The organism is Cyanobium sp. Morenito 9A2 (genome assembly GCF_024345575.1).
Taxonomy (GTDB): Bacteria; Cyanobacteriota; Cyanobacteriia; order PCC-6307; family Cyanobiaceae; genus ATX-6F1.
This window is the reverse complement of the sequence record NZ_JAGQBJ010000014.1, coordinates 1-53,534: the sequence shown is the minus strand read 5'-3', so window position 1 is coordinate 53,534 and position 53,534 is coordinate 1. Positions and strand designations below refer to the sequence as shown.

Here is a 53,534-nt window from a genome sequence, read left to right as displayed (position 1 = left end):
ACAACCAGCTCTTCCCGGTAGCGGTCCATCAGCCGGATCGGAGGGTTTGAGGTCATCAGCTCTGATTGAAGTTGACCTCAGTGTTCCCATGGCCGGTACCTGGGCCCTTTCGCCGTTGGGTCGGTTCCACCGCTCTGATCCTGCCGTCGCTTCTGTTGGATGTCACGGATGAGATCGTTGGGGCGTGCCACATCTTTGTTGACATTCATGTGCATAATGATCACCTCTGGTGCTCCTGATTGGGTCTCAAGACCTGTGTTCTGGCTTGATCTGTTTGTCATTGCTTTGCCCTTTGTTCTGCATCCGCCTAGATTCCTCTGGCAGCTCATTGATTCCGATTGACCATGGCCAACGTTGATGTGGCTTCGACCCAGAAGGCCCTGGACATGATCCAGTTGGCCCTGGGTCGTCGGGAAGACCATTACGGCGCCCCGGTCACGATCAAGGGCCAAGATCCCATCCTTGCCTCGCGTCACCGTTTCGGGGAGCTGATGGCCGCTGCCCAGGCCTCGCTCGGCATGGCCCTTGGCGACATCTGGGTGGCCCGCGGTGGTCAGCCCCAGAGCGTCACCACCGATGTGGAGCACGCCGTGCACCAGCACCACGGCATCGCCTTTCTACGCCAGAACGGCCACCAGATCGGATTCACGGATTATGGAAGTCCTGTGAGTTTTGATGATGCCGTTGGAGGCGAGTTCTATCCCACTAGGGATGGTCACTTCATTAAGTTTGAGTTGTTGTATCCCCGCCTGCGCGATGCGGTCTACCGCACCCTCCGCTGTGGCCCCACCCAGCGGGCTGTGGAGGCCGCGGTGATGCAGTGGAACGCCGAGGACCTGGAGCGTGCGATCCGCGAGGAGGGCGGTGCCGTCGGCGTTGTTCGCTCTCCAGATGTGTGGCGTGCCCACCCCGTAGGCGCCCGACTGGCGGCCAAGCCCGTCGTCGAGCTGACCAAGATCGGTGAGAGCGACCCGATCCCTTTGCCCGCTGGCTTGCCAAGCAACGGCAGGCCCCTGGCTGGGATCAAGGTGCTGGATTCCACCCATGTCATCGGTGGACCGATCACCGCCCGCACCCTGGCGGAGTTCGGCGCCGATGTGCTGCACCTGTCCCGCGTTGACTACCCGGATCACATGAACTGGCGCATGGAAACGGACATCGGCAAGCGGGCCGCCTACTGCGATTTCCGCAACACCGACGATCACCAGCAGTTCGCGCGCCTGCTGCAGGATGCGGATGTGTTCACCTGCTCCTATCTGAATCTCGACCAGAAGGGCATCTCACCGCGAACCCTGGCGGAGAGTCGTCCGGGGATCATCGCCCACGAACTGCGCTGCTTTGATTTCGAAGGTGAGTGGGCCAATTTCCGTGGCTTCGACATGCTTGCCGTCGCGGTGTCTGGCTATGTCGACGTGGAGGGGGCGGTCGACGCTCCGATGATGCCGGTCCAGGCGATCTTCGCCGACTACCTCGCGGGCTACGTCGGTGCGGCCGCCGTGGCCTCGGCCCTGCTGCGGCGGGCCGACGAAGGCGGCAGCTACCAGGTGCGCGTCTCGCTCACGCGCATGGCGATGTGGGCCCAGGAGGTCGGTCTGCTCGACGCGGCCGCCCTGGAGGGCTCCAAGGCCTGGGCCGATCTGGTCTGTCAGAGCGATTTGCCCCTGGCCAGCATCGACAGCCCCTTCGGCGAGATCACCTATCTGCCCAGCCTGATCGAGATGCCCGACCTGCGTCCCGGCTTCGAGCGTGGGCCCCAACCGCTGGGCTCCTCCCCCCTCAGCTGGGGCTAGACCCCCGGCTTCGTCTCTCCAGCACCCCACGCCCCCGTAGCCTCCAGGCGCCGCTGTCAACCCTGCGCCCATGCCCGCCCGTAACCTCTGGTCGGACGCCGGCGCCGCTACCGCCGTTGAGCGCTATGGCGCCGCCGGTGTCTCCGAGGCCCTGGCCCTGCGCACCTACACGGCGCGGCTGCTGGGGTCCGATCCGGATCTGGTACTGCACGGCGGCGGCAACACCTCGGTGAAAACGAGCGTCTCGGGGCTGCTGGGGGAAGCGATTCCGGTGCTGTGCGTCAAAGGCTCCGGCTGGGACCTGGCCACGATCGAGCCCCCCGGCCATCCCGCCGTGCGCCTGGAGCCCCTCGTGGCCCTGCGCGCCCTGGCGGCCCTGAGCGATGAGGACATGGTGGCCGCCCAGCGCCAGAACCTGATCGATCCGGCCGCCCCCAACCCCTCGGTGGAGGCGCTGCTGCATGCCTTCCTGCCCCACCCCTTCGTCGACCACACCCACTCGATTGCCCTGCTGGCACTCGCCGATCAACCCGACGCCGAAGCGGTCTGCCGGCGGATCTACGGCGATCGGGTGGCGATCGTGCCCTACGTGATGCCCGGTTTCGCCCTGGCCAAGGCGGCCGCGGAGGCCTACGAAGCGTCCGCGGCCCGGGCTGCCGCCCGCGGCCTGGAGCTGGAGGGGATGGTGCTGCTCCAGCACGGACTCTTCTCCTTTGGAGCCACGGCGAAGCAGAGCTACGGGCGGATGATCGCGCTGGTGGGGGAGGCCGAGCGCGCCCTGGACCAGGTGGAGCGCTCGTTCCAGCCACGTCCCCTGCCGAGCCCCGCCGCGCCTGCGGCGGCGTTGCTCCCGCTCTTGCGAGGGGCCCTCGGCCGGGCCGCCGGGGCCCAGGGTCTTGCCTGCCGTTGGCTGCTGGATCTGCGCGCCGATGGGCCCGCGCTGGCTGTGGTCAACGACCAGCGCCTGGCGGATTGGGCCAGCCGGGGCGTCGCCACCCCCGACCACGTGATCCGCACCAAGGCCCGCCCCCTGGTGCTGCCGCCCGCACCGCCCGCCGGAGATGCGGAAGCTCTTAGCGCCTGGGCCGCCGCCGCCGAGCAGGCCTTGGCCGCCTACATCTCGGAATATCAGGCTTACTTCGCGCGCCAGAACGCCCGCGTCGGCGGGATCAAAAAGGCGCTCGATCCCCTGCCGCGGGTGCTGGCCCTGCCGGGGCTGGGTCTGATCGGGGTGGGGGCCAGCGCCGTCGCCGCCTCCGTCACCGCCGACATCGCCGGCGCCTGGGCCGCCACCCTGCTGGCCGCCGAAGCCTTGGGCTCTTTTCGGCCCGTGGGCGAAGACGACACCTTCGACATGGAGTACTGGAGCCTGGAGCAGGCCAAGCTCGGCACGGGCTCCGAAAAACCCCTGGCCCGCCAGGTGGTGCTGGTCACCGGCGGGGCCGGCGGCATCGGCGCCGCCACCGCCCGGGCCTTCGCGGCCCAGGGGGCCGATCTGGTGGTGCTTGACCTCGATGGCGAAGGGGCAGGAGCCACGGCGGCCGCCTGCGGGCCGCTGGCCCTGGGCCTGGGGTGTGATGTCACCGATCCGGTGGCGGTGCGCGCCGCCATTGCCGCGGCCTGCGCCCACTTCGGTGGCCTCGACATCGTTGTCTCCAACGCCGGTGCCGCCTGGAGTGGCCCGATCGCCCAGCTCCCAGACGCCGACCTGCGCGCCAGCTTCGAGCTGAATTTCTTTGCCCATCAGCATGTGGCCCAGGCGGCGGTGGCGGTGTTCGAAGCCCAGGGCTTCGGCGGCCAGCTCTTGTTCAATGTCTCCAAGCAGGCCCTCAACCCGGGCCCCGCGTTCGGTGCCTACGGCATCGCCAAGGCGGCCCTGCTGGCCCTCATGCGCCAGTACTCCCTGGAGGGCGGATCCCAGGGGATCCGCGCCAACGGCCTCAACGCCGATCGCATCCGCTCCGGCCTGCTCGACGACACCATGATTCAAGAACGCGCCGCCGCCCGCGGCCTTACGGAGGAGGCCTACATGGGCGGCAATCTGCTCGGCCAGGAGGTGCGCGCCAGCGATGTGGCAGGCGCCTTCGTGGCTTTGGCCCGTATGGAGCGCACCACCGGCGCCCTGCTCACCGTCGATGGCGGCAACGTGGCGGCGATGGTTCGTTGAACGCAAGCAACCGCGGGCGCCCTCAGGCCCGTCGGGCCAGCCACAGCCCCAGGCTGATCCAGATCAGCACCAGCACCAGGCAGAGGGCCGTCCAGGCCGGCAGCCCGATGTTCATCACCGCCAGCGGTGCCCCCACGGTGATCACGCCTCCGGCGATCAGGGGCTGCAGGATCAGCTGCTTGATCGAGAACGCCGGCAGGGCGTCGGAGGCATCGGCGGGGTCGGACATGCGCAGCAGCAACAATCCGCTCGCGGCTACCCCCGTGCCCTGGCCGAACTCCACAATCCCGCGCTCGAACCAGGGGGCCGGCAGGATCCGTGGCGCCAGCAGCAGCAGCACCCCGAGGTTCCAGAGCAGCCCCGCCGCCGCCAACACTGTCAGCGGCAGCCAGTCGTGGCGCAACAGCGAGAGGTCAAGGCAGGCGGTGGCCGCCGTGATCAACAGATCCGCCGCCAGGGTGCTCACCAGGCTCTGAATCGGCGCGGAGGTCCAGTGCCCCTTGCCCGTCTTCTCCAGCACCAGCCGCACCAGCAGCGAACCCGCCAGAGCCAGCGGGAACACCGGCAGGGCATCGATCACCAGCTTGAAGCCACCCCCCAGCTGATCCGCCAGCCAGCCCAGGGAGGCCCAGAGCGAATAACCCACGACCACCGCCACCCCGGTGAGGGCCAGGTTCACGGCCCAGCGCTCGGCCGGTCCTTTGAAAGGTGTGGCGTGCGGCGCTGGCGGGGCCGGCTCTGGGGGCTCCGGCGCCCATCCTGGGGTCGGCGCCGCGCCTGCCGCCACCCCTGGTTCCATGGGCTCCTGCCGGTCCGCCAGCAGCCAGCCCCGGCCGCGCCCCAGCACCACTACCAGCCCGCCCACCACCGTGGCCGCCAGCAGCCCCACCGTGGACAGCGCCAGCCCCAGGGCCTCTCCCCCGGGGAAGCCAAGGTCGGCATAGATCGGCCCCATTGCCGCCGCCGAGCCGTGGCCGCCCTCGTAGGCCACCTCGATCAGCACCCCCATCAGCGGATGCACCCCCAGCCAGGGTTGCAGCAGCAGCAGCACCGCCAGGCCCGCCACCAGGTACTGGCCAAAGGCGATCGTGAGCGCCATCAGCACCTGGGCCGACAGCGGCCGCCACAATCCGCCTGGGTTGGGCAGCGGCTTGCCCAGCAGCAGGCAGGCGAACACCAGTGTGAGCAGCGCCGTGGGCAGCTCCGCCCACAGGGCAATCACGGGCTCGGGCACCAGCGGCACCAGGCCCGTGGGGGCCACCGCCAGCCCGATCGTTCCGGCCAGCAGGGCCTCGGGGATGCCCAGCAGATGCAACCCCAAGGCGTTGCCCAGCAGCCGCCCCAGCGCCAGGAGCCCGGCCAGCCCGGCCACCGCCACCAGCACGGTGACCCCCCAGTCGTGCCAGAGCGCCAGGAGCATCGGGGCGAGATCGTTCATCAAAGGCCGGGAAGGTCGAGCGGAAGGAGGTTGAACTGACGGCGGAAGAAGGCTTCGGTGGCCACCAGCACCTGGCGTTGCACCCCACCGCTGCGGAAGCCGTGGCCCTCTTCAGGAAACAGGTGCACCTCCGCCCTGATGCCGTTCGCCCGCAAAGCGGCGGCCATGCGCTCGGTCTGCGCGGGGGGAACCACCTGATCGTTGAGACCTTGGAAGAAGATCACAGGGCAGCCGATGCGATCCGCGTGCTCCAGGGGTGAGCGCTGCAGGTACAGGGCCTGCGATTCCGGCCAGGGGCCCACCAACCCATCGAGATAGCGCGCCTCGAAGCGGTGTGTCTCCGTGGCCATCGCCGTCAGATCAGCCACGGCGTAGCGGCAGGCCCCGGCCCGGAACACGTCGGTGAAGCAGAGGGCCGCCAGCACCGTGAAGCCCGCCGCGCTGCCGCCTTCGATGGCGATCCGCTCAGGGTCGGCCTTGCCCGCCGCCACCAGGGCCAGGGCGGCGGCGGCGCAGTCGGCCACATCCACCACGCCCCATTGGCCATCGAGCCGCTCGCGGTAGGCGCGCCCGAAGCCCGTTGAGCCGCCGTAGTTCACATCCACCACTCCCCACCCCCGCGACGTCCAGTAGGGGATCACGGGGTTCAGGCCCGTGCGCGCCATGGCCGTGGGGCCGCTGTGCCCCCTCACCAGCAGCGGTGTACTGGGCTGGGCGCCCCCGATGGGCGGGTGGTACCAGGCGTGGGTGGGCGCGTTGCCGTAGCCCGCGAACCAGAGGGGCTCGGGTGGGCTGATCAGTTCCGCCGGCAAGACCTCGACCGCCACGGGGCAGTGGCTCCAGCGGCCCGTGGCCAGCTCCAGCTCCAGCAGGCCCTGGCCCACCGTGGGGCCGCTGGCGAGGCAGGCCAGTCGGCCTTCTTCGGCGACGACTTGGCCCAGGTCGTCGAAGGGCAGATTGAGGGGCTGCCAGAGGCCATCCGCCCCGGGGTCTTCGGGCAGCGCAAGGCGCCCCAGCTCCCAGCGGCCCTGCCGGCAGGCGGCGGCCACCAGATGCTCCCCGTCCCAGGCGGTGGTGGCCATGCCGTAGACCCACTGGGGCAGGGCGAACTCAGCTTCCAGCGGCAGCAGCCGCTGCCATGGGGTGTGTCCCACCTTCCGTTGGTCGGCCTCCGCCAGCCGTTCCAGGTTCCACCAGCCGCTGCGGTCGTTGGCCACCACCAGATCCCCGTTGGGCAGCCACAGGGGCTGGAACACGGACACCCCCTGGGGGTCCGCCGAACCCGATCCAGCGATCACACGGGCCTCCACCAGGGCGCCGCTGGCTTCGAATCGGCCCAGCCAAAGCTGGCTGCGCTCCCAGGGCATGAACGGTTGCTGCCACTCCACCCACGCCAGCTGCCGGCCGGAGGGGCTGAGCACCGCGTACCCACAGAAGTCGGCGGGCGCATGCAGCGGCACCGGTTCGCCCCCCGCCAGGTCCACCGCCACCAGCCGATCGCGCCCCCCGGACTCCATCACACCGATCCAGCGCCGACGGGCGCCATCGATCAGGCCATCGGCGAAGGCGCGCGCGCCCGGCGCGGTGAGCCGTCGGGGCTCTGGGGCCGGCTGGACCTGGCCCGCAACGGGACCGCCCCTGGAGGCTGGGCCCAGATCCAGGCGCCAGAGGCAGCGGTCGCCGTCGTGGACGAACACCAGCAAGGGCTCTGGCTTTCCGCCGCCTCCCCTCCCCTCGCCGAGTGCGTACACCCCGCCGCCGTAGTCATGGACGCGGCTGCGCAGGTTCCACTCTCCCGGGGTCAGCTCCAGCGGCTCGGCGCCGGGGCACCCTCGGGTCAGCAGGGTGGTGCGTCCCTGCTCCTGGGGCCGTTGCTCCAACCAGAACAGCCGACCCGCGTGCCAACGGGGTTCCTTGAGTGCAGGGTCGCTTCCCACCACGCGTTCCGCCGGCAGGGGCGCCAGCGCAGCACGGGAGGTGGCCGCTGGCCTGGCCGCATCGCTCAACTGGCCCTCCGGCATGGCTCCTACAATCGACCCATCGTTTCAGGTGGTGTCGTGGCCAGCCTCTTCGCCCAGATGGCCCGCACCGCGGAGCAGACCAACCGGGGCGTGCAGGTGTCCAAAGAACCCCTCGACACCCCGCCCCTGCGCATCCACACCCTTGGTGATCAGGCCCTGCGCGCCCCCGCCAGGCGCATCAGCAAGGTGGATGACGCGGTACGGGAGCTGACCAGGGACATGTTGCTGAGCATGTACGCCGCCCGCGGCATCGGCCTGGCCGCCCCCCAGGTGGGTGTCAACAAGCAACTGCTGGTGATCGATCTGGATCTGGAGAATGCCGCCACCCCTCCCCTGGTGCTGATCAACCCCGAGATCACCGCCGCCAGCGCCGCGCTCGAAACCTATGAGGAAGGTTGCCTCAGTATTCCTGGGGTTTACCTCAACGTCGTCCGTCCGGCTGCCGTGGAGGTCAGCTTCCGCGATGAGCAGGGCCGCCCCCGTCGCCTCAAGACCGACGGGCTGCTGGCCCGCTGCATTCTCCACGAGATGGACCACCTCACCGGGGTGCTGTTCGTCGATCGCGTCACCGATGAGCTGAGCCTCAATGAGGAATTGCAGCAGAAGGGTTTCGATCGCGCCCATGTGCGCTCCCTTCGCTGAGATCCCATGCCGATGAATCCCCTGGCTGGGTTGTTTCTGGCCCTGGCCTGCGTGCTCGGCATCGCCGCCACCGGATCGGTGTTTGAGCTGGCCTACGGCGATCCGGATCTGGGGGTCAACCTGACCCGTTTGATCCTGGGACTCAGCCTTCCCGGCACGGCCCTCAGCCTGCTGGTCGCAATTCGTCTCAACAAGCCGGCCTGACCCCCCTGGCGCCTGGCGGGAGCACTTCTACGATCTCCCCAATGCCATCGCTGTTGTCGTGAAGTACACCGTTCATTCCCCACGCCTCGCCCTGGCCACGGCCGTTCTGGCGGCCGGATTCGCCGGCTCTGGCGTCCCGACGGCCCAGGCTCAGCCTGCCCAGGGGTCAGCTCCTGCCGTTTCGGCTCCCTCCCCTGCGCTGCCTGCCGCCAAGGCCCCTGCCCCTGCCAAGCCACTGTCCACCGCTGCGCCTCAAGCCGCCTTGGAGGCCGCTCCCCCAACGGTGAAAACCCCGCCGGTGGCCGTCTCCCAGGGGGCCATGTTCGATGCCCGTGAGGTCATACAGGACCGCTTCATCCTGGTGGCGGCGCCGATCGGCAAGGGAGAGCGCGCCCAACTGAACATCTATGAGCAGGTCAGCAACCGTCGTCCCTGCTACGTCACCGTCGGGGCCTCCCCCGCCCAGGTGGATCCGCTGTTGGGCCGGTTTGATTTCACCGGCATCTGCAACCGCTACATCGACGGCAACGGCTATTCTCTGCGCGTCGGCGGCAGCGATCTGGGCACCGTCTACCGCCTGGGCGTGGTGCGCCAGGCCAACGACACGTTGCTGATCGCCTCCCCGACCAAATCCAATCCAGGGCCTGAGATGGTGGTGGCGCGCACCGGCGGCGCTGGTTCCGGCTTCCTGTTGTTGGTGCCTGAGCCCGGCTGGAAAGTGATGCGTCGGCACTTCGGCACCCGCGCCCTCGGCCACGTCTATGTCTACCGCGACTCCTGGCCCAGCGAAGCGCTCACCCAGCAGCCCCAGCAAGCACCTGTGCCCCCCAGCCTCCCCGCCAGCTGAGGGCCCCGGAAGGGCACTTGCTACCATCGTTCCTCCAGGCCTTATTCCTGCTTCATGACCCAGGTCACCGTCGGCGAAAACGAAGGAATCGAATCCGCCCTGCGCCGCTTCAAGCGCCAGGTGTCGAAGGCGGGTATCTTCGCCGACCTCAAGCGCCTACGTCACCACGAGACGCCCGTCGAGAAGTACAAGCGCAAAGCCCAGCAGCGCCGTCGTCGCCGCTGAATCCAGCTGGCCTTTCCGGACATTCCCTCTGCTGCGAACAAGTGTTTGCACCCATCCCTACAAGGGTCTGGCGCGAGCAGCATGGAGGTGTCCCCTGGGGCCTCGCCATGCGTCATTTCTTTCGCGACCTCACCAGCTGGTGGGCGGCCGCCATGGGCTACACCTTCGGTCAGCCCCACCCCCGGGAAACACCACCACCGCCGTTGGTGGGGGTTCAGCCCTACCGCGACCATCCCAGCCGTCCCTGAGCCCACCCCTGAATCGTCCCAGGGCGGGCCGCTCAGAGGCGATCGAAGGAGCGGAAGGTGAGGGCTTCGCCCACTGCTTCCGCTTGGATGCTGGCCTCGCCCCTGAGATCAGCGATCGTGCGCGCCACCCGCAGCAAGCGCTCGGCGGCGCGGGCGCTGAGGCGTCGCTGACGGATCGCCCCCTCCCATAGCCCCAGGGCCTGGGGGGCCAAGCGGCTGTGGCGGCGAAGGTCAGCGCCGCCTAACTGGCTGTTGGCGCAGCCACCAGGGTTGCGCTCGGCCATGCGTGCGCGCGCCCTCTGCACGCGTTCGGCCACCGCTTGCGTGGCTTCGTTCTGGAGTGGTGACGCGCCCCCTGCCGAGCGCTTGCGGGATCCAAAGTCGGCCACCAGTTGCTCCGCGGCAAGCCGGCGCACAATCACCTGCAGATCGATCCGATCCAGCAGCGGCCCCGACAACCGCGACCAGTAGCGCAGGCGCCGCTCTTCCCCGCAGCGGCAGGGGCGCTCCGGGTCCCCGAACCAGCCGCAGGGGCAAGGGTTCGTGGCCGCCACCAGGGCCACCTGAGCCGGGAAGCGGCTGCGCTGGCGGGTGCGGCTGATCCACACCTCCCCTTCCTCGAGGGGCTGACGTAGCTGGTCGAGCACATCGCGGCGGAACTCCGCCAGCTCATCGAGGAACAGCACCCCGTGGTGGGCCAGCGACAGTTCCCCAGGCCGGGGGATGACACCACCGCCAATCAGGGCCGCCCCGGAGCAGCCGTGGTGAGGAGCGCGAAAGGGCCGCTGGCGCAGCAGGCTGCCATGGCCGCCCAGCAGCCCCGCCACGGAATAGAGCTGGGTCAGCTCGAGCATCTCCTGCTGTTCCAGGGGCGGCAGCAGCCCCGGCAGTCGCCGGGCCAGCATGGTCTTGCCGCTCCCTGGCGGGCCAACGAGCAGCAGGTGATGGCCCCCCGCGGCGGCGATCTCCAGGGCCCGGCGGCCGTGGGGCTGGCCTTTCACATCGACCAGATCCAGGGGCGGCGGCCCCCCCAGGGCCGGCAGGGGCCTGCAGGGGCTGGCCCGGGCGGGATCCGCCAGCAGCGCCACCACCTGGGCCAGGCTCTCGGCGCACCACACCTTGAGCCCCTTCACCAGGGTGGCCTCGGCGCCGTTGGCGGCTGGCAGCACCAGGGCCCGGGCCCCGCAGCGCCGGGCGGCCAGGGCGAGGGCCAGGGCCCCACGCACGGGCCGCAGGCGCCCATCGAGGCCCAGTTCGCCCGCACACCAGATCCCCCCCAGCTGCTCCGGCGGCAGCTGGGCGCTGGCCACCATCAGCCCCAGGGCTATGGGCAGATCGAAGGCCGGGCCCTCCTTGCGCAGATCCGCCGGCGCCAGGTTCACCACCACCCGGGTGAGGGGCACCCGGAAACCGCCGTTACGCAGGGCGGCCCGCACCCGCTCTCGTGATTCCTGCACGGCCACATCCGCCAGCCCCACGATCGACAGCCCCGGCAGCCCTGGGGCGATGTCCACCTCCACGCTCACCTCGACCCCGTCGAGGCCCTGGAGGGCGGCTCCGCTGCACCGTGCCAGCATCGATTGATCAAGAGGGAACACCCCGTCAGTTCCCCCACCTGTCCCACCGCCCGCCGCCCCGGCGCCATGGCCGACCCCAGCTCCACCCCTGAGAACGCTCCAGCGGACACGATCTTCGGCCGCATCCTGCGCGGCGAGATCCCCTGCGATCCGGTCCACAGCGATGAGCTGTGCCTGGCCTTCCGCGATGTGAACCCCCAGGCACCCGTCCACGTGCTGGTGATCCCGCGCAAGCCACTGGTGAACCTGGCGGAGGCTACCGGCGCCGACGCCCCCCTGCTGGGGCATCTTTTGCTGGTGGCGGCGAAGGTGGCCAGCGCCGAGGGGCTGGGCGGCTGGCGCACGGTGATCAACAGTGGCGTCGAGGCGGGCCAGACCGTGTTTCATCTGCACGTGCACGTGATCGGTGGCCGCCCCCTGGCCTGGCCGCCGGGGTAGCGCGGGTCGCTCCGTGGTGCACCTCTAGCGGCGACAATGGCCCGACCTGCACCGGTCCATGGGTCCCCTGAAAGCCTTCCGCGACCAGCTCGGCAAACTGCGGCGCCTGGCCCAGCCCTATTTCCTTCCGGTGGAGGACACCAGCCCCTGGCAGTTCCTGCTCCTGGTGCTCGCTCTGCTGGCGGTGGTGGTGGGTCTCACCCTGCTGCTGCTCACGGGCACCGTGGCACTCAGCGGTGTTTTGATTCCAGGCCTGCGCGACCGTTTCCTGCCGGGTGTACCCCAGCAGGTGGCCGCCCTCTGGTCCGGCCCGATTGGCCCAGGAGTCTCCGTGGCCTTCGTGGCCGGTTGGCTGGTGTTCGGCACCCAGCGGGCCAAATTGCGCCAGGGACGCTGGCTGCCTTGGGTGCTGCTGGCGGTGATCACCTTGTTGATCCTGGTGATCAACGGCATCAACGTCGGCATCAGTTTCATCGCCCGCAACGTCGACAACACCCTGGTGGCCTACGACCAGGACGGCTTCTGGAAGACGGTGGCGATCTACGCCTTCTGCCTGGTGCTGGCCCTGCCGATCCGAGCGATTCAGAGCTACCTGATCCCCAAGCTCGGTCTGCTCTGGCGGGAGTGGTTGAGCGGGCGACTGCTGGTTCGTTACCTCTCGAACCGCGCCTACTATGTTCTCAATCCGAACGACGAGTCGTTCTCGGAGATCGACAATCCCGACCAGCGGATCTCCCAGGACACGGCCAGTTTCACAAGTACCTCACTCAGTGTCACGGTGGAGATCCTCTCCGCTCTGCTGACTTTCTTCAGCTTCATCATCGTGCTCTGGAGTATCAACTCCAAGCTCGCGCTCTTGCTCCTGGCCTACTCAGTGCTCGGAACAGGATTGGTGGTGTTCGCCAGCCGCAAGCTGGTGAATCTCAATTTCCTGCAGCTGAAGTTGGAGGCCGATTTTCGCTACGGCCTTGTCCACATCCGTGACAACGCTGAATCGATTGCTTTCTACCGCGGCGAACAGCAGGAGGGCCAGGAGGCGGAAAGGCGGCTGGGTGGAGCGATCCGTAACTACAACAGCTTGATCATCTGGGAAGCGATGATCCAGGTGATCCAGCGCTCCTACGACTACTTCTCTCGCTTTTTGCCCTGGCTCGTGATCGCTCCGATCTACTTCGCCAAGGAGGTGGATTTCGGTGTTTTTGGCCAGGCCAGCATCGCCTTCTCCCAGGTGCTGTTCTCGGTCAGCTACATCGTCAACAACGTTGATCGACTCGCGGCCTTCTCCGCCAGCATCAGCCGCCTCGAGGGCTTCCAGGGCAAGGTCGAGGAGATCGCCTCCCGTTCGGGCAGTGAGGCGGCCACGGCCCTGGCAGCCGCCTCCGCTGGCCCACCTGCTGACGCGATCGTGGTTCAGCACGTGGACCTGGTCCCCCCTGGCAGCGGCCGGGTGCTGATCCACGATTTGAGCGTTGAGGTGACCCCACGGGAACGGCTGTTGGTGGTGGGGCCCAGTGGCTGCGGCAAGACGTCCTTCCTGAGGCTGGTGAGCGGTCTGTGGGTACCGGCGGCGGGCAGCGTCCAGCGGCCGCCCCAGGCCGATCTGCTGTTCATTCCTCAGAAGCCGTACATGATCCTGGGCAGCCTGCGGGAGCAGCTCTGCTATCCGCTCAATCCGGAACGGTTCAGCGACGATCACCTGCGGAACGTGCTCGAGGAGGTGCGGCTGGGCGAGCTGGTGAGCCGGTATCCCAACCTCGACATCAAGCTGGATTGGCCGCGCCTGCTCTCGCTGGGGGAGCAACAGCGTCTGGCCTTCGCCCGCCTGCTGCTGAACTCCCCCCGCTTCGTGGTGCTTGATGAGGCGACCAGCGCCCTGGATGTCAACACCGAGCGCCACCTCTACGCCCTGCTCAGGGAGCGGGAAATGGCCTTCGTGAGTGTGGGTCACCGCCCTACCCTGGCCGATTTCCACAGCCGCGTGCTCGCCCTCGACGGCAGTGGCGGCTGGAAGCTGGTGCCCGCCGCCGACCATGACTTCACCCAAACCTGACCCCCCATGAGTTTCTCCCCTCGATCGGCATCCGAGCCTTCCCCCACCTCTCCGGAGCCCCCGCTCACCAGTGCCACCACCGACGATGTGCCCGCCTTCGGCTGGAGTGCCTACGCCGAGCGTGTCAACGGTCGTTTTGCCATGCTCGGTTTCGCGGCCGTGCTGGTGATTGAAGCCCTCAGTCATCAGAGTTTCCTGCGCTGGGCGGGCCTGGTGCCTTCCTGACCAGGGCCACCAGGTCCCTGCTCAGGGCAGCTCGATCAGGTCCACCTGCCAAAGTCCACCTCGACTCACCTGCACCGCAAGCAGGCGCCCGTCGCCATTGAGCTGCACCTGGCGGGGCACCCCCGCCGGCTCCATGGGTATGGGCTGCAGGGCCTGCACGCTGCGGCGATAGAGCACCAGCTCGGTGCGCCCATCGAGCTGGCGCACGAGCGCCAGACGTTCGCCGCGGCCATCGACGCTGACACTCAGGGGCTGGGCGTCGGGACGGTTGAGCCCCGGCAGGGGCACAGGTGCCCCGCGGCTGAGGTCCACCAGCTCCACCCGCTCGCGGCCGGCGCGGCCGCTGATCCACGCCAGCCAGTCGAGGCCCAGGGAAGGGCTGCGGCCGCTACCGGCCCGCTGCAGTTGGCCATTGAGGCCACCCATGGGCTGGAGCGGTGCGCCACCGCAGCCCGCCAGCAGCACCACCAGTGCCATGGTCGCCAGGGCTGAGCTGCTGTGGGCCCGTTTCAAGGCCGCCCAGCTCCTGGAGAAGACGGCCCACCCAGGGCCTGGCCCGGAGCCAGATCCGGCTCCAGCAGGGCGCTGAGATCGAAGACCTCCACCTGCGACCGTCCCTGGTCCAGAAGTTCCAGGGCGATGCGGCGGCCATCGGGGGCCAGGCTAAGGCGCTCTGGCTCCAGGTCGCCGGGCAAATAGAGCGGATGGCGCGCACCGGTTGCCCGGTCTTCAATCAGGGCCAGGCGCCTGGTGCCCTGCTGCACCACCACCGCGAGATAGCGGCCGTTCCAGCTCAAGGACGGGGAGCTATGGGGCTGCTGGCCGCCCAGGTGGCGCAGGGACAACAATCGGCCGCTCTGGCGTTCCTGCAGCAGCACCGTGCGACGGCCCCCGCGTTCCACCACGCTCGCCAGGTAGCGGCCATCGCCGCTGAGGGCGGGGTCTTCGCGGCCTTCAATTCCCAGCCCCAACGGCGCCGCCGCCTGGCGCTGCACACCTCCCAGAAGCCCGCAGCCAGAAAGGCCAATTGCCAGGGCCCACAGCAGGAGACCGGCGGCGGCCCGGAGCGGCCGCGGTGCCTGCAGGGATTCAGTTGTCGAAGCGTGAGGAGTTGTCGCGCGGTCCGCCGGTGGGTGGCTCTGTGCTGCGGGGGGCTGGCCCGCTGGGGCCGGAGCCTGGGCGTGGTGCGGGGGCATCGGGCCACCCGGCGCTGGGGCGGGAGCCCGAACGCACCGGCGTGAAGTCGGCATCGCTGATCGGAGAGCCCTGGGGGACACCGGAGGTGCCCAGGACTGGGCCGCGATCGGCCATGGGTTCAGCACCAGGGCCGCTGCGGCGGCTGGAGCGGGGCAGGTTGTCGGCACTGGCCACAGGGCGGCTGCCGCGGCGTGGCTCGTCCCGATCGCGGCGACGGGCCCCAAAGGAGAAGGCCCCAGGGCTGGTGCCAGCTGCTGGAGGGGAGTTGTCTGCCGGGGCGCCGTAGCGGCCGGCGCGGGGATCGTAGCTGGGTTCGGATCGCGGAGAGGGCCGGCCGCCTGGGCTGCTGGGGCTGTCCCACTCATCGGCGGGACGCGCCCCACGGCTGGCCGCCCGCTCCGGGATGGCAGTGCGTGCCGGTCGGCGGGGGCGGTACAGATCGTCATGGTCGTCGGTGAGCTCCTCACCGCGGGAGCGGATGCGACGGCGCAGGGGCTCCGGTTCGTCGAAGCGATCATTGTCGGTGCCCCACTGGTCCCGGCCACCCCCTACGCGGGGGCGGGGCCCCGGCTCCTCATCGTCGAAGTAGGAGGAACGACGCGCCTGTTCGGTGGTCACCCCCCGCAGGCGCACGCTTTCGTAGGCGAAAAAGACGGTGGTGCCGGCCAGCAGAAACTGGCCGAACTGCAGAATCGGGTCCAGCCGCCAGCCTTGGAAGAAGAGGATGCCGCCGCAGAGCAGCCCGATGGCGGCGAAGAAGACGTCATAGTCGCGGGCGAGGGCTGGCTTGAAACTGCGCATGAAATAGAGCAGCGCGCCTCCCACCGCCAGCACGATGCCGACGATGCTGGCCCAATTCAGGCTGGCATTGACCACAGCTGAAGCTCCTCAGGCAGATCGCATGACCACGTTCTCCCTCAGGAGAACCCGTTAAAACACTTTAGGGACCTTGGTCCCATGAGCCAGGTGCATCAGAGCTTGCGGTCGACCTGATCCTTCTGGCTGATGAACACAAGCGCGACGGCGATGGGCACGACCACGATCGCAGCGCCCCAGGCGAGGCTGTTGAGGAAATTGGCGAGGGATGGGGTCATGGCACGCTCAGCTTCGGCGGTGATCCTAGGCAGCCAGGGCGACTTCCTACGATGCTGTTCCCCTGTTCTTAGGGCTTTGTGACGGGTGCGACCCCCCTGCCTCTCGAGCTGTTTCTGGCCGTGCTTCCGGGGCTGAATCTGGCCCTTGGGCTGCTGCTGGCCGCTTGGACGCTGCTGTTTCTGTTTCGCATCGTGCTCACCTGGTATCCCCAGGTGGACCTCAGCCGCGGGTTGATGGCTCTGGTGGGCTGGCCCACTGAGCCGCTGCTGGCCCTCACCCGTCGGCTGGTGCCCCCGATCGGCGGGGTCGACGTCACACCGGTGATCTGGGTGGGGCTGATGAGCCTTCTGCGGGAACTGCTGGTGGGTCAGCAGGGGCTGATCACCCAGGCCTTGATGCGCGCCCAGGCCCTCGCCTCGAGCGCTTAACAGCCGGATCGCCCTCGTCTAACGCCCAGCGGTAGGCGGGAGCATGTCGTGTTCCACAAATTTGGTGTGCACGTCGCCCTGTTGGAACTCGGGTCGATCGAGCAGCGCCAGGTGGAACTCGATCGTGGTGGGGATTCCGGTGACGGCGCATTCCGAGAGCGCCCGGCGGAGACGCCGCAGGGCATGGTCCCGGTCGGTTCCCCAGACAATGATTTTGCCGATCAATGAGTCGTAGAAGGGCGGAATCTCGTAGCCCGTGTAGACGTGGCTGTCGACCCGCACCCCCGGACCACCGGGGGGTAGCCAGCCGGTGATCTTGCCAGGAGCAGGGCGGAAATTCTGGCGGGGGTCCTCGGCGTTGATGCGGCACTCGATCGCATGGCCGCGCAATTGCACATCTTCCTGGCAAAAGCTCAGGGGCTCACCGGCGGCGATGCGGATCTGCTCGGCGATCAGGTCGATCCCCGTGACCATCTCTGTGACCGGATGCTCCACCTGGATGCGCGTGTTCATCTCCATGAAATAGAAATTGCCGCTGCGATCCACCAGGAACTCCACGGTGCCGGCGCCCTCATAGGTGATGCTTCGGGCGGCGGCCACGGCGGCGTCTCCCATGCGCCGGCGCAATTCCGGATCGAGGGCTGGGCTGGGGGCTTCTTCGAGAAGTTTCTGGTGGCGTCGCTGGATCGAGCAGTCGCGCTCACCCAGGTGCACCACGTGGCCGTGGCGGTCCGCCAGGATCTGGACCTCGACATGGCGGGGCCGGTCGATGAACTTCTCCAGGTAAAGGCCCGGGTTGCCGAAGGCTGCTTCGGCCTCCCCCTGGGCCGCCTTGAACAGGCCGTCGAGCTGCTCGGCCTCGCTCACCAGCCGCATGCCGCGGCCGCCGCCACCGGCGGTGGCCTTGATCATCACGGGGTAGCCCATGGCGCCTGCCAGCTTCGCCGCCGCCTGAGGGCTGCTCAGCAGCCCCTCGCTGCCGGGGATGGTGGGCACGCCCACCCGCTGCATGGTCGCCTTGGCAGTGGATTTATCGCCCATCGCCCGGATCGCCTCGGGGGAGGGCCCGACGAAGCTGAGCCCATGGGCGGCGCAGATTTCGGCGAAGCGGTCGTTCTCGGCCAGGAAGCCGTAGCCCGGATGGATCGCATCGGCGCCGCGGGAGGTGGCCGCCGCAATGATGTTCGGGATGTTCAGGTAGCTCTTGGAACTGGGGGCTTCGCCCACGCAGACGGCCTCATCGGCCAATTGCACGTGCAGGGCGTTGCGATCGACCGTGCTGTAGACCGCGACGGTTGGGATGCCGAGCTCGCGACAGCTGCGCAGGATCCGGAGTGCGATCTCGCCGCGGTTGGCGATCAGCAATTTGCCGATGGGCATCCGAAGCGGCAGTGGGAGGGCAGGCCGCTGCGGACTGTATCAGCGCCGCGTGGGGAAGCTGATGGGTATATTGCTCATCCGGGGGGCTTTTCGGAGCCAGCCGGCCACGCGGATGTGGTGGAATTGGTAGACACGCACGTTTGAGGGGCGTGTGGCTTCGGCTTTACGAGTTCAAGTCTCGTCATCCGCATTTTTCTTTTCCAAAACTCGGCCGCCCTCCGTGACAGCTGCACAGCCGGGTCCGGGTCTCAACGGCACTTCCGCCCCCGCCTCCGGCGTCGATGCCGAGGCTGCGATCGTTCTGGTCAGCAACGGCCCCGGTGAACTGGCCACCTGGGTCCGGCCCCTCGCCCAGCGCCTGCATGGGGAGTTGCCCTTGAGGCCCCGGGAGCCGAAGGCGCCCATCGACATGCTGCTGGTGCTGGTGCCGTGCCCCAATGCCACCGGCAGTGAGGCGCCGGTGGCCCGGGCCACGGGTCTGTTCAGCCGGGTGCTGCCCGCCGGGCGTTTCTGGTGGCTCCTGCTGCGGCCCCGGCGCCATGGCCCCTGGCCCAAGCAGGGGGTGGTGGTGTTCCTGGGCGGTGACCAGTTCTGGACGGTGCTGCTCTCCTGGCGTCTGGGTTACCGCCACCTCACCTACGCCGAGTGGGTGGCCCGCTGGCCCCGTTGGAACGACCGCATTGCCGCCATGGGGCCCCAGGCCGCCGGCCGTCTGGCTCCGCGCTGGCGCCAGCGCTGCGAGGTGGTGGGGGATCTGATGGCGGACCTCTCCGAATCGGCGCGCAGTGAGGCCCCCCTGCCGGCGGGGGAATGGGTGGCGCTGCTGCCAGGCTCCAAGCGGGCCAAATTGCAGGTGGGGGTGCCCTTTCTGCTGGAGACAGCCGATCGCCTGCGGGCGCGGCGTCCCGGCTGCCGCTTCCTGTTGCCGGTGGCCCCCACCACCAACGTCGAGGAATTGCTGCGCTACGGCGGCCCGGACAACCCGCTGCAACGGCATTACGGCCAGGGGGCGCCGTGGTCGCGGGAGCTGGCGGGGGAGCGCTGGCTGGAGACCCCCGCCGGAACGCTGATTCGCCTGGTGGAGGTGCAGCCAGCCCACAGCGTCCTCAGCCAGTGCGCCCTCGCCCTCACCACCGTGGGTGCCAACACCGCCGAGCTGGGGGCCCTGGCGGTGCCGATGCTGGTGTTGGTGCCCACCCAGCATCTCCAGGTGATGCAGGCCTGGGACGGCTGGCTGGGGCTCCTGGCCCGGCTGCCGCTGCTGCGCTGGCTGCTGGGGGTGGCACTCACCGCCTGGCGTATGCGCCAGCGGGGGTTTCTGGCCTGGCCGAACATCTCCGCGGGCCGGTTGGTGGTGCCCGAGCGGGTGGGCGCGATCACGCCGGCGGAGATCGCCGCCGAGGCCGCCGATTGGCTGGAGCACCCCCAGCGCCTGGAAGGCGTACGCGAGGACCTGCGCAGCCTGCGGGGCCATCCCGGGGCCGTGGCGGCCCTGGCACGGCTGGTGCGGGAGCTGCTGCCGGCTCCCGGAGCTGCCTAGCCTGGCGGCACGCTCTCCACCGCTCCGATGTCGGTTTCCGGTTCAGATCCCCTCAGCCCTGCCCCTTGCTCCCTGCCCTCCGGCCTGGCCCGTGACGAGCGCTCCGAGGAGGCCTGGCGCGAACGCCTGACGCCAGAACAGTTCCAGGTGGCCCGCCGGGGTGGCACCGAGCGTGCCTTCACAGGCCGCTACTGGAACCACAAGGGCGAGGGGATGTACCGCTGCATCTGCTGCGGGGCGGAGTTGTTTGATTCCGCCACCAAGTTCGAGTCGGGCACCGGCTGGCCCAGTTTCTGGGATGGGGCGACCCCGGGGGCCATCACCCGCCTTGAAGACCGCAGCCACGGCATGGCCCGTACGGAGATCCGCTGCGCCAGCTGCGACGCCCACCTGGGGCACGTGTTCCCCGATGGGCCCCGGCCCACAGGGGAGCGCTACTGCGTCAATTCGGCCTCTTTGGACTTTCAGGACCGTCGAGCGGGGCTGGGCTGAGGCGATCCTGGGGCCGTTCGGGCTCAGCTCACCAGGGGTCGTCGATGGGGGAGCTGCGCCCTTCGCTGGGCCGGCCCCCGAACCCTTCGGTGTCATCCAACGGTTCCGCCTCCACATCCAACGGCTCCTGGAGGGGGGGCTGGCGGCTCGGGGTGCGGGGTTTGATCGGCAACTCTCTTGGCGGGGGGACGTCATCGCGAACAGCCCCGTGACCTTCTCCACGATCGGCACCTCGGGTGGGGCGGCGGTCATCGAAGGGTTCGGGGCTGCGCGCAGCACGGCGTAGCGGAGGGCGTTCGTTGAGGGGCTCATCGAGCGCAGCCCTGGGCTCGGAGGAGAAGCTGGGTTCGCCGTAGCGCTCCCGCGGGGACGGTCGATCGCGGTCGTCGTCGTAGCCATAACGCTCAACTCTCGGCCGCTCGCTACGGGTGGGCTCCTGGTCGCGACCATGGGTGCGGGGGCGTTCGTAGGGATCGCGCTCGGCGGAGCTTCCGTCGCCGTAGCGATCTTCCTCATCGAGGTAGCGGCGCTGGCGCAGGGGTTCCTGCTGGCGACCTTCCAGCTCGACATACTCCAGTTCAGGTTCGGGCTCGAAGCTGCGCGTGGTGGCCGGCTGGATGCGGCGCTGGGAGGGCTCAGTGGCCTGCCCGGCCGCCAGCTGGTTCTCCACCGGCACCATGTTGAGCCGGTAGCGGTCCCGTTCCTCCTGGTCCCAGCCCGGGCCCCCGATGCCCAGCTTCTCCAGCAGACCGGTGCCCAGTTGCTTGAGCTTCTCCTCGGCGCCCTCATAGACAATGATCCGGTCAGGCCCGCTACTGACGATCTCCCCCACCGCCAGCTCCCAGGTGCTCAGCACCCCCTCCCCCAGCAGCGGCAAGCCCAGGGCGCCCAGCACCAGGGTCGTGAGATCGCCGGTTTCGATGTCGAAGCTGAAGCCCAGGACCCTCCCCAGCTGCTCTCCGGCTTCGGTGATCACCTGGCAATTGATCACCTTGCTGAAACGCTCTGGGTTGAAGCCCTCGGTGAGCGAGTCCGCCGAGTCCACCAGGATCACATCACCGACCTGACGGATCCGGTCCAGGGGCATCCAGCGGGGCAGGCCTGGCAGGAAGCGGGTGAGGGGGTTGTCGCGCAGCCCCAGGGCCACCACTTCGCGACGGTCGATGTCCACCACCACTTCACCCACCACCCCCAGCCGGCGCCCGGTGTCGCGGGTGATCACCTGGGTGCCCATCAGCTCGGAGCGCAGCCAGAGGCGGTCGCTGGGGGCGGCGCCGACGGGGTCGGCGGAAGGGGGAAGGCTTGCCATCCGCTTCATTGTGGCCCACCAGTGCGGGCTACGCCGCCGGAGGTAACCCGACCACCTGGGTGTGGGCGCCGCGGGCCTGGGTGACACCGATGGTGCGGGTGGCGGCGGCGATCATCGGCCGCCGGTGGCTCACCACCATGAACTGCGCCTGGCCCGCCTGTTGGGCGATCAGCGCCGCCAGCCGCTCCACGTTCACCCCGTCCAGAAAGCTGTCCACCTCATCGAGGGCATAGAAGGGTGAGGGGCGGAAACGCTGCAGGGCGAACAGGAAGCTGAGGGCCGTCAGCGATTTCTCCCCCCCCGACATCGAGGCCAGCCGCCGCACCGCCTTTCCTTTGGGATGGGCCACCAGCGTGAGCCCCCCCTCCAAAGGCGCCTCGGGGTTCTCCAGCTGCAGGTGGCCTTCGCCCTCGGACAGACCCGCGAAGATCTCGCGGAAGTGGCGATCCACCGCCGTGAAAGCCTCCATGAAGGCCTCCTGGCGCAAGGTGGCCACGGTTTCGATGCGCAGCAGAAGCTCTTCGCGCTCCTTGCAGAGCACCTCCAGCCGCGCCTCCAGCTCCGCAAGCCGCTGCTCCAACTGTTCGAGTTCCTCCAGGGCGAGCATGTTGACCGGCTCCAGGGCCTCCATGCGTTGCTGCAGCCTGCGCAGCTCCAGTTGCAGGGACTCCAGTCCGGCCTCCCGCAGCTCATCGCTCAGCTCCGGCAGGGGGTCGGGCAGGTCCCGCTCCAGTTGCTCCAGCCGCAGGCCCTCGCTACGTTCCTGCTCGGCCAGGGCCAGCAGCTCTTCCCCCAGCCTCTGGAGCTCCCACTGGCGCTGCTGCAGGGCCTGGCGCTGGGCGGACACCTGGGCTTCGGCGCCATCCCGGGCCCGGCGGCGCTCCCCGAAGCGTTGTTGCAGCTCCTGCTGCTGGGCCTCAAGCGCGGACCGGCGCTCCTGTTCCTGCTTCTGCTGCGTGCGCCAGAGGCCGTGCTCCTGGGCCAGGGCCTGCACCTCCTGGCTGAGCCGCCGTTCATCGGCGCCGAGGCTTTCGAGCTGATTGCCCAGCCGCTCGATCGCCAGGCCCCTCTCCCGCCGGGCCGCCAGGAGGGCGTCCCTGGTCCGGCGGGCTTCGGCCAGGGCCCCATCGGCGTTGCTGAGCTCCTGCTCCAGGCCCTGCCAGCGACCGCTGTCAGCGGAACCCTGGGCGGCCGCCTCGGCCGCTTCCAGGGCCGCCAGGCGCTCCAGCAGCGGCGCCAGTTCCGCTTCCAGAGCGGCCAGTCGCTGGCTGTGCTCCGCCAGGGCCGCACCGGCCTGTTGCCGGCGGTCGCTGAGGTTGTGCTGCCGTTGGAGCATCGGTCCATGGGCCCTGCGGGCCGCCTGGCGCTCGGCCTCCAGGGCCGCCTGGCGCTGCTGTTGGCGCTGCAACTCGGGGCGCAGGGTCTCGAGTCGCTGGCCCAGCTGGGCCTCCTGGCGGCGGCTGGCCACGAGCGTTTCACCGACCTCCAGCAGACGCCGACGCAGGGGTTCGGCCTCGTCGTGGTCGCTGGCGCTGCCGAAGCTGAGCCGGTCGGCGCGCAGCTGCAGGCTGCCGCCGGTCATGGCCCCACTTTTTTCAAGAAGCTCGCCTTCCAGGGTCACGGCCCGGCAACGGCCCAGCTCGGCGCGGGCGCTGGCCAGGTCGCTGAACACCAGGGTGTCGCCGAAGACGTAGCGGAACACTTCGGCGTAGACCGGCTCGCAGCGCAACAACTCGACGGCACGGCCCACCAGGCCACCAGAGCCGTCGCCGGGGCCCCGGCCCCGCTCAAAGGCGGCTCCGCCACCACTGCCACCGCCTGTGCCGCGGATCTTGTTCAGGGGCAGGAAGGTGAGCCGGCCCGCCTTGCGGCTCTTGAGCAGCTGGATCGCCCTGGCGGCGATGCGGTCGTCATCCACCACCACCTGGCCGAGCCGGGCGCCGGCGGCCACTTCCAGGGCCAACCGGTGGCGCTCCTCCACCTCCGCCAGCTGGGCCACGGGCCCGTGAAGGCCCTCCAGCCCCGACTCCAGCAGCATCCGCAGGGCGCCGGTGCCGCGGCTCTCCTGCAGGGCCTCGCGGCGGCTCTCCAGCCGGGCGATCTCCCGCTCCAGCTGGGTCTGCTCCTGCTCCAACCGGGCGCGGGTGCGCTGCTGGAGGGCCAGGGCTTCGGCCAGCTCCTGGGCCCGGGTCTGGTCCATTTTGAGCGCCTCCAGGAGTTGTTGCCATTCCGACTCCAGGGCCACCAGCCCCTGCTGCACGCTGGCGCTGCTCCCAGCCTCCTGTTGCAATTCCTCCGCGAGTTCCCCCAGGCGTTCCTGTTCCTGGCGCAGGCGCTCTCCCCGTTGCTGCTGCTCCGCCAGCAGCGGGCCGCTGCGGGCCTGGAGCTCCTGGCGCTCGCGGCTGCGCTGCTGCTGCTCCTGCAGCCAGGTGCCCGAGCGCCCTGCCACCTCCCCGAGCCGGCGGCGGGAGAGTTCCACGGCCGCCTCGCCGGCGCGGCAGGCCGCTTCGGCATGCTCAAGGGCGGCCGGGTCGTCGCTTTCGTAGAGGTTGCGCTGTTGGTTGCGCAGCTCCACCTGCTGCTCGGCCAGCTGGCGGCGCTGGCGCTGGAAGGCTTCGGCGCTCTGCTGGTGCTTTTCCCCCTGGCGGGCCAGTTCCCGGCCGCTGGCCTCCAGCCCCGCCAGCTCCGATTGCACCGCGAGCAGGGCGTCTTCCCCAAGGGCCTTGACGTCTTTCTGCAGCGCCTCCAGTTCCTGGTTGGCGCGCTGCAACTCCAGCTCGGCCGCGGCGAGAGCCTCGCGCTCGCTCAATTGCTGCTGGCCGAGGGCCGTCTGGCGCCGTTGGAGCTGCTGGAGCTGGCCCCGGGCCGCCTCCACCACCAGCACCTGCTCCTGCAGGCGCCCCAGGTGGTGGCGCTGGCGCAGGTCTTGATAAGTGCGTGCCTTGGCGCAGTCGCGCTCAAGCTTCTGACGGTTGGCGAGCAACTCCTGCTCGACGATGCGGCAGCGTTCTTCGCGTTCCTGCACCTCCTCGAGCTTGGCTCTGCTCTGCTCGATGCGGCTGTCGAACAGGGCCACACCGGCCAGTTCATCGATCAGGCCGCGGCGGTCCCGGGCCCCCATCGACACGATGCGGGTGACGTCCCCCTGCATCACCACGTTGCTGCCCTCCGGATCCACCCGCAGGCGCCGCAGCTGGGTCTGGAGCTGCTGCAGGTTGCAGGGGATGCCGTCGGCGGCATAGCTGCTGCTGTAGGTGCCCCCCGGGGCGACGCGCAGGCGCCGGGTCACCGTCCATTCCGTCTGGCCGGCCTTGATCCAGGGGCCATCAGCGCTGGGCTCCAGGCCCGCCTCGGCCTCGTCCGGTGCCCAGTCGCTGAGATCGAAGCGCACGCTCACCACCGTTTCGGCGGCCTTGCCCTCGCGGAGCATGGCGCTGTTGATCAGGTCCGGGAGCCGCTCGGCGCGCATGCCGCGGCTGTTGGCGAGGCCCAGGCAGAACAGGACACCATCGAGGATGTTGCTCTTGCCTGAGCCGTTCGGCCCGGTGACCACCGTGAAACCCTCGTCCAACGGAATCGTCAGGGATCCGCCGAAGGACTTGAAGTGGGTGAGACCGACCTGATTGATGTGAACCAACAGGCCCGTGCGCCGAGCGAGGCAAATGTAGCGGCTGCGCTCACAATCTCAAGGGTGCTGCCTACCTTGAGGGAACCCTGCGCGCCCGCGCCCCCTTCCCCATGACCACGGACACTCCCACGGGCAGCCACGACCGCTTCCGCGAGCGCTTCGAGACGCTGCTGCCCACGATTCAGAAGGAATGGCCCCAGGTGGCCCGTGACACCCTTGAGGCCACCCGAGGCAGCTTCGATGAGGTGGTGTCGGTGATCACTGAGCAGACCGGGCGCACCGCCCACGGGGTGCAGGAGCAGCTGCTGCAATTGCTGCACGTGGCCGGCGACCATGGTCGCCACCTGGCCGACACCCTCGAACCCCTGGAGCGCCAGCTGGAGCACCTGCTCGATGAGCTCAACACCACCCTGCGGCCAAAGATCGAGAAGCCCGTGCGCGAGAAGCCGCTGCTGGCCCTCGGCATCGCCGCCGGCGTCGGGCTGCTCACCGGTCTGCTGCTGGCCTCGGGCCGCCGTTCCGCATGAGCAACACCGGCCGGGTCACGGCGATCGTCGCCTCGGTGATGGATCTCCATGTGCGCATCGCCCTGCAGGAGGTGGACCGGGAGAAGCGGCGGCTGATCGCCGGGGCACTGCTGCTCAGTGGCGGCCTGGTGCTGGTGCTGCTGTCGCTGATCGCCGCCGAAACTGCCCTGCTGATCTGGTTCCACAGTGCCAAGGGCCTGGATTGGACCACCGCCGCCTTGGTGGTGGGGGCGATCAATCTGGTGGTGGCGGGGCTGTTCCTGCGCATCGGCGGCCAGCTCACCAAGGGCCCCTATTTGCCCGATACGATCGCCGGCCTCAGCAAGACCACCCGGGCGGTGCTGGGGCGGGATTAAGGGGCGTCAAAACGGATCCCCGGCGCTTCGGCCACGGCGGCCAGGCGCCGATCAAGGCTCCAGAGGCTGGCCTGGCTGAGCAGGTCAGCTGGTGGTTGTCGATCTCCTGAATCACTTCCAGGCGCTGTCCATGCCCGCGGCAGGGAGGGCTTTCCGCAGACGCAGGATTGAGGCCCCTTGGCGCAGGTTCCCGTAGGCCAGCTCGCCAAGCACGAAGGGGTGGCTCAACACCTGCTGATCGCCGAGCGCAAGGGAGAGCGGCCCATGTTGGCTGCCCAGGTGACCCACCCAGAGCGAGGTGTCCACAAGGATCACGGCAGGATCGCGGCCGGATCGGGCGACGCCTCGGGATCGGCTGCAGCTCGGGTTCAGTGCCGCCGCGCAAGGCCAGACGCCGGGCACTCTCCCCCTCAATCAGGGCCTAGAGGGCCTGCTGGAGCAGCTGGGTGCGTTCGGGAATACCGGAGAGTTCATTGGCCTGGGCCAGCAACTGATCGTCCAGGGTGACGGTGGTGCGCATGGTCTGCTTGGGCTGGTGGCGTCGGGGTGCTGGCTGGCATCAGATTGGGCCTCGATTGATGCGCTGATCGCCTTGGATCAGCGCCCTTCCAGCAGCCGCAGCACCGCCTGGGTGCGGTTGGTGACCCCTAACTTCTGCATGATTCCGTGGCCGTGCACGCGCACGGTGCCGAGGCTGATGCCGAGGGTTGCGGCGATCTGTTGGTTGCTCCAGCCCTGCGCCATCGCCTCCAGCACCTCCCGTTCGCGGGGGGTGAGCCGGACGAGGCCGGGGCTGTTGCTGGGCTGGGGCCCCCTGGGCTCGGTGGCCTGGTGTTGATCCGCTGTCTCAGGCGGCTGACCCAGGTCCCGCAGAGCCGCCGTGGCCTGGGCATCCCACCAGGACGCTCCCCGTAGCAGGGTTTCGATCGCCAGTTGCAGGTCGTGGGCCGACACGCCCTTGCGCACGTAGCCGCGGGCGCCGGCCAGGAGCAAGCGCCGGCAGGCGGCAGGGTCCTCCTGGCTGGTGATCACCAGCACCGGTAGCTCCGGGTAATCGCTGGCGATCCGCCGGCAGGTTTCGAGTCCCCCCAGTCCCGGCAGCCCCAGATCCAGCAGCACCACCTCCACCGCCTGCCGGCGCAGCAGTTCCAGGGCCTGTTCGCCGTCGCTGGCGGTGAGCACGCCCTCGATCCGTTCGAAGCCGGCCAGGGTGATCTCCAGCCCCAGGCGAAACAGCTCGTCGTCTTCGACCACCAGGCAACGGGCCATCTCAGGCCTCCTTGGCCTGGATGGGCAGGTCCACCTCGATCACCGCCCCGCCCCCAGTCCGGTTGCGCAGGGCGATCGTGCCGCCGTGGGCGCTGACGATCTGACGGCAGAGGTAGAGGCCCAGACCACTGCCCTGGCGGTCTGCTGAGAGCCGGTGAAAGCGCCGAAACAGGTTCGGCAGCTCCTCTACAGGAACCCCCGGGCCGTGGTCGATCACCAGGAGCCGGTGGGCGGAGCCCAGGGCCGCCAGCGTCACCAGGATCTGGCCGCCACGCAGGCTGTGGTGGATCGCATTGAGCAGCAGGTTCTCCACCAGCCGCCGCAGTTGCACGGGGTCGCCGACCAGGGTGTGCGCCTGGCGCTGGCCGCTGCCCATGAAGGTCAGCCGAATCGTCAGCTGCCGTTCCTGCGCCAGGGCGCTCACCTCTGTGATCACCTCTTCCACCAGCTGGCTCAGATCCAGGCGCTCTGGGCACAACCTCAGCCCTTCGGCGTCGTTGCCGTAGACCTCCAGCAGGGTCTGGATCTGGCGCAGGGCGCGGGTCTGGCCGCGCTCGATCGTGGCGATCGCCCGGCTCAGCAGCGCTCCATCGGGCCGTTGCTGCTCCCCCAGCAGCTTCGTGGTGGCGATCGTGCCGAGGATCGGCGTCTTGAGGTCGTGGGCCAGGGTGGCGACGAAGTCGCTGCGCAGATCCTCGACGCTGAGACGGGCCTGAAGGTCGAGCCGCTGGCGCTGCAGGGCCTGAACCCGCAGGCACTGGCCCGCGGTGACGAGCAGGGCGCCACAGACCAGCAGCCGGTTGACGACGACGGGGCCCTCCAGGGTCACCGGGGGTGGCAGCACCAGGTTGAGCAAGGTGAGCACGCAGACCAGGAGCGCGTAACCCCAGAGCGTGCGCGCCGCGGCCGACGTGCCCAGGCGCAGCATCGGGATCACGTAGAGGATGCCGAAGACGATGTCCTGGGGCGTGACGAATTCCAGGACGGCGGCGGCCATGGTCATCACCGCCGCCGTCATCACCGCCCCCTGGCCACCGGCGGCTCCCAGGGGGCCTATAGCCCTGGGTAGAGGCCCGTTCGCCCGATTCATACCCACCGGCAGATGCGGACGCTCCAGCGCCCGGCGGAAAGTGACGGAGTTCACCGCAACGGACGCTACCGCCCATGACCGACTGGTTTCAGGTCGTCGTCTTTGTGGCCCTGGTCTGGGCCACGGCACCTGTGCTGGGCCTGCATCTCTTTCAGGTCTTCGATGCCCAGCCCCAGCCCCGCTTGGATCGCTGGCTGATCCCTGTGGAAAACGGCGTGCTGCGCTTCATCGGTGAGCGCGGCCGCCCGGCTGAGCAGACCTGGGATTACCTGCGGCCCCTGCTGTTCAGCAACCTGTTCTTCGGCCTGGTGGCCCTGGCTTTTCTGCTGGCCCAGCCCCCCTGGCTCAATCCCCAGGGGCTGCCGCCGATGCGCTGGGACACGGCCCTGCACACGGCGATCTCGTTTCTCACCAACACCGATCAGCAGCACTACACGCCGGAGCAGAGCCTCAGTGACCTGAGCCAGCTCGGGGCGTTGCAGTTCCTGTTCTTCACCTCGGCGGCCACCGGTCTGGCGGTGGGCTTCGCCTTCATCCGCGGCCTCTGCGGCCGCCCCCTGGGCAACTTCAACACCGACCTGATCCGCGCCATCACCCGGGTGCTGATCCCGCTCAGTTTCGTGTTCGCCCTGGTGTTGCTGGTCAACGGTGCGCCGATGACCCTGGCCGGCCCGGTGATGCTCAGGACCCTGGAGGGGGCCGATCAGATCCTGGTGCGCGGCCCGGTGGCGGGCTACGAGGCGATCAAGCAGATCGGCGAGAACGGCGGTGGCTTCTTCGGCGCCAACTCCGCCCACCCGTTCGAGAACCCCAACCCGTTCACCAACCTGCTGGCGATGGTGGCGATGTTCGCCATCCCTGCCGCCACGATCGATGCCTTCGGCCGCTTCCTTGGCAACCGTCGCCAGGCCACGTTGCTGCTGCTGCTCGTGACGGTGCTCTTTCTGGCGCTGGCGGCGGTGGCGATCAAAGCCGAGCAGGGGGGCAATCCCCTGCTGACCGCCTGGCTCAGCGGCCCGAACCTGGAGGGCAAGGAGGTGCGTTTCGGCGCCGGCATCACCGCCCTGTTCGCCACGATCACCACCGGCTCGATGACCGGCGCGGTCAACGGCGCCATGGATTCACTGCTGCCTCTGGGGGGGCTGGTGCCGCTGTTCAACCTGTTCCTGCAGGTGATCTTCGGCGGCCAGGGCACCGGCGTGGCCTACCTGCTGGTGTTCCTGATCCTCACCGTGTTCCTCACCGGCCTGATGGTGGGGCGCACCCCCGAGCTGTTCGGCCGCAAGGTGGAGAAGGGGGAGATCGTCTGGAGCAGCCTGATCCTCCTGATCCACCCACTGTTCGTGCTGGTGCCGGCGGCGATCACCCTCGCCGACGCCCCCACCCTCTCGGGCATCAGCAACCCTGGGTCCCACGGCATCAGCCAGGTGGTCTACGAGTACGCCTCGGCCTCGGCCAACAACGGCAGCGGCTTCGAAGGCCTGGGTGACGGAACGCTCTGGTGGAACCTCAGCACCATCCTCAGCCTGCTGGGGGGGCGCTACCTGCCGATCGCGGCCCTGCTGCTGCTGGCGGCTGGTTTCGCCCGCAAGCCCAAGGTGCCGCCCGGCCCCGGCACCCTCGCCACCGACACGGGTCTGTTCACCGTGGTGACCGGGGTGGTGATCCTGATCCTGGGGGCGCTCACGTTTTTCCCGGTGCTGGCCCTCGGGCCGATCGCCGAAGCCTTTTCGCTGACAGGAGCCCCATGACAACCCTGCAACCGCCGATCTTTCCCCGCATGCCGCGGGGCCGCCGCGACCAGCGGCGCTACACCGAGCGTCCCAGGAGCGATGGCCTGCTGGGCCGGGCCGTGGTGCAGTCGTTCGTGAAGCTCGACCCGCGCCTCACCGCGCGCAATCCGGTGATGTTCGTGGTCTGGTGCGGCACGCTCGTGACCCTGGCCGCCACGCTGGAGCCGCGCCTGTTCGAGCTCAGCCCCGAGGCGCCGGGCCGGGGCTTCAACGCCCTGCTCAGCCTGATCCTGCTGGCCACGCTGCTGTTCGCCAACTTCGCCGAAGCGTTGGCGGAAGGCCGTGGGAAGGCCCAGGCCGATGCCCTGCGCCGCACCCAGGCCAGCACCCAGGCCAGGCGGCTGCTGCCCGATGGCAGCGAAGCGCTGGTGGATTCCAGTGCCCTGCGCCGGGGCGATCAGGTGCGCGTCAGCCAAGGCGAAATGATCCCCGCCGACGGGGAGGTGGTCGATGGGGTAGCGGCGGTGGATGAATCGGCGATCACCGGCGAATCGGCTCCCGTGCTCAAGGAAGCGGGCTCCGATGGGGCCAGTTCCGTCACGGGCGGCACGCGGGTGGTGTCCGACAAGCTTCTGATCCGCATCACCGCCGACCCGGGCAAGGGCTTCATCGATCGGATGATCGCCCTGGTGGAGGGGGCCGAGCGCAGCAAGACCCCCAACGAGATCGCCCTGACGGTGCTGCTGGCGGTGCTCACCCAGGTGTTCCTGATCGCCGTGGCCACCCTGCCGCCGGTGGCCGCCTATATCAACAGCCCCACGCCGGTGGTGGTGCTGGTGGCCCTGCTGGTGGCGCTGATCCCCACCACGATCGGCGGCCTGCTCAGCGCCATCGGCATCGCCGGCATGGACCGGGTGGCCCAGTTCAACGTGATCGCCACCTCCGGGCGCGCTGTGGAGGCCTGCGGCGACATCACCACCCTGGTGCTCGACAAGACCGGCACGATCACCCTCGGCAACCGCCTGGCCGAGGAGTTCCTGCCGGTGGGCGGCCACAGCGAGCGCGAGCTGGCCACCACCGCCCATGCCGCCAGCTGGTTTGACACCACGCCGGAGGGCAAGTCGATCGTGCGCCTGGCCGAGAAGCTCGATGCCGTGACGGCCCTGCCGATGGACACCGCCACGGGGCTGGAATTCTCAGCGCGCACGCGCTTGAGCGGCACCGATCTGGCCGATGGCAACGAGCTGCGCAAGGGTGCCGTCGAGGCGATCAAGGGGTTCGTGCGCTCCCGGGGCGGCACGGTGCCCGCCGACCTCGATGCGGCTTACGAGCGCGTGTCACGGCTCGGGGGCACCCCCCTGGCGGTGTGCTGGAACGCCGAGATCTTCGGGGTGATCCACCTCAAGGACATCATCAAGCCCGGCATGCGTGAACGCTTCGACCAGCTGCGGCGCATGGGCATCCGCAGCGTGATGCTCACGGGCGACAACGCCATCACTGCCGGAGTGATCGCCCGCGAGGCCGGCGTCGACGACTTCATCGCCGAGGCCACCCCGGAAGACAAGATCGCCGTGATCCAGGCGGAGCAACGGCTTGGTCGGCTGGTGGCGATGACCGGTGATGGCACCAACGACGCCCCCGCCCTGGCTCAGGCGAACGTGGGGGTGGCGATGAACTCCGGCACCCAGGCCGCCAAGGAGGCGGCCAACATGGTGGATCTCGATTCCGATCCCACCAAGCTGATCGACATCGTGACGATCGGCAAGCAGCTGCTGATCACCCGCGGGGCGCTCACAACCTTCTCGATCGCCAACGACGTGGCCAAGTACTTCGCGATCCTGCCGGCCCTGTTCGGCAAGGCGGGCCTGGCGCCGCTGAACCTGATGGGCCTGGCCAGCCCCCAGTCGGCGATCCTCTCGGCGATGGTGTTCAACGCCCTGATCATCCCCGCCCTGGTGCCCCTGGCCCTCAAGGGGGTGGCCTTCCGGCCGTCCACGGCCGATCAGCTGCTGCGGCGCAACCTGCTCGTCTATGGGCTGGGGGGTTTGGTGGTGCCGTTCATCGGCATCAAGCTGATTGATCTGGCCGTCTCCGCCCTGCGACTGGTCTGAGCTGCCGCGCCATTCAGGCCGCTCCGCTCAGGCTGATCCGTGCCTTTGTTCTGACTCCCCGCCCGATCCTCACCCGACCTTCCCCGACCCATGGCTTCTTCGTCTGGTCTCCTGAGTAAACCGCTGTTCTGGCTGCCCCTGGGACTGGTCCTGGGCACCGTCCTGGCCGCACCGCTGTTCAGCTCCAGTCCCAGCCCGCTCCAGTCCAACGCCCTGGCCCTGCTGCTCAGCGGCACCGTGGTGCTCTCGGGCTACCTGTTCGTTGTGATCTTTCAACCGGAGCGCTTCTGATGTCCGTTCTGCGAGAGGCCTTCAAGGCCCTGCGGCTCACGGTTGTGCTCTGGCTGCTCACCGTGGTGCTCTACACCCTGCCGCTGCTGGCGGTGGGCCAGGGGCTGTTCCCCGCCCAGGCCAATGGCAGCCTGCTGCGCAACGAGGGCGGCCAGGTGATCGGATCCACCCTGATCGGCCAGCCGTTCGCTTCCAATCGGTACGTCTGGAGTCGTCCGAGCGCCGTCGACTACAGCACCGGCAAGGCGGCACCGACCTCCGCCCCCAGCAACCTGGGCCCCACCAACCCTGATCTGGCGAAACGGATCAAGGACACGGCCGCCACCTACGCCCAAGCGGGCCTCGCCAAGCCCGCCGCTGATCTGCTCTATGCCTCCGGTTCGGGTCTCGATCCCCACATCTCTCCGGAAGCGGCGCGTCAGCAGATTCCGAGGCTGGCCGCAGCCCGGGGCCTTCCACCGGCGCGGCTGGAGCCGCTGATCCGGCGCCACACCCAGGGCCGGTTCCTTGGGTGCATCGGTGAGTCGGGCGTGAACGTGCTGACTCTCAACAACGCCCTCGATCAGATCAAGCCGTGATCCGCATGCTCGGGGGCCCGGGGCGGCACAAGCTGTTCATCGGCATGGCCCCCGGCGTGGGCAAGACCTTCCGCATGCTCCAGGAGGCCCAGGATCTCAAGCGGGAGGGGGTTGATGTGGTGATCGGGGTGCTCGAAACCCATGGCCGTCGTGATACGGCCCGCCAGGCGGAGGGGCTCGAGCAGGTGCCCCGGCACCGCCTGGTGCACCAGGGGGTGTCCCTTGAAGAACTGGATGTTGGGGCGATCCTGGCCCGCCGCCCCCAGCTGGTGCTGGTGGATGAGCTGGCCCATACCAACGGGCCCGGCAGCGAGCGACCCAAGCGCTGGCAGGACGTGGCGGTGCTGCTGGCCGCCGGCCTCGACGTGTATTCCACGGTCAACATCCAGCACCTGGAGAGCCTCAACGACCAGGTGGCCCAGCTCACCGGTGTGGTGGTGCGCGAACGCCTCCCCGATCGGGTGCTGCAGCAGGCCCAGGAAGTGGTGCTGGTGGATGTCACCCCCGAGACCCTGCAGGAGCGCTTGCAGGACGGCAAGGTCTACGCCGCCGACAAGGTGGACCAGGCCCTGGCCCATTTCTTCCGTCGCCCCCACCTGGTGGCCCTTCGGGAGCTGGCGCTTCGGGAGGTGGCCGACCGAGTGGAGGAGGACGGCCCGCCGGCCAGGGGGCTGCGGGAGCGGGTGATGGTGTGCCTCTCCACCTACCCAGGATCGAACCGGCTGCTGCGCCGCGCCGCCCGCCTGGCGGGCTTCATGGATGCGCCGTTGTTGGCGCTCACCGTTCAGGACCCTGCCCGCTTTCTGAGCAAGGAGCAGGCGGTGCGGCTGGAGGAGTCGATCCGACTCTGTGGGGATTTCGGCGCCAAGTTCCTGCGCATCGACAGCGACGACGCCCTCGGCACCATCGCGCGCATCGCCGGCGAACGTGGCATCACCCAGATCGTGCTTGGCCAGACCCTGCGCTCCCGCCCCCAGGCCTTGTTGCGGCGCACGCTTTCGGAAAAGCTCCAGCACCGCCTCAAGGGCCAGGCGGTGGACCTGCACCTGATCTCGATCGACGCCGCCTCCACCCCGGCGGAGTGGCCAGAGGATCCCAGGGGCGGGCGAGATCAGCGGATCTCGTAGTGCAACCAGCGGCAATCGAGGCCGCCGTTGCTCACCGGCACCTTGCGGCGCGCCTTCATGCGCAGGGCACCCGTGAGGGTGGGGTTGCCGCTCAGCAGCCACAGACTCCAGCCGGAGCAGCGTTCCTTGAGCACCTGGCCCAGGTCGGCGTAGAGGGCTTCGAGGTCGTCTTCGGCGCCGAGGCGCTCGCCGTAGGGCGGGTTGCAGACCAGCACGCCGGGTCGCTCGGGTGGCACGAAAGCGCGGGCATCCCCCTGGCACAGCTTCAGCCAGGGGGCCACCCCGGCGGCCTGGGCGTTGGTGCGGGCCTGCTCCAGCACGGTGGGGTCCCGTTCCCAGCCCACGATCGGCGCTGGCGCCGAGCCGTCCGCCAGGGTGTCGCGGCGCAGGGCGATCGCGGCGGCGAGCTCATCGCGCCAGCTCACGGGATCGAAATCCGGCCAGCGCTCGAAGGCAAAGGAGCGGGCCCGTGGAACCCCGCCTGCCTGCTCAAGCAGCCCGGGGGCGCGCCCCAGCGCCCAGCAGGCCGCCTCGATCAGCAAGGTGCCGGAGCCGCAGAGGGGATCGGCGAGAGGCACGGTGCCATCCCAGCCAGTGAGCGCGATCAGGCCCGCGGCCAGGTTCTCCTTGAGCGGCGCCAGGCCCAGGGCGGCCCGGTAGCCGCGGCGGTGCAGGCTTGAGCTGGAGCCCTCCACGCTCAGGGCGGCCCGGCCGCCCCCCAGGTGCAGATGCAGGGCGAGGTCGGGGTTGTCCAGGTCGATGCTCGAGCGCTCGCCCCAGCGCTGGCGTTGCAGGTCCACCAGGGCATTTTTCACCTGCAAGGCGCTGTAGTGGCTGTGGCTCAGGCCCGGCGCCGAGCCGCTCACCTCCACCCGGAAGCTGGAGGAGGGCGGCAGCCAGCGGTCCCAGTCGGCGGCGGCCTGCACGCCCCCGTAGAGCTCCCGGGGCCCGGCGCAGGGGAAGGTGGCCAGCTGGCGCAGCAGCCGAAAGGGCAGGCGGGCACGCAGGTGCAGGCGCAGGAAGCCGGCGCCATCGGTGCGGAAGCTGGCGGCCCGCCGCAAGGGCCGCACGTTCAACGCCCCCAGGACGCTGAGTTCGGCGGCCCCCTCGACCTCCAGCCCCTGGGGCAGCACCGCCACGGCCTCGAACGGTTCGGTCATGCCCACCCGCGATGCCCCTCCCTGGATCCCTGTTCAGCTGCCACAATGACAAGGTCCGTCCTTGGGCGGACTAGGTGGCTCACACCAATGCTTCGGACAGCGGTTCGATTCCGCTCAGCTCCATGCCTCCCGCTCCCGTGGCGGGACCTTCCCGGGGCTGCAATGGTTTCGACGGGGTATCAGGAGGGTGACTGAAGCCTGCTCGGTAAGAGCACACACGTAACAGCGAACAACATCGTTCGTTTCTCCCGTCAGACCGCCCCTGTGGCCGCCTGACCCTAGTTAGGGAGATGGGGTAGATCAGCCTTATCACCCAAATGATCCGTGGGGGCTGGAAGGCCCCTTCATCGTTCTCGGACTGGGTCCTGGTGGATGGAGTGGCTGAGCGTTCGGGGTTGTTCCGTGCCCTCAGAACTTCCGCAACTCCCGCCGCTGGTCTCTCTGGGTGCCCTTCGGCCCGTGGAACACCTGCACCGCCAACCCCAACCCGAGCAGCAGCAGCGTCAGTAGCGCCCACGGATTACGGCCGATGGGATTACGGCCAATTGGATGGCGGTTCATCAACGTACGGCGGTGGCGGCGTGGGGTCATCAAGCCAGGGTCGGAACGCCATGCTGCCGAGGCACGGCCTGTTAGCCCTTAACCCTCGGGATTCCGGGGGTGGGTGATCCGGGCCATGGTGCGCTCCAGGGGCGCCAGGCTGATGTTCTCGCAGGACGAGAACTCGCCATGGCCGAAGGGATTGTCCAGATCCCAGATCAACAGCAGGATGAATACCATCAGGAAGGCGATGGCGCCGAGATAGAAGAAGATCTCCACCAAATCGTCCATGCGGGTCAGCACCAGACCAGCACACAACAGGGTGGTGCTGGTGGCTGATAACCAGTACACCGTGGGAACGAAGGGAATCGAACGGATCGTCTCCATGCGCAGCAGCAGGCCCCGCAGGGAGGCCAGCTCCTGCAGCAACCGAGCCATGCAGGGGGATTCGCAGGTGCTGCGGAGCTGAGCGAGGTCGCCATTGAGGCGCTCGATCAGATCGAGCAGTTCCTTGGCGCGGGTGGTGCCCTGGAACCAACCCAGGAATCCAGGCCCCAGCTCAGCCACCGTGGCCAGGGCCGCCGCCGGCTGGGCCTCGGGCCGTGCCCAGCCCAGTGCCTGCAACTCCGCCACCAGGCTCAACAGGGTCTCGGCTAGCTGGGCGGGGCATTTCTCGCTTTCCTTGTAATCGATCAGCACGCCGTTGAACAAGAAGCCGATCAGAAAGACGTTGGAGGTAATCAGTCCAGCGAACAGGGGTGTCGGCTCGAGCACCTCCCAGCCCCGGGCCATGGCCAGTGTCTTGAGGACCGCCACGGGCAGCAGAACCAGGACCAGCTTCAACAGCATGCCCAGGCGGCGGATCACCATCGCAGTTGGCCCCATCTCAATGGTTCATGGTGGCGCGTACGGGTCGTTTCAACGGATCGCGGTTCGGCCGGCCCGGGGTCGGATTCTCGTCGGAGAATCGGCTGATCAATCCTGCTCGCCCGCACGGTGCTGTTCAACCTCAACCAACGGCTGCGGTCGTTACGGATGGTGGCGAGCCTCGATGGCTTCCTCAAGAAACCCGGAGATCTCGAGAGCATCTTCGCCGTGGCCCGCAGCCTCCAGGGCAGCCCCCTGGCCACCCAGATGCAGCGCCACCTACTCGCCAACCCAACGATGGCCGAACTGGTGGCCACGCGCTGGCGGCCGGCCCCGATCGATCTGGATCAGCTCTCGGTCCTGCCCGAAGGCAGTCTGGGTCGCACCTATGCCGAGCAGCTCCGCAGCCAGGGGCTGACGCCGGAGGCGTTGATCGATTCCCGCCTGATCACAACGCCGGTGGAGTACATCACCCACCGGCTGCGGGAGACCCATGACATCGTTCATGTGCTCACCGGATTTGGTGTCGACGGTGCGGGGGAACTGGGACTCCAGGCCTTCAACCTGGCCCAGGTGCGTTCACCGCTGGCCCTGCTGCTGATCTTCGGTGGTCTGCTCAGCGACCTCCAGGAGGACGAGCCCCTTGAACCGCTGCTGCGCGCCCTTGCCCGGGGGTTCGAGCTCGGTCTGGCGGCCCGCTGCCTGATCAGCGTCAAGCTGGAGGAAGGCTGGGAGCGCCCCCTGGCCGACTGGCGCAAGGAGTTGGGGTTGCCCCAGGCGCCCCTGGCCTGACCCTGACCCACCCAGCGGACCGCCATGGCCACCCCCAGCAGCTTTCCGGCCGTTGCCCTTGAGGTGCTTCCCCTGGCCCTGGGGGCGGCGGTGAGTCCGCTGGTGCTGCTGGGACAACTGTTCAACCTCAGCCAGCCCGGCGCCGGCCTGCGCCGGGGCTGGAGCTTTGCCGCAGGCTCAGCGGTGGTGGTGACGATCTGGCTTGGCCTGGGGCTCCTGGTGGCCGGCGTCCTGCCGCCGAGGCACGCCGGGCCCGATCCGGTGTCGGCGGCGGTGCGCCTGATGCTGGCCCTGGTGCTGGTGGCCCTCGGCGTCTGGATCCTCAATCGCTCCGCGTCCCCTGGGGGGCCGAGCACCGGCCCCGTGGTGCCGCCCACCGCGAAGACGCCTTCCACCTCCGGGCACCCGCCGGGCCGGGCCTTCCTGCTGGGCCTGGGCACCATGGCCGCCAACCTCACCTCCCTGGTGCTGGTGCTGCCCGCCAGCGAGGACCTGGCCCGCTCCGGCCTGCCGAGGGGGCTTCAAGCGCCTCTGGTCCTGGCGGTGGGTCTGATCACCCTCCTGCCTGCCCTGGCTCCTCCCATGGCTGTGACCCTGGCGGGGGCACCTGGACGCCTCGCCCTCAAGCAGCTGGGAGACTGGACCAAGGCCCACCAGCGCTCCATCAACGCGACGCTCTGTTTCTTGTTTGCGCTGGTGCTGGGCTGGAGTGGACTGGGCCGGCTTTGAAAGGAGAATGGCCCTCCGTTTGGCTGTGTCCCCCGGGGCTGCTTCCTTGGGTCCATCCATCCCACCAAGGATTGTCCCCCCCCCCCCCCCCCGGGACACCGACGCCGCACGGTGCCTCAGGCGCCCCGCAAGCGCCTCAACGGTCCGCTGGCCTGTGCACTTTTGGGGCTGAGCGTGCCGTTCGGTTCGCTTCTGGGGCGTGGGCACGGCCTTCAGGGGCGGGTGTGTTGTGCGTCGGGGTGGTGAAGGGCTCGAAGTCCAGTAGCGGCAAGGAAAGCGGCAGCTGGCATGGCGTCGCCGTGGACCTCTGGAGCCGCATCGCCACCCTCGAATCGATCCCCTCCATCGGTTTCGGAGTGGTCCTCGATCAAGGCAATGCTGGAGGCCACCGGGAACGGTCAGCTCGATGTCGCCCTCAAGTGCATCTGCGTTTCACCTGAGCGCCTCAAGGTCCACCGCTTCGGCCTCCCGTTCCAGGACGCGGCCCGTCGGGGCTGATCTGGAACGATGGGAACGACGACGCCCATCCGAGAGCGTGGACCAGGGCACGTTGAGCCTGTTCACCTGGGTTGTTCAGGGGCTCGCCGCCATCGGGGCCGCACCGTGGCTGTCAACACCCGGGGCCACCTGATCGCGATCCTCGGCTAGGTGCTCCGCACCGTGGTCGCTTCCCTGCTGGTGGGTTCGTTCACGTCATCATGGTGCAAGAAGCGCTGAGATTGGGAACCCGCCCGGTCTCCGAGTTGAAGCATCTGCTGGGTCTGCCGTTCGACTGAGGCCGGGAGCGTGAGTGAACGCCTGATCCAGGTGTTGAACGCGGCTTCCCGTGCCACGAACGCGACGATTGTGCCGTTGCGCGGCAGCCATGGAGCCAATGAGCAACTGGAGACCAATCGGATCGATGCTCTGCAGGCGACCAATCTCCAGCTCCAACAGCTGGTGGCCCGTCCGTCATCGAAAGCGGTTGTGACTTCCCCTTCCTTTAAGGGGATCCCTGCGAAATGCAGGCCTTTAATCTGGCGCCCACCCTGCCCGCCGCCGCCGGGAGAATCAATTTCTCGATCAGCACGTTGAAGCGCAATGGCGTGCTGGGGGCCTGTCTGAATAAGGCCACTGACGAGGCCTCCTGCTAGAAGATTGCCCCCTTGTCTGGTCACTTGGTCGGCTGACCCTGGGTGCTCACTTCCTGGTCTTCGTTGTCCCCTTGAAGTCACTCCAGGCGCTCAACTGCGCCAGGGTCTGCACACCTTCACGCCGCTCGCCGCCCATCACCCAGGTGGGAAAGGCTTTGATCTTTGCGGCGACGCACTTCTGGCGGCCGTTGTCGTCCTTGTCGCATTCTAGGTACGGCAACTTGCGCGCCCCTTCGGTGCCAAAGAGGTTTTTCTGGTGGAAGCAGTGGGTGCACCACCAGGCGCCGTAAAAGATCGCCCCCTTCAGGCGCAGATGCTCAGCCAGGGCGATCTGGGCTGGGGTGGAGGGGCTCACCGCCTCAATGCCGGTTCCGGCCGTCTTTGCCACCTCGGGCGGGTTTTCAGCGCTGGCCCGGCTGACCGTTCCCACCAGGGCCAGGCTGAGGGCCAGCAGCAGCAGGCTCCATCTGCCGTGGCCAACCCGATGGCCAGGCCGGCCACTGGGCAAGGACCTAGGCCGGAGGCGTGAGCAGCGATCGGAAGCCATGGGTGGGCAGGTGGGTTGGAGAGAACCTAGGGGGATTTCCGCCCTCTGGCGCCCCTGGCAAGGGCCCCTCCAACTGGGAGACTTGTTCAAGTCCGCTCGACCGTTCCCCGCTGCGATGAGCGCCAACGGCTACCGCGACTACTTCAAGGTGCTCCAAGTGGAGCGCGGTGCCGACGCTGAGACCGTCAAGCGTTCGTTCCGCAAACTGGCCCGTCAGTACCACCCGGATGTGAACCCCGGCGATGCGGGCGCAGAGGCCAGGTTCAAGGAGATCAGCGAGGCCTACGAGGTGCTCTCTGATCCCGACAAGCGTCGGCGCTACGAGCAATTCGGCCAGTACTGGGGGTCCGCCGGAGCGCCCTCGGGTGGGGGCGGCGCTGGAGTGGATGTGGATTTCGGCCGCTACGGCAACTTCGACGATTTCATCAATGACCTGCTGGGACGCTTTGGCGGTCCCGGCGGCGGTGCTGGTGCCGGGGGCTTCTCCGGAGCGCCGGGGGGCTTCGGGTTCAGCTCCGGCTTCCCGGGGGGCTTCGGTGGCCCGGGCGGTTTTGCCGGAGCCCAGTCCGGCCGCCCCCAGCCGGTCAACTTGGATGCGGAAGCCACCATCAGCCTCACCCTCGCCGAAGCCTTCCGGGGCTGCGAGCGCACCCTTTCGGTCAACGACGAACGTGTGCAGGTGCGGATTCCCCCCGGGGTCAAGGGGGGCAGCCGCTTGCGGCTCAAGAGCAAGGGCAACCTCCAGCCCGGCACCGGCCGCCGCGGCGACCTCTACCTCAGCCTTCAGATCCAGGAGCACCCGATCTGGACCCTCGACGGCGACCAGCTGCGGGCCGATCTGCCCCTCAGCCTCGATGAACTCAGCCTCGGCGCTGAGGTGCGCGTCGCCACCCCCGACGGCGAGGCCACCGTGCAGGTGCCCCCGGGTATGGGGGTAGGGCGCACCCTGCGGCTCAAGGGCAAGGGCTGGCCCCTCAAGGACGGCCGCGGCGATCTGCTGCTCACCCTCAGCCTGAATCTGCCGCGGGAATTCAGTGAGCCGGAGCTTGAGCTGCTCAATCAACTCCGCGCCGTGCGCAGCAGCGACCCTCGGCGGGAGTGGATGGCGGCGGCGCGGCTCTAGGCCGGCCCCTCCCCCTCCGTAGGATTCGCCCAGCGCTTTTCCCTGCATGGAACTCACCTACCGTCCCCGCCGGCTGCGGCGGACGCCGGCCCTGCGCGCCCTGGTGCGGGAGTACCAATTGTCCCCCGCCGATTTCATCTACCCCCTGTTCGTGCACGAGGGGGTGACCAACGAGCCGATCGGCGCCATGCCCGGTGCCCAGCGTTGGAGCCTGGAGGGCCTCGTGGGCGAGGTGGGCCGTGCCTGGGATCTGGGCATCCGCTGCGTGGTGCTCTTCCCGAAGGTGGCCGATGGCCTCAAGAGCGAAGATGGCGCCGAGTGCTTCAACGAAGGCGGCCTGATTCCACGGGCGATCCGTCGCCTCAAGCAGGAGCATCCAGGCATGGCGATCATGACCGATGTGGCCCTCGATCCCTACTCCTGCGATGGCCACGACGGCATCGTGAGCGAAGAGGGGGTGGTGCTCAATGACGAAACCGTGGGGCAGCTCTGCCTCCAGGCCGTGGCCCAGGCCCGGGCCGGCGCCGATCTGATCGGCCCCAGCGACATGATGGATGGCCGTGTCGGCGCGATCCGTGAGGCTCTCGATGAGGAGGGCTTCGAGCACGTGGGGATCATCAGCTACACAGCCAAATACGCTTCCGCCTATTACGGCCCCTTCCGTGAGGCCCTCGATTCCGCCCCCCGCCCCGGCGCCACCAAGCCGATCCCCGCCGACAAGAGCACCTACCAGATGGATCCGGCCAACGGCCGCGAGGCGCTCACCGAAGCCCTGCTCGACGAGCAGGAGGGTGCCGACATCCTCATGGTCAAGCCCGGCCTGGCCTACCTCGACATCATTCACCGCCTGCGTGGCGAAACCGAGCTGCCGATCGCCGCGTACAACGTCAGTGGCGAGTATTCGATGGTGAAGGCAGCGGCCGAACGTGGCTGGATCGACGAGCGCGCCGTGGTACTCGAAACCCTGCTCTGCTTCAAGCGGGCCGGTGCGGATCTGATCCTCACTTACCACGCCTGCGATGCGGCGCAGTGGCTCCGGCAGGCATGACCGCGCGCCCTCCCCACAGAAGGGCGCCGGTTTGGGTTCATGCCCCCTGGATCATCGCGCTGCTGCTGGTGCTGCAGGCCCTGTGGCTTTTGACCATCGCTGCTTTCAACTGGCAGACCTCCGGCTGGGTCCTGCTGGGCAGTGCGGCGATCTGCTTTTCGATTGGCTGCGTCTGCAAGATCTCCTGGGAGCTGGCCCAGCGGCGCTGAGCGCCAGCGGCGAGAATGGATCCCGTTCAACGTCCCGCCGTGTCCTCGTCCTCCCCGCTGCGTCTGGGCCATGTGGCGGTGCGCGTCCAGGACATGGAGCGCGCCCAGAGGTTTTATGCGGCCCTGGGCCTTGAACTCACCTGGGGGGCCAACGACTGGTCCTACATGCAGCTACCCGGCGGCGGTGAGGGGGTGGCGCTGCTGGGTCCCGAGTATCGGGCCGCGGGGCCACACTTCGCGTTTCATGTGAGCGATCGGGAGGCCCTCGCTGCGGTGCATGCCGACCTCCAAGGCCAGGGGGTGTCGGTGGGCGCCATCCATGACCACCGTGACCAGACGGCGTCGTTCTACCTGCAGGATCCGGAAGGCAACTGGCTGGAGGTGCTTTGCGAGCCTGGGGGAGGGATCGCCAGCCATGTCGCTTGACGACGGGCCCTCCGGGCCCGAGGCCGAACGAGCTGGGCCGGCGATGGAGAGCGCGGCTGATCGGCTGAGGCCGAACGGGGCGCTGCCGATCGATCAGGACACCCGCTCCTTGCTCGAGTGGGATCGGCTGGCGGCCGACCTCGCCGCCCATGGCTCCACCGCAGCCGGCCGTGCCCTTTGCATGGCCTTGCCGCTGGCCCCAACGTTGGTCCAGAGCCAGGCGCGGCTTGCGGAAACCACTGAACTCATCGGCCTCGATGGCTTGCTCGAGGGGGGCTTGAGCTTCCAAGGGGTGGCCGACCTCAGCGCCACCCTCCGCCACTGCCAAAAGGGGGGTGTGGCGGGGGGCGAAGCGTTGCTGGCGGTGGCCACCACCCTGGCGGCGGCCCGGCGGCTGCGGCGCCAGATCGATGACCCTGAGCTGCGCCCGCACACCTCCGCGCTGGTGGCAGAGTTGCGCACCCTGCCGGAGCTGGAGCAGCGGCTGCATTTCTGCCTGGAGGAGGGGGGCCGGGTGGCGGACCGCGCCAGCCCTGTGTTGGCGGAGCTGCGCCGGCAACTGCTGGCGGCCCGTGGCGAACGGCGCGAGCGCCTGCAGGACCTGCTGCGCCGCTACACCCCGCTGCTCCAGGACACCGTGATTGCCGAGCGCAATGGCCGCCCCGTGCTGGCGGTGAAGGCGGGCGCCGCCTCCCAGGTGAGCGGCCTGGTGCACGACAGCTCCGCCTCCGGCAGCACCGTGTTCATCGAACCCCAGGCGGTGATCGCCCTGGGCAACCGGCTCCGGGAGCTGGAGGGCCGTGAGCGGGAGGCTGAACGGGAGGTCCTCGCCGCGCTCAGCGCCCTGGTGGCGGCGGAAGCCGGCAGCCTCGAGGGTCTGCAGGTGGTGCTGGTGGCCCTGGATTTCGCCCTGGCCCGGGCGCGTTATGCCCTGGCCCTCGGGGCGGTGCGGCCGGAGCTTTCGGGTGATCCCCTTGCTCCCTTCGTGCTGGAGAACCTGCGCCATCCGCTCCTGCGCCCCACCCCGCAACGGCCGGAGGTGGTGCCGGTGACGGTGAAGGTGGGCGCCGAGCTTCGGGTGGTGGCGATCACGGGCCCCAACACCGGCGGCAAGACCGTGACACTCAAGAGCCTGGGGCTGGCGGCGTTGATGGCCCGCGCCGGCCTGTTCGTGCCCTGCGCCGGCAGCCCGCAGCTGCCCTGGTGCGCCCAGGTGCTCGCCGACATCGGCGATGAGCAGTCGCTGCAGCAGAACCTCTCCACCTTCAGCGGTCACGTGCGCCGCATCGCCCGCATCCTGGAGGCGCTGCCCGAGCACCCGGCTGCCGCGGCAGGGGCCTCTCTGGTGCTGCTTGACGAGGTGGGTGCCGGCACCGATCCCACTGAGGGCTCGGCCTTGGCGATTGCCCTGCTCCAGCACCTGGCCGATCGGGCCCGGCTCACGGTCGCCACCACCCACTTCGGCGAACTGAAGGCGCTCAAGTACGGCGACCCGCGCTTCGAGAACGCTTCGGTGGCCTTCGACGAGCAGACCCTTTCGCCCACTTATCACCTGCAGTGGGGGATCCCCGGCCGCAGCAACGCCCTGGCGATCGCCTCCCGGCTGGGTCTGGACCCGAGCGTGCTGGAGCGGGCCCGGGCGCTGCTTGCCCCCCGCGGCGAAGGCGAGCTCAACCAGGTCATCCAGGGGCTGGAGGCCCAGCGCCGCCGCCAGCAGGAGGCCGCCGAGGACGCCGCCGCCCTGCTGGCCACCACCGAGCTCCTGCATGAGGAGTTGCTGGAGCGGTGGGAGCAGCAGAAGGAGCAGTCGGCGGACTTGCAGGAGCAGCGGCGCCGCCGGCTGGAGAGCTCGATCCGTGAGGGCCAGCAGGAGGTGCGCCGGATCATCCGCCGCCTGCGCCAGGGTCAGGCCGATGGTGAGACGACCCGGCGGGCGGGGGAGCGGCTCAAACGCCTGGAGGAGGACCATCGGCCCGTCCCCGAACGGCGTGAGCACCGGGGCTGGAGCCCGGCGGTGGGGGAGCGCATCCGGGTGCTCTCCCTCGGGAAAGCCGCCGAGGTGTTGGAGATCGGCGCCGCTGGCCGCGAACTCACGGTCCGCTGCGGTCTGATGCGGCTGTCCTTGCCCCTGGAAGGGGTGGAATCGCTGAGCGGCCAGAAGCCGGCTCCGCCAGAGCCCCCCGTCCCGAAGGTGCAGGTGCGCGTGCGCGCCGGACTGGGCACCGGCCCGTCGGTGCGCACCGAGCGCAACACGGTGGATGTGCGCGGTCTGCGGGTGCATGAGGCCGAGGCGGCCGTGGAAGAACAGCTTCGGATCGCCAACGGACCCGTGTGGGTTATTCACGGTATCGGCACCGGTCGGCTCAAACGCGGCCTCAGGGAGTGGCTGGCGGGGGTGGCCTATGTGGAGCGCGTGGCCGATGCCGAAAAAGGGGACGGCGGTGCGGGCTGCAGCGTGGTGTGGGTGAAGTAGCTGGGAACGAGGCACCCGCCTGAGCCGCTCACCCCAACTCAGGCAGCACCGGCAGCCCTATCGCCGCCAGCGGCGGGGCACCCAAGGGAGGTTTCAGGGCCTCCCCCTGATGATCGAACAGGCGCCAGCCTGCCCCCAGCACCTCCAGGTGAATTGTCTGGCCGGTCACCACGCGCTGGTCGGGGCTGGCGCGCAGCTGCACCAGGTGGTCGCCCTCCTGCAGGCGGGCGCTGACCAGCAGCTCATTGCCCAGGGCCTCGAGGTGGGTTACCTCCGCGGTCAGGTTGCGGTTGGTGGCGGGGGCGAGAACCAGATGCTCCGGCCGCAGGCCAGCAGTGAGCTCCTCGCCGGCGCGCTCGGCCAGGGCGGAGGCGAGCGGTTCATCCACCACGAAACGCTTGTGGCCGAGTTGCAGCTGGGCGCCACCCACCGCCCGCACGGGCAGCAGATTCATCGGTGGGCTGCCGATGAACTGGGCCACGAAGAGGTTCGAGGGCCACTGGTAGAGCTCCAGGGGCGTTCCCAGCTGCTGCAGGTGTCCCTGGTTGAGCACGGCGATGCGGTGGCCCATGGTCATCGCCTCCACCTGGTCGTGGGTGACGTAGAGCGTGGTGGTGCCCAAGCGGCGCTGCAACTCCACGATCTGGGCGCGGGTGCCCGTGCGCAACTTGGCATCCAGGTTGCTGAGCGGCTCATCCATCAGGAACACTGCCGGCTCGCGGGCGATCGCCCGGCCGAGGGCCACCCGTTGTTTCTGACCGCCGGAGAGCTCCTTCGGCCGCCGCTCCAGTAGGGGTGTGAGTTCCAGTGTTTCGGCCACCTCGGCGATGCGCCTCTCGATCCGATCTTCCCGGCGCGATGGCACCTGCAAGCCTGCGGGGAGGCCTCTGCCCGCCTCGTGCAGGGCGTCCTGAAGTTGCTGAGCCAGGCTGCGGGGGCGGCTGCGGCGCAGGCCGAAACCGATGTTGCCCGCCACACTCAGATGGGGGTAGAGCGCGTAGCTCTGGAACACCATCGCCACATCGCGCTGGGCCGGCCGCAGCTGGGTCACGCAGCGTTCGCCCACGTAAACCTCACCGGCGCTGGGGTTCTCCAGGCCCGCCAGCAGCCGAAGCAGGGTGCTCTTTCCGCAGCCCGACGGACCCACCAACACGAGAAACTCGCCGTCGGCGATGGTGAGGTCGAGCTGGTTGAGCACCTGCACAGGCGCCGATCCGCGCCGGGGCGGGAACACCTTGCTCACCTGCTCGAAGCGAACCTCTGCCAAAACCGGCCCTCAGACGGGCCGATCCTAGGGTTGGTGCCTCGACCCAGTCCCTCCGGCCCAAGCCCTTTGCAGTTCATTGATCAGGCACGCATCGGCGTGCAGGCCGGCCGTGGGGGTGATGGCATCGTCACCTTCCGCCGGGAGAAGTACGTGCCTGCCGGTGGACCCTCAGGGGGCGATGGCGGCCGCGGCGGCGACGTGTGGCTGGAGGCCGATTCCAACCTGCAGACCCTGCTCGACTTCAAATACAAGCGCCAGTTCGTGGCCACCGAGGGGCGCCGCGGGGGGCCCAACCGCGCCACCGGTGCCAGCGGCCAGCCCTTGATCATCAAGGTGCCCTGTGGCACGGAGGTGCGCGATCTTGCCACCACGATCCTGCTGGGGGATCTCACCGAGCACGGCCAGCGGCTGCTGGTGGCAGCCGGTGGCCGCGGCGGCCTGGGGAATGCCCACTACCTCAGCAACCGCAACCGGGCACCGGAAAAGTACACCGAGGGCAGGGATGGGGAGGTCTGGAACCTGCAGATGGAGCTGAAGCTGCTGGCGGAGGTGGGCATCATTGGCCTGCCCAATGCCGGCAAGAGCACCCTGATCAGCGTGCTCTCCGCTGCTCGCCCCAAGATCGCCGACTACCCCTTCACCACCTTGGTGCCCAACCTGGGGGTGGTGCGCCGTCCCAGCGGCGATGGCACCGTGTTTGCCGACATCCCTGGCCTGATCGCTGGGGCGGCCCAGGGGGCGGGCCTTGGCCATGATTTTTTGCGCCACATTGAGCGCACCCGCTTGCTCATTCACCTGGTGGATGCCAGCACCGAGGACGTGCTGCGTGATCTCACGGTGGTGGAGGGCGAGTTGGCGGCCTACGGCCACGGCTTGAATGAGCGGCCAAGGATTGTGGCGCTCAACAAGATCGAATTGCTGTTGGACGAAGATCTGGCGGAACTGCAGCAACGGGTTGCCGACCAGTGCGGGCAACCGGTCCTACTGGTGTCTGCCGCCACATCCCAAGGCTTGGACCCCCTGCTGGGGGCGGTATGGCGGGAGCTCGATCGACGGAAGGAGGTGGAGGCTGAGGCCTTGGCTCAGTCGTCGTAGACGCGGCACTCAGGGGCTTCCGGGTTGAGATCGCAGTAGACCTCCAGGGCGCTCGGATCGTGGGTCTCTTCGGGGTGGTGGGCCTTGTACTCCACAAGGTCCTTGAGTTCATCCTTGAGGTGGCCGAGTTTGGCTGCATCGCCAGCGACCTGGGCGGCTTCGAGCTCGCTGAGGTCTTTGAGGATGTGCTCGTCGATGGTGTTCATGAATGCTCCGGAGTCCGGACCCCGGCCGACGTCCATACCACCATACGGGCCCTGGCGAGGGGCCGCCGTCAATTGTGGGCTCTCCCTGATTCGGGCCTCGCACCCGCTCAGGCGGGCAGTTCACTGAGCTCCAGCCAGCGTTCCTCGCCCCGGTGGATCTGCTCCACCAGCGTGGAGAGTTCGTGGGTGAGCCGCTCGAGATCGGAGTAGTTACCGGTCCTGCCGCCAGCAAGCTGATCCTCGAGGCTCAGTCGCTGCTGCTCCCAGTCAGGCAGGTGGGCATCGAGCTGCTCGAGCTCCCTGGTTTCCTTGTAACTCCGGCGCCGGGAGCGCTGGGCAGGGGCCTTGCTTCGGTCCCCATCGTTTGGCCCCCCAACGCTTGGGGCCGTTGCCGGGGCTTTGGTTTCCCCGCTGCCCGCCAGGGCGGAAACCTTTGGCGCTGCAGCCGCCTTGGGCGTGGCCGCCGCTTTGGACGCGTCGGCGCGGCGTTCCAGATAGGCGCTGTAGTTGCCTTCGAAGCGCTGCAGACGCCCGCCCTCGAAGCCAAACAGCCGGTCCACGGTCCGATCGAGGAAGTAGCGGTCGTGGGAGACCACCACCACGCAGCCTCGGAAATCCTCGAGAAAGTCTTCGAGCACCGTGAGCGTGTGCACGTCGAGGTCGTTGGTGGGCTCATCGAGGAGCAGCACGTTCGGCGCTTCGATCAGCAGCCGGCAGAGGTAGAGGCGCCGGCGCTCGCCGCCGGAGAGCTTGGCGATGGGACTGTGCTGCTGGGCCGGCGGGAACAGAAAGCGCTCCAGCAGCTGGGAGGCGCTCACCTTCTCTCCCCCGAGATCGATGGAGCTGGCGGACTCCTGCACGAAGTCGATCACCTTGCGCTCCAGGCCCTTGCCGGCGAGGAAGGCCTCGGCCTGCTGATCGAAATAGGCCAGCTTCACCGTCGCCCCTAGCTCCACGGTTCCGGCATCGGGGCTGCGCCGGCCGGCGATCGCATCGAGCAACGTTGATTTGCCGCTGCCGTTGGGGCCGATGATCCCAACCCGGTCTTCGGGGGAGAAGTCGTAGCTGAAGCCCTCGAGCAGCACGCGTCCGCCCACCTGCAGGCCAAGGTTGTCGGCGTCGATGGCGCGCTTGCCGATCCGGCGGCTGGCGGTGGCCAGGCTGACCGCGGCGCGAGCCTGGCGGGCCGGGGCCTCGCGCATCGCTTCGATCCTCTGGATGCGGGCCTTCTGCTTGGTGCTGCGGGCCTTGGGGCCCTGGCGCAGCCAAGCCAGTTCACGCCGCAGAGCGCCCTTGAACTTGGCCGCGCTGGCCACCTCGGAGGCGTCTTCTTCGGCCTTGAGCTTGAGGTAGGTGGCGTAGTTGCCGGCGTAGCTGCGGGCCTCGCCGCGCTCCACCTCCACGATCCGCCGCGTCACCCGATCAAGGAAGTAGCGGTCATGGGTGATCAGCACCAAGGCGCCGCCGAAGCGCTCCAGTCGCCCTTGCAGCCACTCGATGCAGTCGGCATCGAGGTGGTTGGTGGGCTCATCGAGCAGCAGCACGTCGGGTTCCGCCACCAGGGCCGAGGCCAGGGCCAGCCGCTTGCGGTAGCCGCCGGAGAGTTCTCCCACCTTGCGCTGAGTGTCGGTGATGCCGAGGTGATCGAGCACCTCGTGGCACTGGTGCTCCAGACCCCAGGCCCCGGACTGGTCCATGCGGCCGCTGAGCTCGCCCAGCTCCGCCAGTAGCCCCCCGTCGTCGGGCCGCTCCGCCAGGCCCTCGCTCACCGCCAGGAAGCGCAGCAGCAACTCCCGCTTCTCGCCGCAGCCGGCTACCACCTGCTCCAGCACCGTACGCTCGGGGTCCAGTTCCGGGTCCTGGTCCACCAGCACCACCTTCCACTGCGCAGAGCAGCGCCGCTGCCCTTGATCGGGGGGCTCCTGCCCCGCCAGCATCCGCATCAGGGTGCTCTTGCCGGCCCCGTTCGGGCCGATCAGCCCCAGCCGCTCCTTTTCAGCGACGTGCAGGGTGAGGCCGGTGAACAGGGTGCGCAGGCCGAAATCCTTGCTGACACCCAGAAGGCTGATCAGGCTCACGCGATCGAAGTGGGTCGTTGTTGCTCCAGGTAAGCAAACACGCTCTTGTCACCGACATCCGCCGCCGCCTCCATGGGGAACTTGCGCAGGGTGAGCAACAGCAGCAGAGCCGCCTGCAGCGCCAGTAGCGAGACGGTGGCCTGATCCCCCAGCAGCCCCGTCAGCCGCCCCAGAAGGGCCAGCGGCAGCAGCAGGGTGACGCCGATCGCCTCGGGGCGGCGGAAGCAGAAGAACTCCTTGAAGCCCACCCCCGCCAGGGCGGCGAAGAAGGGGCCCACGGCCCAGATCCAGCGCCCGTCGGCGGCCAGGGCGCCTAGCACCCCATCGGCGCCGTGACGCCAGGCCAGCACCAGGCCCCCGATCGAACCCAGCAGCCAGAACAGTTGCAGGGTGCGGTGCAGCGGCTTGAGATAAATGTGAATCCAGCGCAGGGCCAGCCCCAGCCCCGCCACCATCAGCAGCAGCCAGGGCCACAGCCCCTGGGGGCCCCGGGTGGTCCACTGCAGCAGCAGCGCCGATTCGGCGACGGCCACCGTCAGCAGGGCGAGGCGGTAACTGAGCACCTCGCGGCGGTCCTGGTCCGTGATCGTGAAGGTGCCGTAGGCCCCTTCGAAGACGGGATCGGTCATGGCGGGGCGGGGGTCGGTGATCCGTTCACCAGTGTGGCCAACTCCGGACCCGCCGGAACGATGCCCGAGGGCTGCAGGGGAAACAGGGCCCCGAAGTAGTCGCGGCGCCAGGCGGGCGCATCGCAGCTTTCGGCCACGCCGGGGATGGCGAACAGCCGCCCCCGCCAGGCCCAGAGGGCCGGGAACTGCCACAGGGGCCGGCGGCTGCAGCCGAACAGGGGCGCATAGACCGATTCCAACCGGATCAGGGTGGGAAACAGCACCACATCGGCCAGGGTCAGCCGCTCGCCACAGAGCCAGGGGCCCCGGGCCGCCAGCTCCGCCTCAGCGAGCTCCAGGGCCGCGAACAACGCGGCCTCGGCCCGGTCGTAGGCGGCTTGGTGGCGGGCGAAACCGCAGCGATAGACCCCGTCGTTGACGGCGTTCTGAAAAAGCTCGCGCCAGCGGGCGATCGGTTCGCTCAGGTCTGCGGGGGCCAGATCGGAGGCTCCCTCGGGGGCGGGCCAGCGGTTGAGCAGATCGATCAGCACGGCGCTTTCGTTGGCCACGAGGCGCCGTTGGCGGCGGTCATAGAGGGCCGGCACGGTGGCGCGGGCACCTGCGGGGCTGCCGGAGCGGCGGTAGAGCTCGATCAGGGCGCGGGCTCCCTCGAATGGTTCGACGAAACGCCATCGGCCGCGCTCGGGGTCGGGTTCCACCACCAGTCGCTCGAGGCTGGTCTGGAGCTGGCGCAGGCTCCAGACCAGCCAGGTGCGGTGGGCCCAGGGGCAGCTGCGGCCCACGATCAGCACGTGGCGACCGGGCTCGGCGGCGTCTTCGGGCAGCTCCGGGGCGGCGGCGAAGGCCCCGGTGGGGCGGCGGTAATTGCCGCCTGCATCGGCAGGGCCCAGGCCGCCCATCAATTGACGCCATTGACAGTGCCAGAAGCGGCGCACGCTGGAGACCACCAGGGGCGGGACAGGCATGGCGTGGACGGGGCGTTTGACGTTGCCCCAGGTTGGCTCCAACGTGGCGACCCAGGCGATCGGGTCGGATGGCGGCAGGCAGCGGCGGAGGTTCGGCCAGGGTGCTGGTGGTGGCGGGCACCCATGGCAATGAGTGCAATGCCCCCTGGCTGCTGCGGCATTGGCAGGCTGAGCCTGAGACTCTTGAGCGCCAGGGGCTGGAGCTGGAGCTGGTCCTGGGCAACCCTGAGGCCTGGGCCGCCCGCCGCCGCTACCTCGATCAGGACTTGAACCGCAGCTTTGCCCTCGAGCTGCTGGCGGACCCTGCACGCCAGCAGCGGGAGGTGCGGCGGGCCCGGGAACTGCTGGCGCTCCATGGCCCCGGGGGCGAGCGCCCCTGCGCTGTCGCCCTCGACCTGCACAGCACCACCGCCGCCATGGGTAATGCCTTGGTGGTTTACGGCCGCCGGCCCACGGACCTGGCCCTGGCGGCGGCGATCCAGGCCGATCTGGGCTTGCCGATCTACCTGCACGAGGCCGATACGGCCCAGACGGGTTTTTTGATCGAGCGCTGGCCCTGTGGTCTGGTGATCGAGGTGGGGCCCGTGCCCCAGGGGGTGATCACCGCCCAGATCTGCCGCCAGAGCCAGCTGGCCCTGGACGCGGCCCTGGGCGCCCTGGCCCGGGCCCGCGCCGGGGCGCTGCGCTTGCCGGTGGGTCTCACCGTGCATCGGCACCTGGGCAGCCTCGATCTGCCCCGCGGCGCTGATGGCGCTCCCGAGGCCTGCCTGCACCCCCTGCGTCAGCACCGCGATTGGGTGCCGATCCGGCCGGGGGATCCGATGTTCAGCTCAGCGGACGGGAGACCAGTGCCCTACCAGCCAGCGTGCGACGGAGTCGATGAGCGGCTCTGGCCGGTGTTCATCAACGAAGCGGCCTATGGAGAGAAGGGCATTGCCTTGAGCCTCACCCGCAGGGAACGCTGGCCCTGCGAGCGCGCCTGGGCCACGGCGCTGGTGGAGCTGTTGGCCGACTGAATCAGCGGGGCTTGCCGTTGTAAATCACGCTGAGGACCTCACGGCCATCCGGCGAGATGCGGATCTCCGATTCCGTCGTTGGGGGGAGGTTGAGCTGCTGCCATCCCGGAGGACCACCCAGAAATCGAAACAGGATCCCTTGATCATTGGCGTCAATGATGCAGTTCCCGGCCTTGCGGTCGTACATGCATCGGTCCGGCCGGTAGACCCCAAGCCCCCCATTGAGCTTCTCGGCGCGCATCCGGGCCACGTTGGTGGCGCGTTGCAGGTTGAACGGGAAATCGCTCTGGGCCAACAGGGGTGGGGCCGTGAAGAGGGCGAGGCCGGCGGTGAGGGCAAGAAGGCGACGCATGCTGGCTTTGGAATGGGTGATCGATGGTCGGGTGACGGTCTCAACCGCAGGCCCAGGTGCCCTGTTCCTTGGTACAAGGCAAATCGGTGCGGCTGCCATCGGCCCAGTAAACGCGCAGGCGGTCATCGGAGCTGCCGATGCGGAAGGTGAGCGACTTGACCACCCCGGCCGGGGGTTTCCCCTTGCGATCGGCCGCGTCAGCGTTATCGGGGGTGACCTGGCGCTGCTCGAGTTGCTGCACCCGCTGCTCCAGCTGCTGAAGCCGCTGGGCCTCGCGGCTCGGCTGGCAAGCGCTTAGTCCAATCCCAACCAGGGCGAAGGAGGACAGGGCGAGGACCGACCGAACGGGAAACGGGGAACGGCTCAGGCGCATCGCAAGGGGCACAGGGGGATCCTGCACTCCTAGCAGTGGCGTTTGGCCGTTGGCTACAGACGCTCACTCCAATACACGACGCCACCGAGCTGCTCGACTTCGAGGCGGCGATGGCGGGCCCGGTGCACCGGCACCGTTTCCTGAAGCCGTTGGCCGCGGTGCTCCCAGCAGATCAGGACCATTGCTTGAACGTTCAAATCTGTACTCAACCTTAAGCGCCGATCCCGGGGCCTGCGCCCAGTCGTCGCTGATTCCGCACACGGAGGCCCGCCCTCAACCTTTCCACACAGGGCGCAACGTTCCGTTACACTTCTGCAGGCAGCGCCCGTCCCGGGTGCCGTCCTACCTAACCGTCCCCTTACGGGGGCAACCTCTCGCTCTTATGACCACCACCATTCAGCAGCGCTCCGGCGCTTCTCCGTGGAACCAGTTCTGTGAGTGGGTCACCTCCACCGACAACCGCCTCTACGTGGGTTGGTTCGG

Annotated in this window: 57 protein-coding genes and 1 tRNA gene (1 of these 58 running past the window's edge); 31 read left to right on the top strand and 27 right to left on the bottom strand. The window is 68.8% G+C overall.

Annotated features, from left to right (window positions below; all coding sequences use genetic code 11):
- A protein-coding gene (locus KBY88_RS14165) for an integron integrase (protein ID WP_254940587.1) crosses the window boundary here: on the bottom strand, positions 1-56 show its start. Its footprint begins 916 nt before the window's first position; only the first 56 of its 972 coding nucleotides appear in the window; the start codon lies at positions 54-56; the stop codon falls past the left edge of the window.
- Positions 57-344: 288 nt separating this feature from the next.
- On the opposite strand from KBY88_RS14165, the gene KBY88_RS14160 reads away from it, so the two are divergent.
- Positions 345-1,790, top strand: a complete 1,446-nt coding sequence (locus KBY88_RS14160) for a CoA transferase (protein WP_254940586.1) — start codon at positions 345-347, stop codon at positions 1,788-1,790.
- A 70-nt stretch (positions 1,791-1,860) separates the two neighbouring features.
- Positions 1,861-3,957 (top strand): bifunctional aldolase/short-chain dehydrogenase, encoded by a 2,097-nt coding sequence (locus KBY88_RS14155; RefSeq protein WP_254940585.1) that lies wholly within the window; start codon positions 1,861-1,863, stop codon positions 3,955-3,957.
- Between the two features lie 22 nt (positions 3,958-3,979).
- On the opposite strand, the gene KBY88_RS14150 is transcribed toward KBY88_RS14155, so the two are convergent.
- Positions 3,980-5,395, bottom strand: a complete 1,416-nt coding sequence (locus KBY88_RS14150; RefSeq protein WP_254940584.1) for a sodium/glutamate symporter family protein — start codon at positions 5,393-5,395, stop codon at positions 3,980-3,982.
- Positions 5,395-7,416, bottom strand: a complete 2,022-nt coding sequence (locus tag KBY88_RS14145) for a S9 family peptidase (protein ID WP_254940583.1) — start codon at positions 7,414-7,416, stop codon at positions 5,395-5,397. Before KBY88_RS14145 ends, KBY88_RS14150 begins: the two co-directional genes overlap by 1 nt.
- 36 nt (positions 7,417-7,452) lie before the next feature.
- Between KBY88_RS14145 and def the strand changes: the two genes are divergently transcribed.
- The 5 genes from def to KBY88_RS14115 all read left to right on the top strand — a co-directional run bounded on the left by def (position 7,453) and on the right by KBY88_RS14115 (position 9,582).
- Entirely contained in the window at positions 7,453-8,058 is a 606-nt protein-coding gene (def, locus tag KBY88_RS14140; protein WP_254940582.1) for a peptide deformylase, read from the top strand.
- Positions 8,059-8,064: 6 nt separating this feature from the next.
- A complete protein-coding gene (locus tag KBY88_RS14135; protein WP_254940581.1) occupies positions 8,065-8,262 on the top strand; it encodes a hypothetical protein in 198 nt (65 codons plus the stop codon).
- 58 nt (positions 8,263-8,320) lie between these two features.
- Complete coding sequence (locus tag KBY88_RS14125; RefSeq protein WP_396103232.1) at positions 8,321-9,109, top strand: DUF3747 domain-containing protein; 789 nt, start codon at positions 8,321-8,323, stop codon at positions 9,107-9,109.
- Between the two features lie 54 nt (positions 9,110-9,163).
- Positions 9,164-9,334, top strand: coding sequence for a 30S ribosomal protein S21 (gene rpsU, locus KBY88_RS14120; RefSeq protein WP_010304532.1), 171 nt, complete (start codon positions 9,164-9,166; stop codon positions 9,332-9,334).
- A 107-nt stretch (positions 9,335-9,441) separates the two neighbouring features.
- Entirely contained in the window at positions 9,442-9,582 is a 141-nt protein-coding gene (locus tag KBY88_RS14115; protein WP_254940580.1) for a hypothetical protein, read from the top strand.
- 32 nt (positions 9,583-9,614) lie between these two features.
- Here KBY88_RS14115 and KBY88_RS14110 read toward each other — a convergent pair whose 3' ends face one another.
- Complete coding sequence (locus KBY88_RS14110) at positions 9,615-11,159, bottom strand: YifB family Mg chelatase-like AAA ATPase (RefSeq protein ID WP_254940579.1); 1,545 nt, start codon at positions 11,157-11,159, stop codon at positions 9,615-9,617.
- Between the two features lie 66 nt (positions 11,160-11,225).
- On the opposite strand from KBY88_RS14110, the gene KBY88_RS14105 reads away from it, so the two are divergent.
- From KBY88_RS14105 to KBY88_RS14095, 3 genes are read left to right on the top strand one after another with little or no spacing between them, the layout of a single operon-like run.
- Positions 11,226-11,597 (top strand): histidine triad nucleotide-binding protein, encoded by a 372-nt coding sequence (locus tag KBY88_RS14105; protein ID WP_254940578.1) that lies wholly within the window; start codon positions 11,226-11,228, stop codon positions 11,595-11,597.
- Positions 11,598-11,655: 58 nt separating this feature from the next.
- The gene (locus KBY88_RS14100; protein ID WP_254940577.1) at positions 11,656-13,647 is read left to right on the top strand and encodes an ABC transporter ATP-binding protein/permease; all 1,992 of its coding nucleotides are present in this window, start codon (positions 11,656-11,658) and stop codon (positions 13,645-13,647) included.
- 6 nt (positions 13,648-13,653) lie between these two features.
- A complete protein-coding gene (locus tag KBY88_RS14095; protein ID WP_254940576.1) occupies positions 13,654-13,872 on the top strand; it encodes a CAB/ELIP/HLIP family chlorophyll-binding protein in 219 nt (72 codons plus the stop codon).
- A gap of 21 nt (positions 13,873-13,893) precedes the next feature.
- On the opposite strand, the gene KBY88_RS14090 is transcribed toward KBY88_RS14095, so the two are convergent.
- From KBY88_RS14090 to psbX, 4 genes are all read right to left on the bottom strand, one after another.
- On the bottom strand, positions 13,894-14,349 hold the full coding sequence (locus KBY88_RS14090; protein ID WP_254940611.1) for a TolB family protein: 456 nt from the start codon (positions 14,347-14,349) through the stop codon (positions 13,894-13,896).
- A gap of 32 nt (positions 14,350-14,381) precedes the next feature.
- The gene (locus KBY88_RS14085; protein WP_261348881.1) at positions 14,382-14,876 is read right to left on the bottom strand and encodes a TolB family protein; all 495 of its coding nucleotides are present in this window, start codon (positions 14,874-14,876) and stop codon (positions 14,382-14,384) included.
- An 85-nt stretch (positions 14,877-14,961) separates the two neighbouring features.
- A complete protein-coding gene (locus KBY88_RS14080; protein WP_254940574.1) occupies positions 14,962-15,945 on the bottom strand; it encodes a Ycf66 family protein in 984 nt (327 codons plus the stop codon).
- A gap of 95 nt (positions 15,946-16,040) precedes the next feature.
- Positions 16,041-16,163 carry a photosystem II reaction center X protein gene (psbX, locus tag KBY88_RS14075; protein WP_254940573.1) on the bottom strand — a complete coding sequence of 41 codons (123 nt, stop codon included), beginning with the start codon at positions 16,161-16,163 and terminating at the stop codon, positions 16,041-16,043.
- A gap of 78 nt (positions 16,164-16,241) precedes the next feature.
- On the opposite strand from psbX, the gene KBY88_RS14070 reads away from it, so the two are divergent.
- Positions 16,242-16,592, top strand: a complete 351-nt coding sequence (locus tag KBY88_RS14070; protein WP_254940572.1) for a YggT family protein — start codon at positions 16,242-16,244, stop codon at positions 16,590-16,592.
- A gap of 18 nt (positions 16,593-16,610) precedes the next feature.
- On the opposite strand, the gene accC is transcribed toward KBY88_RS14070, so the two are convergent.
- The gene (gene accC / locus KBY88_RS14065; protein WP_254940571.1) at positions 16,611-17,972 is read right to left on the bottom strand and encodes an acetyl-CoA carboxylase biotin carboxylase subunit; all 1,362 of its coding nucleotides are present in this window, start codon (positions 17,970-17,972) and stop codon (positions 16,611-16,613) included.
- 108 nt (positions 17,973-18,080) lie between these two features.
- Here accC and KBY88_RS14060 point away from each other — a divergent pair.
- The 3 genes from KBY88_RS14060 to msrB all read left to right on the top strand — a co-directional run bounded on the left by KBY88_RS14060 (position 18,081) and on the right by msrB (position 20,004).
- Positions 18,081-18,162, top strand: a tRNA-Leu gene (locus tag KBY88_RS14060).
- A 105-nt stretch (positions 18,163-18,267) separates the two neighbouring features.
- On the top strand, positions 18,268-19,512 hold the full coding sequence (locus KBY88_RS14055; RefSeq protein ID WP_254940610.1) for a glycosyltransferase family protein: 1,245 nt from the start codon (positions 18,268-18,270) through the stop codon (positions 19,510-19,512).
- A gap of 27 nt (positions 19,513-19,539) precedes the next feature.
- The gene (gene msrB / locus KBY88_RS14050; RefSeq protein WP_254940570.1) at positions 19,540-20,004 is read left to right on the top strand and encodes a peptide-methionine (R)-S-oxide reductase MsrB; all 465 of its coding nucleotides are present in this window, start codon (positions 19,540-19,542) and stop codon (positions 20,002-20,004) included.
- A gap of 28 nt (positions 20,005-20,032) precedes the next feature.
- Here the strand turns inward: msrB and KBY88_RS14045 are convergent, their stop codons facing one another.
- Positions 20,033-21,313 carry a PRC-barrel domain-containing protein gene (locus KBY88_RS14045; protein ID WP_254940569.1) on the bottom strand — a complete coding sequence of 427 codons (1,281 nt, stop codon included), beginning with the start codon at positions 21,311-21,313 and terminating at the stop codon, positions 20,033-20,035.
- 28 nt (positions 21,314-21,341) lie between these two features.
- Entirely contained in the window at positions 21,342-24,950 is a 3,609-nt protein-coding gene (gene smc, locus KBY88_RS14040; RefSeq protein ID WP_254940568.1) for a chromosome segregation protein SMC, read from the bottom strand.
- A 101-nt stretch (positions 24,951-25,051) separates the two neighbouring features.
- On the opposite strand from smc, the gene KBY88_RS14035 reads away from it, so the two are divergent.
- Complete coding sequence (locus tag KBY88_RS14035) at positions 25,052-25,468, top strand: glycine zipper domain-containing protein (protein ID WP_254940567.1); 417 nt, start codon at positions 25,052-25,054, stop codon at positions 25,466-25,468.
- Positions 25,465-25,824, top strand: a complete 360-nt coding sequence (locus KBY88_RS14030) for a phage holin family protein (protein ID WP_254940566.1) — start codon at positions 25,465-25,467, stop codon at positions 25,822-25,824. Before KBY88_RS14035 ends, KBY88_RS14030 begins: the two co-directional genes overlap by 4 nt.
- A 111-nt stretch (positions 25,825-25,935) precedes the next feature.
- Here KBY88_RS14030 and KBY88_RS14025 read toward each other — a convergent pair whose 3' ends face one another.
- From KBY88_RS14025 to KBY88_RS14010, 4 genes are all read right to left on the bottom strand, one after another.
- On the bottom strand, positions 25,936-26,130 hold the full coding sequence (locus tag KBY88_RS14025) for a hypothetical protein (protein WP_254940565.1): 195 nt from the start codon (positions 26,128-26,130) through the stop codon (positions 25,936-25,938).
- Positions 26,131-26,245: 115 nt separating this feature from the next.
- The gene (locus tag KBY88_RS14020) at positions 26,246-26,344 is read right to left on the bottom strand and encodes a type II toxin-antitoxin system VapB family antitoxin (protein WP_254940564.1); all 99 of its coding nucleotides are present in this window, start codon (positions 26,342-26,344) and stop codon (positions 26,246-26,248) included.
- Positions 26,345-26,421: 77 nt separating this feature from the next.
- Positions 26,422-27,093: a response regulator transcription factor gene (locus KBY88_RS14015; protein WP_254940563.1), complete on the bottom strand. Its 672-nt coding sequence runs from the start codon at positions 27,091-27,093 to the stop codon at positions 26,422-26,424.
- Position 27,094: 1 nt separating this feature from the next.
- Positions 27,095-28,237, bottom strand: a complete 1,143-nt coding sequence (locus KBY88_RS14010) for a sensor histidine kinase (protein ID WP_254940562.1) — start codon at positions 28,235-28,237, stop codon at positions 27,095-27,097.
- 20 nt (positions 28,238-28,257) lie between these two features.
- Between KBY88_RS14010 and kdpA the strand changes: the two genes are divergently transcribed.
- From kdpA to KBY88_RS13985, 5 genes are all read left to right on the top strand, one after another.
- Positions 28,258-29,934 (top strand): potassium-transporting ATPase subunit KdpA, encoded by a 1,677-nt coding sequence (kdpA, locus tag KBY88_RS14005; RefSeq protein ID WP_254940561.1) that lies wholly within the window; start codon positions 28,258-28,260, stop codon positions 29,932-29,934.
- Positions 29,931-32,027 (top strand): potassium-transporting ATPase subunit KdpB, encoded by a 2,097-nt coding sequence (gene kdpB, locus KBY88_RS14000; protein ID WP_254940560.1) that lies wholly within the window; start codon positions 29,931-29,933, stop codon positions 32,025-32,027. The genes kdpA and kdpB overlap by 4 nt, the downstream gene beginning before the upstream one ends.
- Before the next feature lie 90 nt (positions 32,028-32,117).
- Entirely contained in the window at positions 32,118-32,318 is a 201-nt protein-coding gene (locus KBY88_RS13995) for a potassium-transporting ATPase subunit F (protein ID WP_254940559.1), read from the top strand.
- Entirely contained in the window at positions 32,318-32,896 is a 579-nt protein-coding gene (kdpC, locus tag KBY88_RS13990) for a K(+)-transporting ATPase subunit C (protein ID WP_254940558.1), read from the top strand. Before KBY88_RS13995 ends, kdpC begins: the two co-directional genes overlap by 1 nt.
- A gap of 5 nt (positions 32,897-32,901) precedes the next feature.
- Positions 32,902-34,023, top strand: coding sequence for a sensor histidine kinase KdpD (locus tag KBY88_RS13985; RefSeq protein WP_254940557.1), 1,122 nt, complete (start codon positions 32,902-32,904; stop codon positions 34,021-34,023).
- On the opposite strand, the gene KBY88_RS13980 is transcribed toward KBY88_RS13985, so the two are convergent.
- The 3 genes from KBY88_RS13980 to KBY88_RS13965 all read right to left on the bottom strand — a co-directional run bounded on the left by KBY88_RS13980 (position 34,008) and on the right by KBY88_RS13965 (position 36,608).
- Positions 34,008-35,183, bottom strand: coding sequence for a THUMP domain-containing class I SAM-dependent RNA methyltransferase (locus KBY88_RS13980; protein WP_254940556.1), 1,176 nt, complete (start codon positions 35,181-35,183; stop codon positions 34,008-34,010). The genes KBY88_RS13985 and KBY88_RS13980 overlap by 16 nt on opposite strands.
- A 408-nt stretch (positions 35,184-35,591) precedes the next feature.
- Positions 35,592-35,774: a hypothetical protein gene (locus tag KBY88_RS13970; RefSeq protein WP_254940555.1), complete on the bottom strand. Its 183-nt coding sequence runs from the start codon at positions 35,772-35,774 to the stop codon at positions 35,592-35,594.
- Between the two features lie 48 nt (positions 35,775-35,822).
- Complete coding sequence (locus KBY88_RS13965; protein ID WP_254940554.1) at positions 35,823-36,608, bottom strand: hypothetical protein; 786 nt, start codon at positions 36,606-36,608, stop codon at positions 35,823-35,825.
- A gap of 111 nt (positions 36,609-36,719) precedes the next feature.
- Between KBY88_RS13965 and KBY88_RS13960 the strand changes: the two genes are divergently transcribed.
- From KBY88_RS13960 to KBY88_RS13950, 3 genes are all read left to right on the top strand, one after another.
- Positions 36,720-37,382, top strand: coding sequence for a Coq4 family protein (locus KBY88_RS13960; protein ID WP_254940553.1), 663 nt, complete (start codon positions 36,720-36,722; stop codon positions 37,380-37,382).
- Between the two features lie 24 nt (positions 37,383-37,406).
- Positions 37,407-38,111 (top strand): GAP family protein, encoded by a 705-nt coding sequence (locus KBY88_RS13955; protein ID WP_254940552.1) that lies wholly within the window; start codon positions 37,407-37,409, stop codon positions 38,109-38,111.
- A gap of 242 nt (positions 38,112-38,353) precedes the next feature.
- On the top strand, positions 38,354-38,551 hold the full coding sequence (locus KBY88_RS13950; protein WP_254940551.1) for a hypothetical protein: 198 nt from the start codon (positions 38,354-38,356) through the stop codon (positions 38,549-38,551).
- Between the two features lie 739 nt (positions 38,552-39,290).
- On the opposite strand, the gene KBY88_RS13945 is transcribed toward KBY88_RS13950, so the two are convergent.
- Positions 39,291-39,791, bottom strand: a complete 501-nt coding sequence (locus KBY88_RS13945; protein WP_254940550.1) for a thioredoxin domain-containing protein — start codon at positions 39,789-39,791, stop codon at positions 39,291-39,293.
- Between the two features lie 115 nt (positions 39,792-39,906).
- Here KBY88_RS13945 and KBY88_RS13940 point away from each other — a divergent pair, with 115 nt between their 5' ends.
- From KBY88_RS13940 to KBY88_RS13920, 5 genes are read left to right on the top strand one after another with little or no spacing between them, the layout of a single operon-like run.
- Entirely contained in the window at positions 39,907-40,914 is a 1,008-nt protein-coding gene (locus KBY88_RS13940) for a DnaJ C-terminal domain-containing protein (protein WP_254940549.1), read from the top strand.
- Between the two features lie 46 nt (positions 40,915-40,960).
- Entirely contained in the window at positions 40,961-41,962 is a 1,002-nt protein-coding gene (hemB, locus tag KBY88_RS13935; RefSeq protein WP_254940548.1) for a porphobilinogen synthase, read from the top strand.
- Positions 41,959-42,171: a hypothetical protein gene (locus KBY88_RS13930; RefSeq protein ID WP_254940547.1), complete on the top strand. Its 213-nt coding sequence runs from the start codon at positions 41,959-41,961 to the stop codon at positions 42,169-42,171. The genes hemB and KBY88_RS13930 overlap by 4 nt, the downstream gene beginning before the upstream one ends.
- A gap of 15 nt (positions 42,172-42,186) precedes the next feature.
- A complete protein-coding gene (locus KBY88_RS13925; RefSeq protein ID WP_396103220.1) occupies positions 42,187-42,597 on the top strand; it encodes a VOC family protein in 411 nt (136 codons plus the stop codon).
- 43 nt (positions 42,598-42,640) lie between these two features.
- Entirely contained in the window at positions 42,641-45,070 is a 2,430-nt protein-coding gene (locus KBY88_RS13920; RefSeq protein ID WP_254940609.1) for an endonuclease MutS2, read from the top strand.
- Positions 45,071-45,098: 28 nt separating this feature from the next.
- On the opposite strand, the gene KBY88_RS13915 is transcribed toward KBY88_RS13920, so the two are convergent.
- On the bottom strand, positions 45,099-46,337 hold the full coding sequence (locus KBY88_RS13915; protein ID WP_254940545.1) for an ABC transporter ATP-binding protein: 1,239 nt from the start codon (positions 46,335-46,337) through the stop codon (positions 45,099-45,101).
- A gap of 66 nt (positions 46,338-46,403) precedes the next feature.
- Here KBY88_RS13915 and obgE point away from each other — a divergent pair, with 66 nt between their 5' ends.
- A complete protein-coding gene (obgE, locus tag KBY88_RS13910) occupies positions 46,404-47,432 on the top strand; it encodes a GTPase ObgE (RefSeq protein WP_254940544.1) in 1,029 nt (342 codons plus the stop codon).
- On the opposite strand, the gene KBY88_RS13905 is transcribed toward obgE, so the two are convergent.
- The 4 genes from KBY88_RS13905 to KBY88_RS13890 all read right to left on the bottom strand — a co-directional run bounded on the left by KBY88_RS13905 (position 47,420) and on the right by KBY88_RS13890 (position 51,310).
- Positions 47,420-47,638, bottom strand: coding sequence for a Calvin cycle protein CP12 (locus KBY88_RS13905; protein ID WP_254940543.1), 219 nt, complete (start codon positions 47,636-47,638; stop codon positions 47,420-47,422). The two genes, obgE and KBY88_RS13905, sit on opposite strands and share 13 nt — an antisense overlap.
- Positions 47,639-47,745: 107 nt before the next feature.
- On the bottom strand, positions 47,746-49,716 hold the full coding sequence (locus tag KBY88_RS13900; RefSeq protein WP_254940542.1) for an ABC-F family ATP-binding cassette domain-containing protein: 1,971 nt from the start codon (positions 49,714-49,716) through the stop codon (positions 47,746-47,748).
- Positions 49,713-50,345 (bottom strand): DUF2301 domain-containing membrane protein, encoded by a 633-nt coding sequence (locus tag KBY88_RS13895; protein WP_254940541.1) that lies wholly within the window; start codon positions 50,343-50,345, stop codon positions 49,713-49,715. The genes KBY88_RS13900 and KBY88_RS13895 overlap by 4 nt, the downstream gene beginning before the upstream one ends.
- Entirely contained in the window at positions 50,342-51,310 is a 969-nt protein-coding gene (locus tag KBY88_RS13890; protein ID WP_254940540.1) for a glutathione S-transferase C-terminal domain-containing protein, read from the bottom strand. Before KBY88_RS13890 ends, KBY88_RS13895 begins: the two co-directional genes overlap by 4 nt.
- 68 nt (positions 51,311-51,378) lie before the next feature.
- Between KBY88_RS13890 and KBY88_RS13885 the strand changes: the two genes are divergently transcribed.
- The gene (locus tag KBY88_RS13885; RefSeq protein ID WP_254940539.1) at positions 51,379-52,326 is read left to right on the top strand and encodes an aspartoacylase; all 948 of its coding nucleotides are present in this window, start codon (positions 51,379-51,381) and stop codon (positions 52,324-52,326) included.
- 1 nt (position 52,327) lies between these two features.
- Here the strand turns inward: KBY88_RS13885 and KBY88_RS13880 are convergent, their stop codons facing one another.
- From KBY88_RS13880 to KBY88_RS13870, 3 genes are read right to left on the bottom strand one after another with little or no spacing between them, the layout of a single operon-like run.
- Positions 52,328-52,678, bottom strand: coding sequence for a hypothetical protein (locus KBY88_RS13880; protein WP_254940538.1), 351 nt, complete (start codon positions 52,676-52,678; stop codon positions 52,328-52,330).
- Positions 52,679-52,718: 40 nt separating this feature from the next.
- The gene (locus KBY88_RS13875) at positions 52,719-53,063 is read right to left on the bottom strand and encodes a hypothetical protein (RefSeq protein WP_254940537.1); all 345 of its coding nucleotides are present in this window, start codon (positions 53,061-53,063) and stop codon (positions 52,719-52,721) included.
- A 41-nt stretch (positions 53,064-53,104) separates the two neighbouring features.
- Entirely contained in the window at positions 53,105-53,233 is a 129-nt protein-coding gene (locus tag KBY88_RS13870) for a YWSERL motif small protein (RefSeq protein WP_254940536.1), read from the bottom strand.
- Positions 53,234-53,534: the final 301 nt, after the last annotated feature.

What these genes read in the sequence shown, in the direction of transcription:
- KBY88_RS14160 (WP_254940586.1), top strand. Translation starts at nt 345, where the DNA reads ATGGCCAACGTTGATGTGGCTTCGACCCAGAAGGCCCTGGACATGATC.
- KBY88_RS14155 (WP_254940585.1), top strand. Translation starts at nt 1,861, where the DNA reads ATGCCCGCCCGTAACCTCTGGTCGGACGCCGGCGCCGCTACCGCCGTT.
- KBY88_RS14150 (WP_254940584.1), bottom strand. Translation starts at nt 5,395, where the DNA reads ATGAACGATCTCGCCCCGATGCTCCTGGCGCTCTGGCACGACTGGGGG.
- KBY88_RS14145 (WP_254940583.1), bottom strand. Translation starts at nt 7,416, where the DNA reads ATGCCGGAGGGCCAGTTGAGCGATGCGGCCAGGCCAGCGGCCACCTCC.
- KBY88_RS14135 (WP_254940581.1), top strand. Translation starts at nt 8,065, where the DNA reads ATGCCGATGAATCCCCTGGCTGGGTTGTTTCTGGCCCTGGCCTGCGTG.
- rpsU (WP_010304532.1), top strand. Translation starts at nt 9,164, where the DNA reads ATGACCCAGGTCACCGTCGGCGAAAACGAAGGAATCGAATCCGCCCTG.
- KBY88_RS14115 (WP_254940580.1), top strand. Translation starts at nt 9,442, where the DNA reads ATGCGTCATTTCTTTCGCGACCTCACCAGCTGGTGGGCGGCCGCCATG.
- KBY88_RS14110 (WP_254940579.1), bottom strand. Translation starts at nt 11,159, where the DNA reads ATGCTGGCACGGTGCAGCGGAGCCGCCCTCCAGGGCCTCGACGGGGTC.
- KBY88_RS14105 (WP_254940578.1), top strand. Translation starts at nt 11,226, where the DNA reads ATGGCCGACCCCAGCTCCACCCCTGAGAACGCTCCAGCGGACACGATC.
- KBY88_RS14100 (WP_254940577.1), top strand. Translation starts at nt 11,656, where the DNA reads ATGGGTCCCCTGAAAGCCTTCCGCGACCAGCTCGGCAAACTGCGGCGC.
- KBY88_RS14095 (WP_254940576.1), top strand. Translation starts at nt 13,654, where the DNA reads ATGAGTTTCTCCCCTCGATCGGCATCCGAGCCTTCCCCCACCTCTCCG.
- KBY88_RS14090 (WP_254940611.1), bottom strand. Translation starts at nt 14,349, where the DNA reads ATGGCACTGGTGGTGCTGCTGGCGGGCTGCGGTGGCGCACCGCTCCAG.
- psbX (WP_254940573.1), bottom strand. Translation starts at nt 16,163, where the DNA reads ATGACCCCATCCCTCGCCAATTTCCTCAACAGCCTCGCCTGGGGCGCT.
- accC (WP_254940571.1), bottom strand. Translation starts at nt 17,972, where the DNA reads ATGCCCATCGGCAAATTGCTGATCGCCAACCGCGGCGAGATCGCACTC.
- msrB (WP_254940570.1), top strand. Translation starts at nt 19,540, where the DNA reads ATGTCGGTTTCCGGTTCAGATCCCCTCAGCCCTGCCCCTTGCTCCCTG.
- KBY88_RS14045 (WP_254940569.1), bottom strand. Translation starts at nt 21,313, where the DNA reads ATGGCAAGCCTTCCCCCTTCCGCCGACCCCGTCGGCGCCGCCCCCAGC.
- KBY88_RS14035 (WP_254940567.1), top strand. Translation starts at nt 25,052, where the DNA reads ATGACCACGGACACTCCCACGGGCAGCCACGACCGCTTCCGCGAGCGC.
- KBY88_RS14030 (WP_254940566.1), top strand. Translation starts at nt 25,465, where the DNA reads ATGAGCAACACCGGCCGGGTCACGGCGATCGTCGCCTCGGTGATGGAT.
- KBY88_RS14020 (WP_254940564.1), bottom strand. Translation starts at nt 26,344, where the DNA reads ATGCGCACCACCGTCACCCTGGACGATCAGTTGCTGGCCCAGGCCAAT.
- KBY88_RS14015 (WP_254940563.1), bottom strand. Translation starts at nt 27,093, where the DNA reads ATGGCCCGTTGCCTGGTGGTCGAAGACGACGAGCTGTTTCGCCTGGGG.
- kdpA (WP_254940561.1), top strand. Translation starts at nt 28,258, where the DNA reads ATGACCGACTGGTTTCAGGTCGTCGTCTTTGTGGCCCTGGTCTGGGCC.
- kdpB (WP_254940560.1), top strand. Translation starts at nt 29,931, where the DNA reads ATGACAACCCTGCAACCGCCGATCTTTCCCCGCATGCCGCGGGGCCGC.
- KBY88_RS13995 (WP_254940559.1), top strand. Translation starts at nt 32,118, where the DNA reads ATGGCTTCTTCGTCTGGTCTCCTGAGTAAACCGCTGTTCTGGCTGCCC.
- kdpC (WP_254940558.1), top strand. Translation starts at nt 32,318, where the DNA reads ATGTCCGTTCTGCGAGAGGCCTTCAAGGCCCTGCGGCTCACGGTTGTG.
- KBY88_RS13985 (WP_254940557.1), top strand. Translation starts at nt 32,902, where the DNA reads ATGCTCGGGGGCCCGGGGCGGCACAAGCTGTTCATCGGCATGGCCCCC.
- KBY88_RS13980 (WP_254940556.1), bottom strand. Translation starts at nt 35,183, where the DNA reads ATGACCGAACCGTTCGAGGCCGTGGCGGTGCTGCCCCAGGGGCTGGAG.
- KBY88_RS13970 (WP_254940555.1), bottom strand. Translation starts at nt 35,774, where the DNA reads ATGACCCCACGCCGCCACCGCCGTACGTTGATGAACCGCCATCCAATT.
- KBY88_RS13965 (WP_254940554.1), bottom strand. Translation starts at nt 36,608, where the DNA reads ATGGGGCCAACTGCGATGGTGATCCGCCGCCTGGGCATGCTGTTGAAG.
- KBY88_RS13955 (WP_254940552.1), top strand. Translation starts at nt 37,407, where the DNA reads ATGGCCACCCCCAGCAGCTTTCCGGCCGTTGCCCTTGAGGTGCTTCCC.
- KBY88_RS13945 (WP_254940550.1), bottom strand. Translation starts at nt 39,791, where the DNA reads ATGGCTTCCGATCGCTGCTCACGCCTCCGGCCTAGGTCCTTGCCCAGT.
- KBY88_RS13940 (WP_254940549.1), top strand. Translation starts at nt 39,907, where the DNA reads ATGAGCGCCAACGGCTACCGCGACTACTTCAAGGTGCTCCAAGTGGAG.
- hemB (WP_254940548.1), top strand. Translation starts at nt 40,961, where the DNA reads ATGGAACTCACCTACCGTCCCCGCCGGCTGCGGCGGACGCCGGCCCTG.
- KBY88_RS13930 (WP_254940547.1), top strand. Translation starts at nt 41,959, where the DNA reads ATGACCGCGCGCCCTCCCCACAGAAGGGCGCCGGTTTGGGTTCATGCC.
- KBY88_RS13925 (WP_396103220.1), top strand. Translation starts at nt 42,187, where the DNA reads ATGGATCCCGTTCAACGTCCCGCCGTGTCCTCGTCCTCCCCGCTGCGT.
- KBY88_RS13920 (WP_254940609.1), top strand. Translation starts at nt 42,641, where the DNA reads ATGGAGAGCGCGGCTGATCGGCTGAGGCCGAACGGGGCGCTGCCGATC.
- KBY88_RS13905 (WP_254940543.1), bottom strand. Translation starts at nt 47,638, where the DNA reads ATGAACACCATCGACGAGCACATCCTCAAAGACCTCAGCGAGCTCGAA.
- KBY88_RS13895 (WP_254940541.1), bottom strand. Translation starts at nt 50,345, where the DNA reads ATGACCGATCCCGTCTTCGAAGGGGCCTACGGCACCTTCACGATCACG.
- KBY88_RS13890 (WP_254940540.1), bottom strand. Translation starts at nt 51,310, where the DNA reads ATGCCTGTCCCGCCCCTGGTGGTCTCCAGCGTGCGCCGCTTCTGGCAC.
- KBY88_RS13885 (WP_254940539.1), top strand. Translation starts at nt 51,379, where the DNA reads ATGGCGGCAGGCAGCGGCGGAGGTTCGGCCAGGGTGCTGGTGGTGGCG.
- KBY88_RS13880 (WP_254940538.1), bottom strand. Translation starts at nt 52,678, where the DNA reads ATGCGTCGCCTTCTTGCCCTCACCGCCGGCCTCGCCCTCTTCACGGCC.
- KBY88_RS13870 (WP_254940536.1), bottom strand. Translation starts at nt 53,233, where the DNA reads ATGGTCCTGATCTGCTGGGAGCACCGCGGCCAACGGCTTCAGGAAACG.